Origin of the sequence: Streptomyces parvulus (assembly GCF_014648855.1) — a bacterium.
GTDB classification, from domain to species: domain Bacteria; phylum Actinomycetota; class Actinomycetes; order Streptomycetales; family Streptomycetaceae; genus Streptomyces; species Streptomyces parvulus.
The window spans coordinates 1-57671 of sequence record NZ_BMRX01000007.1 but is presented as its reverse complement, the minus strand read 5'-3'; the positions used below and the strand labels follow the sequence as shown (position 1 = coordinate 57671).

Below are 57671 nucleotides of genomic sequence, written 5' to 3'. Positions count from 1 at the left end.
CGTGGCGTAACAATTTGGCGCGCTGAATGTGTGACCCGGACAAAGCGTCCAGCGCCTTCAGTTCGATACGCAGGAACGGGGCGTTCCTGCGGGTCACGTTCGGCGGGGCCGGCTTGTACGACGCCTCGTCGGGCGGCGGGAGCAGGGACGCCGTGGCGGGTTCGGACGCCAGTACGTCGCGTACGTCGTGCAGGGTGCGGATGGTCGCGCTGCGCCGTCCCTGGGCGAGCAGTTGCTCGCGGACGTCGGGCAGGAACTCGTAGACCACCGCCCCGGCGGAGTCGTCGTGCACGCCGGTGGGCCGCACCAGGCCGCTCATGAAGAACTCCGCCGCGTGCACCGGTTCCGCCCCGTGCGTCGAACGGATCACCCGGCGGACGACCGGCAGGGTGAGCGGCGCGGCGGCCAGGCGGGTGCCCAGGCGGAAGGCGACGGGGGATGCCGCTGCACGGAAATCGAACACCCGGTCGGCGGCGGACGGTGGGCCCTTCACCGAGGGGAATTCGGCCTCCCAGGGGAAGACCCGCGCCGCGTCCGGCCGCCCCTTCCAGGTGTGCGCCCACGTCACGGGCAGGTCCAGCGGCTGCGACGGGGCCCCGGCGAGGACGTCGGACAGGGCACGGGCCCCGTGGTGGGTCAGCGACAGGACGGGAACGGCGAGACGGACATCATCCTCGTCGTCGCCGCCGTCACCGTCGGCTTCGTCCGCGGGCGCCGTGTCCCGGGGAGCCGCGGGCAGCTCCCGTTCGTGCCATTCCCAGTCGGCGTTGGCCGCCCAGGGGCGGGGCGTGGCGACCTGGGCGTGCAGCACGTCGAGGCCGGTGCGGAACCAGAGGTGCGGCGGCAGCGGATCCACCAGGGCCACGGGCCAGGCCGCCGCCCAGCCCAGCAGCAGGGGCTGGACGGCACCGAGGTGCCAGCCCGCCCCCAGGGCGTCCGTGACCACCAGCACGACCCGTCGCGTGCCCCCGCCGGGCGCGCCCAGCGGATGCTCCGTGCGGACCCGGGCGGGCAGCGCCTCGTCCGTGCCGAGCAGGGGTACGACGCGCACCGAGGTGAAGCTCTCGGCCAGCGCCGCGGACAGGGCGCCGACCACCTGGTCCCAGACCCGCATCGTCACGTGCGAGTCGACCACGAGCACGGCTTCTCTTGGTGCCGCGTCTTCCTCGGGAAGCCAGTCGCGCCACAGAAGGGCCACGTCGGCCTCCGGCCGCGACCGTTCACGCCGGTCACTGTCACTGGCCATGATCACGCCCACGGTCTCGCAGTCGAAGGGGTGTCGGAGGCGGGGCGCCTCCCGGTCTGTCCCGGCTCCGCGTCCCGCGGGCCGGTCCCCGTGCGGGCCGGGCTCCCGGCGGGTGACCGTACTTCTCGGCCGACACAGCTGACATGACGGGTGCCCTCCCTCCGGATCCGGTCCGCGGTCCATCTCTCATCCGGCACGCTCGGAACCGCCGCCCGGTGCCGACGGGCCGGGCAGTCGCTCCGGATCGTCCAGCAGCAGGGCCAGATGGCGGCCCACGTGCCCGTCCCACTCCTCCGGTCCCAGGGCCAGGGCGCGGTCGCGCCAGCGCCGGGTGCGCTCCAGGACGCCGGCCAGGCCGCGCTCCTGGAGGATGTCCGCGGCCGCCTCCCGGAAGGCCGTGCCCGAGCCGGCCCGGTCCCAGATGATGGCCGGGATGCCGGACCGCAGCGCCGCCACGAACTCCTGGCGGGCGACGGGCGACTCGGTGCCCGGCGGTTCGCTGAGGACCAGGCAGACGATCTGCTGGTCGTCCTTCAACTCCCGTTCGAGATGGAAGGCGGACTGGTCCGCCGGGCTCCAGTGCGACCGGCTCTCGGCGGGTCTGTCCTTGAGCTGGCGCCAGCGGTTGTTCCAGGGCCGGTGCCAGGCGGCCTTGCGCAGGCGTTCGAAACTGCGCACCACCACGGTGTAGTCCATCACCAGCGGTGTGGGCACGGGGGCGTCGGCCTCCTTGTGCCACCACTCCACGGGCTCGGCCAGCAGTTCCCAGGGCAGGATGAACTCGACGACGACGGGCTGGCGCAGGTCGGACCAGCGCTCCTCGGCCTCCTCGACCAGGCGGTCCGCGGCGCCGGGGAGATCGTCCCGGTGCAGCTTCACCGTCTCGCCGGGGATGGGGTGCCAGCCGTCGGAATCGGACTGACGCCAGTGCGACACCCAGTAGTTGTCGGGGTCCACGCCGTCGGGTTCGAACTGGATCAGCAGATACGCGGGGTGGAGCGAGGGTTCGCCGGGCGGGGCGAAGTCGCCCTGCTGCCAGTCGGCCATCTCCTCCGCCAGCCCCCGGAGCTGGGCCTGCCGTCGGTTCCAGCGGCGTAAGTGCTCCGCCTCCTCGGTGCGCCCCTCCTTCACCAGGTGCTCGGCGGCCAGCGACAGGAACGCCATGGACGGCGGCAGTTCGTCCACCGCCGTGTTGTCGCCCGCCAGGCGCAGGAAGACCTCCCAGCCGGTGTCGCACCACTCCTGGAGCTCCTGGGTGCGGGAGTGGCTGGCCCGGCGGGCGAGGGCGGTCAGGAGGGAGACGGAACGCAGCTCGCGGAGCAGGGGGCGCAGCGGGCGCAGGTCCGCGTCCTTGAAGAACGAGGTGGCCTCCCACTCGTCCACCAGCCGCCACAGCGACAGCAGCCCCACCGACCCCTGCTCGGCGTACCCCAGACACCGGGCGAGGGTCTGCAGGCCTTCGTCGATCTCCGCGCACTTCTTGACCAGCTGCCGCGACCACAGGGCGAGCGGCTGCTCCTGGTGCGGTTCCACGGACAGCCGCAGCTCCGAGGAGAGGTCCTGGACCAGCATCTCGGTGCCGGCCCGCCGGCGCACGGTGTCCGTCGCGACGAGCACACCCGCCATCTCGGCCAGAAGTTCGTTTCGAACGCGTGCGGCGCTGCGCCCCTCCACCTGACCTCCCCCGGCCGTCATCGAGTTCGTCCGCGTCCGGTCCGGACAGCGTACGACTAGCCTTCCCACTGCGTCAGCGGCGCGAACAAGGCGGAATCCTCAACGCTCCCCGCGCGCCTCGTCGTCGGAGACCAGCACGTGGCGGCGGGTTCCGTCCGGCGCCACCAGCGTGGGCTGCAGCGTGAGCGTGACGCGATGCGTGCGGGAGGAGGACACCGACGCGTCGGCGTTCGCCTCGACCACCCAGAAGTTCACCTTGCCCCCGGCGCCGCCCGTCCGGTCGATGGCGACGGTCGCCTCGATCTCCACGGGGCCCAGTTCGAAGCGGACCGGGCCGGGGCCCGCCGAGGTCAGTGCGGTGTTGAGCTGATCCCTCAACTCCCGCACCATGTCGGCCAGTTCAATCATGGACCCTCCCGCGACGACCGTGCGGGGCGATCTTACCGACCGGTGCGGGTGCTCTGCGCCACTCTCACGGAGAAAGCTCCGTTGGGATGAACGGGTACACGGAAAATCCAGTGCGTCACCGTCCCGCCTCTTCCTAGACTCACCCCGACATCGAGACCGAGCGAGGGGAGCAGGGCCGTGCGCATCCGCACCGCTGCCGTCGTTCCCCCGTCCCGGTACGAGGTGATCCTGGTGTCCTCGGCCGTCCGGTGCCCGCCGCGCGGCCGGTACCGGATGCCCGTGACGGGCCGCTGACGTCACGCCGCGTACGCCCTCCGGGGCCGCGGCCCCCCTCCGCCCGTCCCGGGAATCGCGCCGCCCTGCTCGCAGACCAGCGAAAGGCCACCGGCCGTGCGCACCCGTACCAGCAACCTCGACCTCATCCGCAACCTCGGCATCCTCGCCCACGTCGACGCCGGCAAGACGACCGTCACCGAGCGGATCCTCTACGCCACCGGTACCACCCACAAGCGCGGTGAGGTGCACGACGGAACGACCGTGACCGACTTCGATCCGCAGGAGCGCGACCGCGGGATCACCATCTTCGCCGCGGCCGTCAGCTGCGGCTGGGACGGGCACCGGATCAACCTGATCGACACCCCGGGGCACGTCGACTTCGCCGACGAGGTCGAGCGGGCGCTGCGGGTGCTGGACGGCGCGGTGGCCGTGTTCGACGCGGTCGCCGGAGTGGAGCCGCAGAGCGAGTCGGTGTGGCGGCAGGCCGACCGGCACGGCGTGCCCAGGATCGCGTTCGTCAACAAGATGGACCGGGCCGGCGCCGATCTCGACGCGGCCGTCGACTCGATCCGCGGGCGCCTGCACCCCGTACCCCTGGTGGTGCAGTTGCCCATCGGCTCCGAGGACGGCTTCACCGGCGTCGTCGACCTGGTCCGCATGCGCGCCCTCGTGTGGTCCGAGGGCGCGGAGGCGGCCGAGGAGGGCCCGGTGCCCGACGCCCTGCGCGAGGAGGCGGCCCGCAGGCGGCGGCTCCTGGAGGAGGCGGTGGCCGAACGGCACCCCGCCGCGCTGGAGGAGTTCTGCGACCGGGAGACGCTCACCGCGGACACCCTGGTCAGCGCCCTGCGCGACCTGACGCGCGGCGGCGACGGCGTGGTGGTGCTGTGCGGCTCGGCCTACCGCAACCGCGGTGTCGAACCGCTGCTCGACGCCGTCGTGGCCTACCTGCCGTCACCGCTGGACGTGCCGCCGGTGCGCGGCACCCGCGACGGCGCGCGGGACGAACGGCCCGCGGACCCGCGGGCGCCGATGACGGCACTGGCGTTCAAGGTGAACGCCACCCCGACGGGACGGCTGACGTACCTGAGGGTGTACTCGGGCACCCTGGAGAAGGGAGACACCGTGTGGGACGCGGGCACCCGCCGCACCGAGCGCGTCGCCCGCATCCTGCGGGTCCGGGCGGACCGGCACGACCCGCTGGAGCGGGCCGTCGCGGGGGACATCGTCGCCGTGGTCGGGCTGAAGGCCGCCCGCGCCGGGTCGACGCTGTGCGCACCGGGCGACCCGCTGGTCCTCGAACCCCCCGGCGTGGCCGAACCCGTCGTCCACGTCGCCGTGGAGGCCCGGCGCGCCGCGGACACCGGCCGGCTGGCCGCCGCGCTCGCCCGGCTGACCGAGGAGGACCCCTCGCTGGCCGTGCGGACCGACGCGGAGACCGGGCAGACCGTCCTCTCGGGCATGGGCGAACTCCACCTGGAGGTCGCCGTCGAGCGGGTCAGGACCGAGCACGGCCTCGCGGTCGCGGTCGGCCGCCCCGGCGTCGCCTACCGCGAGACGGTGGGCGCGGGAGTGGCCGGGTTCGTCCACCGGCATGTCAAACAGGACGGCGGCGCGGGGCAGTTCGCGCACGTCGTGCTCGACGTCGAGCCCTGGGAGGAGGGCGGATTCGTGTTCCGTTCGACGGTGACCGGCGGCGCGCTGCCGCAGGACTATGTGCGGGCGGTCGAGGCCGGCTGCCGCGACGCCCTGGCCGAGGGGCCGCTCGGCGGACACCCGGTGACCGGGCTGCGGGTCACGCTCACCGACGGCCGGACCCATGTGAAGGACTCGTCCGACACGGCCTTCCGCACCGCCGGCCGCGCCGGTCTCCGCGACGCCCTGCGCGCCTCGCGCATGGTCCTGCTCGAACCGGTCGTGGAGGTCGCGGTCACCGTGCCCGACGACGCGGTGGGCGCCGTGCTCGGCGACCTCGCCGCGCGCCGGGGCCGGGTCACCGGGTCCGACCCGAGGGGCGGCACGACGGTGGTCACGGCCACCGTGCCGCTGGCCGAACTGTTCGGCTACGCGACCCGGTTGCGCGGCCGCACCCGGGGCCGCGGCACCTTCACCGCCCGGCCCACCGGATACGCGCCCGCGCCCGCGCCGGCCCCCGCTCGGTAACGGCGCCGGGCCGCCCCGCCCAACCCGGGCGGGGCGGCCTCCGGCAGCGGTGCTCAGGGGTACTGCGTCACCGTCGACGGCACGGTCGACGTCCCGGACGTCGGCGAACCCGTGTCGTTGATGACGCACTCGTACTGCCCGTTGCCGCCCAGCGACACCACGAGCAGCCCGTGGAAGCGCACCCCGGACCGGTTCGGCGCGGCGAAGCCGTGGTGCTGCACGATGGACGGGTTCACGTTGTAGTAGCAGTAGCTGCCCAGGCCCCAGCCCTCGTGCTCGGTGACCTGGTCGCCGACCTTGTAGGCGGCGTAGCCCTTGACCGAGCCGTTCTGGACGGCGGCCTGGTCGGGGGCGTCGTACGCCTTCTCGTTCTGGAAGAAGATCGTGCGGCCCCGCTGGCCGTTCCACTGCACGTCGTACTTGTTGAAGTGCTCCACGAACAGCCCGGTGGCCAGCACGTCGTCACCGTTGACGACCACGCCGTAGTCCGCCCGGTTGGTCTCCCAGCCGACGCCCTCGCCGTGGTCGGCCCGCCACACCCAGGTGTGGTCGACGATCGTGTGCCGGCTGTTGATCACCATGCTGGTGGTGGCCTTGCCGGGGCCCGCGCCGCCGATCCGGATGAACACGTCCTGCACGGTGGTCGGGTTGGCGGAGTGGTCCGCGGACGCGCCGGCCGGCCCGACCTCCAGCAGCGTCGAGGAGTTGACCGGCCCCGCGTCGATGAGGAACCCGGCGAGCCGGACCCCGTCCACGTCGGCCACCTTCATCGCGGTGACGCCGTTGTCGGGGATGAGCGTGGCGTAGCCGAGGCCCAGCACGACCGTGCCCGCGCGCTTCACCTCGACCGTGCCGTCCAGGTGGTAGATCCCCGGCGTCAGCAGCAGGTGCAGGCCCTCCTCCAGCGCCTGGTTCAGGGTGGCCGCCGAGACGCCGGGCTTGGCGACGTAGAACTGCGCCAGCGGCAGCGAGGTGCCGCGCGGGGTGCCGTTGCCCCAGGACACGCCGCGGGCGTTGGTGCGCTTCTCCGGCAGGAAGACGCGGTACGCGTCGCCGTCGAGGTACAGGAACGGCTTCTCCCGGGAGACGGGCGTCGTCTCCAGCGTCGTGTACGGCGGGTCGGGGAAGCTCTGCGCGGGCGCGCCCTCCACGCCGGAGAACACCATGTTCCACACCGCGTTGAGCCAGCCGCCGACCGAGCTGTCCCGGGTGTACCACTGCTGCTGGGAGTACGGTCCGACGCTGCCGTCGATCCGGCTGTCGGCGATGTAGCCGCCGCTCGCCCAGCCGTAGCCGTCGGGGGCGAGGTTGAGCCCGCCGCGCACGTGCATGCGCCGGAAGGGCGCCGCCTGCGACACCGCCCAGCGGTTGGTGCCGTTGACCGGGACGAGGGCGAGGTTCTCCGCCGAACGCCAGAAGTTCTGCGTGGCGTTGCCGTTGAACCAGCCGGCGTCGACCGTGACGTCGCCGTTGATCGTGGTGTCGTCGGGGGAGAGGCCGAGGCCCGCGATGGAGGTGTAGAAGCCGATCTGGGCGTTGAGCCCGTTGTACGTGCCCGGCTTGAACAACAGCGCGTAGCGGCCGGTGCCGAACTGCGCGGACTCCTGCTGCCGGAAGATCTCGTCCAGCCTGCCCTGGATGTTCGCCGTGGACGGGTCGAAGACGATGACGTTCGGCCCGAGGTCGCCGCCGCCGGGCAGGGCGCGGGGGCTGTCGCCGGGGGCGGCCCCGCCCGTGCCGGTGGCGGCGGCCGCGGGCACGGCACCGGCCAGCCCGGCGATCACCGGGGCCGCGGCAGCCGCCGTCAGGACGCTGCGCCGTCGTACTCCGGACGGCTCGGACGTGGAGGAAGGCGTGGGGGAGGGCGTGGGGGAAGAGGGCATGGGGGCGGCTCTCCTTGTTCGGAAAATGAACGAAGTGGGGGTGGGGGAGCGCTCTCTGGGTGTGCATGTTTCATCCGCCCGCACGGCGCGTCAAGAGTTGTGACCGTTTCTTGTGTGCTGTGTTCAACAAGTAGGAGCAGCAGGCTTGTTGGCCGCACCTGGCCTTCCTGTCGAATCCCTTGACACCTCCCGTCGCGCCCCTCAACACTCCGCCGTGGGAGAGCGCTCTCCGAGATTTTCCCCGACACTCCCAGGAGGTCTCCATGCCACGGAGATCAAGAGTCCTGTCCGGCACCCTCGTCGCAAGCGCGCTGCTGCTGACGTCGATCGGCGTCGGCACCCTCGCTGTGAACGCCGGTGCCGCGACCCCGCCCGCACAGTCCGCGCACTCCGGGCACACCATGGCCGCCTCGACCGCCTTCTCGCCCGAGGACCCGGACGGCGACGGCTACATCCCCGCCAACCCGCCGGTCACCGGCGTCACCCCGTCCACGAAGGAGCCGCCGCACCGCTACTTCCACGAGTTCCAGGCCAACTGCGCGGTCAGCCACACGGCGCCCGACGACCCGATCGTCTATCCGCAGCAGCCCGGCAAGTCCCACGACCACACGTTCATGGGCAACACCACGACCAACGCGAACAGTACGACCGCCTCGCTGGACGCCGGCTCCACCACGTGCCTCGCGCCCGGTGACCGGTCGGGCTACTGGATGCCCACCATGTACGACGGCGACCGGCCGGTGCTGCCCGTCGGCCCGCAGGTCATCTACTACAAGGCCGGCGTCACCGACTACACCAGCGTCCGGCCCTTCCCGAAGGGCCTGCGCTACGTCGTCGGCAGTCCCATGCAGAGCGCGCAGGAGTTCCGCAACCACCGGGGCTTCGTCGAGGGCTGGGAGTGCGGCGACAGCTTCTTCAACGTCGACTTCCCGGCCAACTGCCCCGACCGCGAGGACGTGCAGGTCAACATCCGCTTCCAGGCGCCCAGTTGCTGGGACGGCAGGAATCTGGACACGCCCGACCACAAGAGCCACATGGCGTATCCGGTGGTCAACCCCGGCACCAACAACAACATCTGTCCGGCCACACACCCGGTCGCCCTGCCGATGATCGAGTTCAAGATGGCCTTCCCGGTCAACGGTGACCTGTCCCGGGTCCGCCTCGCCAGTGGCGCGAGCTACTCGTTCCACTACGACTTCTTCAACGCCTGGGACGACGCCACCCTCAAGGCCCTCGTCGACCACTGCGTCGTCGGCGGCCTCCAGTGCAACGCGCGCGGCTACGACGAGACGCACCCCGAGGCGGGCGCGGCACTCGACGCCAACTACGAACTCCCCTGACCCCGGCCCCCCACCGAGACCGGCGGCCCGGCCGTCCACTGCCCCGCGGGCGGCCGGGCCGCCCCACCCGCAGACCGGAGACACACCACCATGAGCCGACCCCGCACCCCCACCCCGGGCCCCGCCCCGGCCCGCAGACTCACCGTCCCGCTGACCGCCGCGCTGCTCACCGCCTGCGCCCTGACCGCCGTGCCGGCCCAGCAGGCGCACGCCGCCGGCAGCGTCGTGAAGGTCACCGGCGGCCAGGGCAACTGGCAGCTGACCGTGGACGGCAGCCCCTACCAGGTCAAGGGCCTCACCTGGGGCCCCTCACCCAACGACGCCGACCGGTACATGCCCGACCTCAAGTCCATGGGCGTCAACACCATCCGCACCTGGGGCACCGACGCGAGCAGCAAGCCCCTCCTCGACTCCGCCGCCGCGCACGGCGTCAAGGTCATCGCCGGCTTCTGGCTCCAGCCCGGCGGCGGACCCGGCAGCGGCGGCTGCGTGAACTACCTGACGGACACCGCGTACAAGGACCAGATGCTGGCCGAGTTCCCGCGCTGGGTCCAGGAGTACAAGGACCACCCGGGCGTCCTGATGTGGAACGTCGGCAACGAGTCGGTGCTCGGACTCCAGAACTGCTACAGCGGCGACGAGCTGGAGCGCCAGCGCGACGCCTACACCACCTTCGTCAACGACGTGACGAAGAAGATCCACGCCGTCGACCCGAACCACCCGGTGACCTCCACCGACGCCTGGGTCGGCGCCTGGCCGTACTACAAGAAGAACGCCCCCGACCTCGACCTGTACGCCGTCAACTCCTACGACGCGGTCTGCGGTGTCCGGGCCGCCTGGGAGCAGGGCGGCTACACCAAGCCCTACATCGTCACCGAGGGCGGTCCGGCCGGCGAGTGGGAGGTGCCGGACGACGCCAACGGCGTACCGAGGGAACCCACCGACCAGGCCAAGGCGCAGGGCTACACCGACGCCTGGAACTGCGTCACCGGGCACCGGGGCGTCGCCCTCGGCGCGACCCTGTTCCACTACGGCACCGAGTACGACTTCGGCGGCATCTGGTTCAACCTGCTGCCCGCCGGCCAGAAGCGGCTGTCGTACTACGCGGTCAAGCGGGCCTACGGCGGCGACACCGCCGGCGACAACACACCGCCCGTCGTCTCCGCCTTCGGCGTCGAGGGCGACGCGGGCAAGGTGCAGGCGGGCAAGGACCTCGTCCTGACCACCCGCGCCACCGACCCCGACGGCGACCCGATCGCGTACGAGGTGCTGGCCAACAGCAACTACATCGACCAGGGCAAGCAGCTCACCACGCTCCCCGCGACCGACCTCGGCGGCGGGCGCCTGAAGGTCACCGCCCCCGACCGGCCCGGCGTCTGGAAGCTGTACGTCAAGGCCACCGACGGCCGGGGCAACGTCGGCGTGGAGACGCTCTCGGCGCGCGTCGTGCCGCCCGCCGTGGACGGCACCAACGTCGCCCTCGGCAAGCCGGCCACCGCGTCCTCCTTCCAGCCGAGCTACGGCGACTGCCCCTGCACCGCCGCCAACGCCGTGGACGGGAACCCGAACACCCGCTGGGCCAGCGACTGGAGTGACCCCCAGTGGGTCCAGGTGGACCTCGGGACGCGCACCACGTTCCGGCACGTCCAGCTGTACTGGGAGGCCTCCTACGCCAGGGCCTACACCGTCCAGACCTCCGACGACGGACAGAACTGGCAGACCGTGCGCACCGTGACCGACGGCAACGGCGGCGTCGACACCCTCGACGTGTCCGGCACCGGCCGCTACGTGCGCGTCAACGGCACGGCCCGCGGCACCGGTTACGGCTACTCGCTCTACGAGTTCGGCGTCTACAGCTGACGCCGGACGGACACGCACGGCACGACTGGGAGGGGAGACCCGGGTGGGGACGAGCGACGAAGAGATCGACCGGCTGCTCGGCAAGCTGACACCGCGCGCCCGCGCGCTGCTGCTCGACGGCGCCACGACCTGGCGCACCCGGGCGGAACCGGCGCTCGGACTGCGGGAGCTGGTGATGTCCGACGGCCCGGCGGGCGTACGGGGCGAGGCCTGGGACGAGCGGATCACCTCCGTCCTGCTGCCCTCGGCCTCGGCGCTCGCCGCCACCTGGGACGAGGACCTGGTCGAGAGCCTCGGCGGCCTGCTCGCCGCCGAGGCCCGGCGCAAGGGCGTGGACGTCCTCCTCGCCCCGACCCTCAACCTGCACCGCAGCCCCCTCGGCGGCCGGCACTTCGAGTGCTTCTCGGAGGACCCGGAGCTGACCGGCCGCGTCGGCGCCGCACTGGTGCGCGGCGTCCAGGCGCACGGCGTGGCCGCCACCGCCAAGCACTACGTGGCCAACGACTCCGAGACCGACCGGCTCACCGTCGACGTACGGGTGGACGAACGGGCGCTGCGGGAGGTCTACCTCGCGCCCTTCGAGGCGGCGGTGGACGCCGGGGTGCGCCTCGTCATGGCCGGGTACAACGCGGTCGACGGCACGACCATGACCGCGAACGCCCTGCTCTCCGACCCGCTGAAGGGCGAGTGGGGGTTCGACGGCGTGGTCGTCTCCGACTGGGGCGCGGTCCGCTCCACCGAGGACACCGCCCGCTCCGGACTCGACCTCGCCATGCCCGGCCCCGACAGCCCCTGGGGTGAGGCGCTGGCCCGCGCGGTGGCCGACGGCGCCGTGCCCGAGGACACCGTGGACGACAAGGTACGGCGGCTGCTGCGGCTCGCGGCCTGGCTGGGCGCGCTGGGGGAGGGGGAGCCGACGGCGTCCGGCGCCGCCCGCGCCGGCACCGAGGCCCCGCCCGCTCCCCGTCCGGCCGTCGCGCCGCGGGAGCGGGCCCTGGCCCGCCGGGCCGTCGCCGCCGGGAGCGTGCTGCTCGCCAACCGGGGTGTCCTGCCGCTGGACCCCGGCCACCTGCGCACCGTCGCCGTGATCGGCGCGCACGCCGCCCGGACCCGTACGCAGGGCGGGGGCAGCGCCGGGGTCTTCCCGCCGCACGAGGTCTCCGTACTCGACGGCGTCCGCGCCGCGCTGCGGGGCCGCGCCCGGGTCGTCCACGTCCCCGGTCCGCGCCCCGACGGGCCCGCGCCCCCGCTGGGCCACGACGCGTGCACCGACCCCCGCTCCGGGCTGCCCGGCGTGCTGCTGCGGATGCTGGACGCCGACGGCCGCGAACTGTACGCCGAACGACGGCGCGGGGGACGCCTGCTGGAGCCCCGGCTGGTACCGGGGGCGCACACCGTCGAGATCAGCGCGCGCCTGCGCCCCCGGACGGCGGGCCGCTGGACGCTGGGCGTCGCCGGTTTCGGCCGGATGAGCCTCGCCCTGGACGGGCGGCCGCTGCTGGCCGGGGACTTCCCGCCGCCGACCGACGACCCGGCGGTGGTGCACGTCAACCCGCCCGCCCAGTACGCCGGCGCCGACCTGGCCGTCGGCCAGGACGCCCTGCTCGTGGCCCGCCGCGAGCTGGCCCCCGGCACCGGCCGGGCCACGGTCGTCAGCGCGGCGCCGCCCGCCCCCGACGCAGCCGCCTCGCCGGCCGAGGCCGCGCGCGCCGCCGCCGGGGCGGACGCGGCGATCGTCGTCGTGGGCACCACCGAGCACGGCGAGTGCGAGGGCTACGACCGCACGACCCTCTCGCTCGGGGCCACGCAGAACGCCCTGGTGCGCGCGGTCGCCGCCGCCAACCCGCGCACGGTGGCGGTCGTCAACAGCGGCGGCCCGGTGGAACTGCCCTGGCGCGACGCTGTGGGCGCGGTGCTGCTCGCCTGGTTCCCCGGTCAGGAGGGCGGCGACGGACTGGCCGACGTCCTCTTCGGGCGCGCGGAGCCCGGCGGCCGGCTGCCCACCACGTGGCCGGCCGCCCTCGCCGACGCCCCGGTCACCCGCACCCTCCCGGCGGACGGCCGGCTCCCCTACGACGAGGGCCTCCACGTCGGTCACCGCGGCTGGCTGCGCCACACGCGCGTGCCCGCCTACTGGTTCGGGCACGGACTGGGCTACACCACCTGGGCCCACGAGGAGCTGACCGTGCCGCCGCGGGCGGGCGCGGGGGAGGACGTGACGGTCCGGGTCCGGGTGCGCAACACGGGCGCGCGGCCCGGCCGGGAGGTCGTGCAGGTCTACCTCGCCCGGCCCGGGTCGGCGGTCGAACGCCCGGTGCGCTGGTTCGCCGGGTACGCGGCCGTCCGCGCGCGGCCGGGGGAGAGCGTGACGGCGACGGTGCGCGTCCCGGCGCGGGCGCTGCGCCACTGGTGCGTGCGGGAGCGCGCCTGGCGTACGGAGACGGGCCGCTGGCGGGTGCTCGCGGGCCCCTCGGCGGGCGAGGTGCCCCTGGTCGCGGACCTGGAGGTGGTGGGCCCCCGCACCGGCTGAGGCGGCGGAGAGCGCTCTACCACCCGCCCGACCCCGCCGGTTAGGGTGCGGGCATGAGCAGACAGGCCCCGACCCTGGAGGACGTCGCCCGGGAGGCCGGCGTGTCCCGGGCGACCGTCTCCCGGGTGGTCAACGGCGTCCGCAACGTGGACCCCGCCATCCAGGACCTGGTCCGCCGGGCCATCGAACGCACCGGGTACGCGCCCAACCAGGCCGCCCGGCAACTGGTCACCCGGCGCACCACCACCGTCGCCCTGGTCGTCTCCGGCGCGGGCGACGCCTCCGACACCGAGCAGAACGCCTTCGCCACCCGGGTGTTCGCCGACCCGTTCTTCGGCCGTGTCGTCGGCGGCGTCGTCGGCCACCTGCGGCCGCGGTCGATGCACCCGGTGCTGATGTTCGCCGAGACGCCCGAGGCGCGGCAGGAGGTCGTGGCGTACCTCAGGCAGGGCGGCGCGGACGGCGCGCTGATCGTGTCCACCCACCCCGACGACCCGCTGCCCGCGCTGCTCGCCGGTGCCGGGCTGCCCGCGGTGCTCTTCGCCCGGCCCGGGCGTCCGGTGCCGCTCAGCTACGTCGACCTCGCCCACCGCGACGGCGGGCGGCTGGCCGCCGAGCACCTGCTGGAGCGGGGCTGCCGCCGGATAGCCACCGTCACGGGGCCGCTGGCCGTCGCGGCGAGCCAGGAGCGGCTGGCCGGCTTCCGGGACACCCTCGCCCGGCACGGGCACCCGTACGTCCCCGTCGCCGAGGGCGGCTTCACGGTCGACAGCGGCATGGCGGCGGCGGCCTCGCTGCTCTCCGAACACCCCGACCTCGACGGCCTGTTCACCGCCAACGACCTGATGGCGCAGGGTGCCGTGCAGGTGCTGCGCGACCACGGACGCCGGGTGCCGGGCGACGTCGCGGTCATCGGCTTCGACGACTCCAGCGTGGCCGTCACCTGCCGGCCCCGGCTGACCACGGTGCGGCAGCCGGTCGAGGAGATGGCGGCCACCATGGCCCGTCTCCTCGACGAACACATCAAGGGTGAGCGCAAGGACCCCACGTCGGTCGTCTTCGACCCGGAACTGGTGGTACGGGACTCGGCGTAGGCCCCGCGGACACAACGCGGGCCTCCGCCGCGCCGACGGCTCCCGTACGCCGCGCCGCCCGCGCCGCCCGCGCCGCCCCGCCCGCGCCGCCCCGCCCGTGTCCGTGCCCCTGCGCCCCGCCCGGTCACGTCACCCGCCACCCCGCTGTCCCGCCAGCCGCCCGCCGAGCGCCGTCCGCCAGGCGGGTGCCGGGCCGGGGGAGGCCACCGGCGGGCGGCGGCCGCCGCGGGCGAAGAAGGCCGCGAGGGGCAGGGTCGCCGCGCCCACCGTGACCGCGTCGGGGCCCAGGCGGCCGAGGGCGATGCCCACCCGTCCCGCGGGGTGCCGCAGCGCGTGGGCCAGGGCGTGCGCCCGGACGGACTCCAGGAACGGCGCGCCCAGTTGCAGGCCGGCCCAGCCGCCCACCACCACCCGCTCCGGCTGGAAGAGGTTGATCAGGTCGGAGAGGCCGGCGCCCAGGTACTCGGCGGTCTCGGCCAGCACCCCGGCGGCCACCGGGTCGGGCGTGCCCCCGTCGCCGGGCCGGGCCGCGGACAGCAGGGCGGTGAGCGCGGCCTCCTCGTCGGCGCCGGGCGGCGGCTGCCCGCCCGACTCACGCCACCGCGCGACCAGCGCCTCCGCGCCCGCGTACGCCTCCAGGCACCCCCGCGCCCCGCACCGGCACCGGCGCCCCCGCACCCGTACCGTCAGGTGCCCCCACTCCACCGCGCGCCCGTGCTCCACGTCGTCCGTGACGACACAGGCGCCGACCCCCGAACCGAACAGCACGACCACGGCGTTGTGCGCCCCGCGACCGCCGCCGAACCACATCTCGGCCTGCCCCAGCGTCTTGGCGCCGTTGTCGATGAACAGCGGCACGTGCGCGGGCAGCCGACCCGCGTCCCGCAACAGCGCCTCCAGCGGCACCGCGTCCCATCCGATGGTCTGGCCGTGCACGAGGGTGCCGTCGGCGGTGTGCTCCACGATGCCGGGGACCCCGACGCCGACGCCGAGCAGCTCACCGGAGCCCGCGCCGGGGGCCTCCAGGACCTCCGCGACGCCGTCCAGGATGTGCCCGGCGACGACCCGCACGTCGTAGGAGCGCGAGCCGTGTCCGGGCAACGCCCGCTCCGCCCGCGCGAGTTCCGACATCGCGAGGTCGAACAGCTCGACGCGCACCCGGGTCTCGCCGACGTCGACCCCGATCAGGCGTCCCCGGTCCGCCGCGACGCGCACGAGGGTGCGGGGCCGGCCGCCGTCCGCCCCGAGGCTGCCCGCCTCCTCCACGAGCCCGTCCGCGATGAGTTCGGCGACGACGGTGCTCACGGAACCCGAACTCAGCCCGGCCGCCGAGCCCAGCGCGAGCCGGCTCATCGGCCCGTCGAAATACAACCGTTGCAGAACGGCGGTGCGGCTCTCGCGCCGCAGGTCACGGACCGTTCGCCCGCCGTGTCCGGCCATCCGGCACCTCCTTTCCAGGACTCCGCCCGCCGTCCGACCGCGCGCGACACCTTGACGAGTCTTTCTCTCGGGGTTTAACTCACGTCCTAAATTAAGCCATGAGGGGCTTCGGGAGGGATACCGGGGCCGCCCTCGGACTTCCCGACCGACTCCCCGGAAGGACCCAGGAGCCATGCGCAGCATCCGAGCCGCGGCCGTAGGCGCCGTCACCATGTCTCTCGCTCTCGCCGCCTCGGCCTGCGGAGGCGGTTCCTCCTCGGGCGGCGGATCCAACGACTCGCCCAAGGAACTCACCTACTGGGCCTCCAACCAGGGCGCCAGCGTCGAGGTCGACAAGAAGGTCCTCCAGCCCGAACTCGACAAGTTCGAGAAGGAGACCGGCATCAAGGTGAAGCTGGAGGTCGTGCCCTGGTCCGACCTGCTCAACCGGATCCTCACCGCCACCACCTCCGGGCAGGGCCCGGACATCCTGAACATCGGCAACACCTGGAGCGCCTCCCTCCAGGCCACCGGCGCGCTGCTGCCCTGGGACGCGAAGAACTTCGACACGATCGGCGGCAGAGACCGCTTCGTGGAGTCGGCGCTCGGCTCGACCGGCGTCGAGGGCCAGGACCCGGCCGCGGTCCCGCTGTACTCGATGGCCTACGCGCTCTACTACAACAAGCAGATGTTCGCCGACGCGGGCGTCACCAAGCCCCCGGCCACCTGGGACGAGCTGGTCGAGACCGGCAAGAAGATCTCCGGGGACGGCAAGTGGGCCCTGGGCGCAGAGGGCTCCAACCTGTCGAACAACATCCACCAGGTCTTCGTCCTCGGCAAGCAGCACGGCGCCGACTTCTTCACCGCGGACGGCAAGCCCGACTTCACCTCCGAGGGCGCCGTCGCGGCCGTCAAGCAGTACGTCGACCTGATGGCCAAGGACAAGGTCATCGCGCCCGGCAACGCCGAGTACGCGCAGAACCAGTCCCTCAGCGACTTCGCCAAGGGCAAGACCGCGATGGTGCTGTGGCAGACCGCCTCCGCCACCTTCAAGACCATGGGCATGAAGGAGGACGAGTGGGGCGTCGCGCCCGCACCCGTCGCCTCCGGCACCCCGGGCGCCGGCCAGGCCACCAACTCCATGGTCGCCGGCATCAACATGGCCGTCTTCAAGAACACCGACAACGTCGACGGCGCCACCAAGTTCGTGAAGTTCATGACCAGCGACGCCGAGCAGAAGATCCTCAACGAGGCGTACGGCTCCATCCCGCCGGTCAAGGCCGCCCAGTCCGACCCGGCGTTCAACACCCAGGCGACCGCCGTCCTGCGCGAGACCCTCGCCACCAGCGCCGCCGCGCTGCCCCAGGTGCCGGACGAGTCGCAGTTCGAGACGGCGGTCGGCACGGCCGTCAAGGAGCTGTTCGCGGACGCCGCGGCCGGCCGTGCGGTGACCGCCGAGTCGGTCAAGGAGAAGCTCGCCAAGGCCCAGCAGCAGATGCCGACGAAGTGAGCCCCCGGAACCCCATCGTCTCCGACACGACACGGATCTCGCCATGACCACCACGACCGCCTCGGCGCAGTCCCGTGAGCGGACGGTCGGCAAGAGCTCCCCCGGGACGGCGCGCGGACCCCGCCGCCGTCCCGGGCGGATCCGCCGCATCGGCCTGCCCTACCTGCTGCTCCTGCCGGCCCTGCTCCTCGAACTCCTCGTCCACCTGGTGCCGATGGTCATCGGCATCGTGATGAGCTTCAAGGAACTCACCCAGTTCTACATCCGCGACTGGACCGTCGCCCCGTGGACCGGCCTCGACAACTACAGCCTGTCGGTCGACTTCGACGCGCCCGTCGGCGAGGCCCTGCTCCACTCCTTCCTCGTCACCTGCGTCTTCACCGTGCTGTCCGTCGGACTGTGCTGGCTGATCGGCACCGCCGCGGCGATCTGCATGCAGGACGCCTTCCGCGGCCGGGGCCTGCTCCGGGCGATCTTCCTGGTGCCGTACGCCCTGCCGGTCTACGCGGCCGTCATCACCTGGGCGTTCATGTTCCAGCACGACAACGGCCTGGTGAACCACGTCCTGCACGACCAGCTGGGCCTCACCGACAAGCCCTCCTTCTGGCTGATCGGCGACAACAGCTTCGTCGCGCTGCTCGTGGTGTCCGTCTGGAAGGGCTGGCCGTTCGCGTTCCTCATCGTCATGGCGGGCCTCCAGAACATCCCCAAGGAGCTGTACGAGGCCGCCGCCCTGGACGGGGCCGGCGTCTGGCAGCAGATCCGCCGCATCACCCTGCCGTCGCTGCGTCCGGTCAACCAGGTCCTGGTCCTCGTGCTGTTCCTGTGGACCTTCAACGACTTCAACACGCCGTTCGTCCTGTTCGGCAAGGCCGCGCCGGAGGCCGCCGACCTGATCTCCATCCACATCTACCAGTCGTCCTTCGTCACCTGGAACTTCGGCGCCGGCTCCGCGATGTCGGTCCTGCTGCTGCTCTTCCTGCTGCTGGTGACGGGCGTGTACCTGTTCCTGACCTCCCGGTCCTCCCGGACGCCCCGGGCCGCCCGAGAAGGGAAGACGGCCGATGTCTAGGTCCCCGATGGCGGCGCCGCGCTCCTTCCTCTGGAGCCGCCGCGTCTTCCTCACCCTGCTCACCGGGTTCGTCCTGCTCCCGGTGTACGTCATGGTCTCCAGCTCGCTGAAGCCGCTCGAGGACGTCTCCAGCAAGTTCCGCTGGCTGCCCAGCGAGCTGACCGTGCGCCCGTACATCGACATCTGGTCGACCGTCCCGCTGGCGAAGTACTTCGTGAACTCGCTGATCGTGGCGGGCGCGGCGACGGTCTGCTCGGTGGTGATCGCGGTCTTCGCCGCCTACGCGGTCAGCCGTTACGAGTTCCGCGGCAAGCGCGTCTTCTCCGTGACGGTGCTGTCCACGCAGATGTTTCCCGGCATCCTGTTCCTGCTGCCCCTGTTCCTCATCTACGTGAACATCGGCAACGCCACCGGCATCGCCCTCTTCGGCTCCCGCGGCGGCCTCATCCTCACCTATCTGACCTTCTCCCTGCCCTTCTCCATCTGGATGCTGATCGGCTACTTCGACTCGGTGCCGCGCGACCTGGACGAGGCCGCCCTGGTGGACGGCTGCGGGCCGCTGCGCGCGCTGTTCAAGGTGGTCGTTCCGGCCGCGATCCCGGGCATCGTCGCGGTCGCCGTCTACGCCTTCATGACCGCCTGGGGCGAGGTGCTGTTCGCCTCGGTGATGACCAACGACGCCACCCGCACCCTCGCCGTCGGTCTCCAGGGCTACTCCACGCAGAACGACGTGTACTGGAACCAGATCATGGCCGCCTCCCTGGTGGTCAGCGTCCCCGTGGTGGCGGGCTTCCTGCTCCTCCAGCGCTACCTCGTCGCGGGGCTGACGGCGGGTGCCGTCAAGTGACCGCGACCAACCTTCCCGAACCCGAGAGGACCCACGTGACCATCGACTTCGCCGCACTCCCGCACGACTTCCTGTGGGGCACGGCCACATCGGCGTACCAGATCGAGGGAGCCGTGGCGGAGGACGGACGTTCGCCGTCGATCTGGGACACCTTCTCGCACACCCCCGGGAAGATCGACAACGACGACCACGGCGACGTCGCCTGCGACCACTACCACCGCACGCACGAGGACATCGAGCTGATGCGGAGCCTGGGCACCAACGCCTACCGCCTCTCCATCGCCTGGCCGCGCGTCGTGCCGGGCGGCGACGGACCGGTCAACGCGAAGGGCCTCGCCTTCTACGACCGGCTGATCGACGACCTGCTGGCGGCCGGCATCACACCGTCCGTGACCCTCTACCACTGGGACCTGCCGCAGGCGCTCCAGGACCGGGGCGGCTGGCCCGAGCGCGCGACCGCCGAGCACTTCGCCTCGTACGCCTCCGTCGTCGCCGAACGCCTCGGCGACCGCGTCCAGCACTGGGCCACGCTCAACGAGCCGCTGTGCTCCGCCTGGATCGGCCACCTGGAGGGCAAGATGGCCCCCGGCTGGACCGACCTCACGGCCGCCGTGCGCGCCTCCTACCACCTGCTCCTCGGCCACGGCCTGGCGATGCGTGCCATCCGCGAGGCGGCCCCGGGCGCCCAGGTGGGCATCGTCAACAACCTCTCCACCATCCACGCCGCCACCGACCGGGACGAGGACCTGGCCGCCGCCCGCCGGATGGACGGCCACACCAACCGCTGGTGGCTGGACCCGGTCCACGGCCGGGGCTTCCCGGAGGACATGCGCGAGGTCTACGGCGTCGAACTCCCCGAGCAGCCCGGCGACATGGACCTCATCGGCGCCCCGCTGGACTGGCTGGGCCTGAACTACTACTTCCCCCAGACCGTCGCCGACGACCCCGCCGGACCGGCCCCGCACGTGCGCACCGTGCGCCGGGCGGGCGTACCGCGCACCGGCATGGACTGGGAGATCGACGCCGGCGGCATCGAGGAGCTGCTGCTGCGCCTGACGAACGAGTACGGTCCGCGCAGGCTGTACGTCACCGAGAACGGCTCGTCCTTCCCCGACGTCGTCCGCCCCGACGGCACCATCGACGACCCGGAGCGCCAGGAGTACCTGAGCGCGCACCTCGCGGCCTGCGCGTCCGCGGCCCGCCGCGGGGCCCCGCTCGCGGGCTACTTCGCCTGGTCGCTGCTGGACAACTTCGAGTGGGCGTACGGCTACGACAAGCGCTTCGGCCTGGTCCACGTCGACTACGCGACGCAGGTCCGCACGGTCAAGGGCAGCGGCCGGCACTACGCGGACATCATCCGCCGGGCGGGGGAGAGCGAGCGCAAGGCGGCCTGACCCCGTGGTGGGCGCGGACGCGGGAGTCCGCGCCCACCACGGCACCACCGGCACGGCCGAGCACATGCATGACAGGTACATGGCATTCGTCTGTGGCATTCACCCATGGCAGAACTCGTCCGGAGGAGACCCCCCATGCCATCCCGCACCCCCCGCACCCTCCTGACCGCCCTCGCCGCACTCACCCTGCTGGCGGCGGGCCCGGTCCTCACCACCCCCGCGGCCGCCGAGGCCTCCGCCGCCACGGCCGCCTGGGACACCGACCGCGCGGCCTCCGCCTACGCCGCGAACCCCGCCGCGGTGACCGCCTCGGCCAGCGAGAACGCGGGCACCGCACCCGGCCTGGCCTTCGACGGCAGCGGCGCCACCCGCTGGTCCAGCGACTTCACCGACGACGCCTGGATCCGGGTCGACCTCGGCGCCGTGCTCCGCGTCGACCGCGTGACCCTGGACTGGGAGGCCGCCTACGGCAAGAGATACGTGCTGGAGGCGTCCAGGAACGGCACCGACTGGACGCCCTTCTACACCGAGACGGCCGGCACCGGCGGATCGGTCACCGCCCACACCTACCCGCAGGAGGTCACGGCCCGCTACGTCCGCATGCGCGGCGTCGAACGGGCCACCCCCTACGGCTACTCCCTCTACTCCTTCAAGGTCTACGGCGGTGAACCGGCCCCCGCCTCCACCACCCGCACCAACCTCGCGCTGAACCATCCGGCGTACGCGAACTTCTACCAGCACGCGGGCAACTCACCTGCGTTCGTCACCGACGGCGGCCGCCCGGCCGACCTGAAGGCCGACGTGAGCCGGTGGTCCAGCGACTGGAACGCCGACCGCTGGGTCTCCGTCGACCTCGGCGCCACCTCGGTCGTCGACACGGTGGACCTGTACTGGGAGGCCGCCTACGCCGTCGACTACGAACTCCAGGTCTCCGACGACAACCGCACCTGGCGCACCGTGTACCGCCCCTCGGCGAGCGAGGTGGCCGCCCGCCGCGCCGACGTGAAGTCCCCCGGCGAGGCCGCCGGCCGGCACGACAGCGTCCGGCTCCCGCAGCCCGCCACCGGCCGCTACGTCCGCATGCTCGGCAAGGAGCGCCGCTCCTTCTACAACCCGGCCCCCTCGACCGCCCAGTTCGGCTACTCGCTCTACGAGTTCGAGGTCTGGGGCACGGGCGGCAGCGCCGCCGCGGCGTACCCGGCACTGCCCGGCGAGCAGTCCGGCGCCTACCGCACCACGTTCTTCGACGACTTCACCGCCGGCTCCCTGGACCGCTCCAAGTGGCGGGTGGTGCGCACCGGCACGGAGATGGGCCCGGTCAACGGCGAGTCCCAGGCGTACGTCGACTCCGCCGACAACATCCGCCTGGAGAACGGCGCCCTGGTCCTGCGCGCCAAGTACTGCAAGGGCTGCACCCCGGCGGGCGGCGGCACCTACGACTTCACCTCCGGGCGCATCGACACCAACACCAGGTTCGACTTCACCTACGGCAAGGTCAGCGCCCGCATGAAGCTGCCGGTGGGCGACGGCTTCTGGCCCGCCTTCTGGATGCTGGGCAGCGACGTGGACGACCCCTCGGTGTCCTGGCCCGCCTCCGGCGAGACCGACATCATGGAGAACATCGGCTACGGCGATTGGACCAGCAGCGCCCTGCACGGTCCCGGCTACTCGGCCGACGGCAACATCGGGGCACGCCAGGTGTACCCGGGCGGCGGCCGGGCCGACCAGTGGCACACCTACGCGGTGGAGTGGACGCCGACCGGCATGAAGTTCTCCGTCGACGACCGCGTGGTCCAGGAGACGACCCGCAACAAGCTGGAGTCGACCCGCGGGGACTGGGTCTTCGACCACGACCAGTACGTGATCCTCAACCTCGCGCTCGGCGGCGCCTACCCGGCGGGCTGGAACAAGGTCACCAGCCCGTACTGGGGACTGCCCCAGTCCAGCGTGGACCGCATCGCCGCCGGCGGGGTCCAGGCCGAGGTGGACTGGGTGCGGGTGGAGCAGAAGGGGTAGCGGCCGGGACACGCCGAAGGGCCGCCGGGGCGCGCCGGCCGCCCGGCGGGGCGGGCGCCCTATGTGCTCTCAGGCGCCCTTCCTCGCCACTCCGCCGTAGATGCCGATCGGCGCGGCGTCCGGTCGCGGGGGCTCCTCGGGACGCCAGTCGGTGACCCGGACGAGCCCCGGCTCGACCAGGGTGAAGTCGCCGAACAGGTCCAGGACCTCGGCGTGACGGCGCAGGTTCATGGAGGCGGTGGCGTTCCTGTAGACGGCCGCCGCGTCCGCGCGCCGGTCCTCGTGGACGTCGCCCGTCGCGTGCGACAGCACCAGGTAGGACCCGTCAGGCAGCGCGTCGCGCAGGGTGGCGACGATGCCCGCCGGGTCCTCGGCGTCGGAGACGAAGTGCAGGACCGCCACCAGCAGCAGCGCCACCGGCCGGTCCAGGTCGACGACCCCGCGGACCTCGGGGTGGTCGAGGATCGCGCGGGGATCGCGCAGGTCGGCCAGCACGACGGAGGTGTCCGGATCGTCGGACAGGGCCCTGGAGTGCGTACTGACGATGGGGTCGTTGTCGACGTAGGCGACCCGGGTCTCAGGCGCCAGGGCCCGGGCGATCTGGTGGACGTTGGGCTCGGTGGGCAGTCCCGTGCCCACGTCGAGTATCTGCCGGACGCCGCCCTCGGCCACCACGTGCCGGACCGCGCGGTGCAGGAACCGGCGGTTGGCGAGGACGCCCTCGCGCACCTCCGGCGCCGCCTTCATGAACTCCTCGGCGGCCCGCTGGTCGACCTCGTAGTGGTCCTTCCCGCCGAGGAAGTAGTCGTACATCCGGGCGGGATGGGGCTTGCTCGTGTCGACGCGATACGGGTGGGCGGCGTTCTCGCCACCGCTCAGGGAGGTCATGCGGGCCTCACTCCGTCCTCAACTCGCGGTCCGCCCGCGGGAGCTGCCCGGCGGCCGGCTGTCGGAACATCATCCTGGCATGCCCCGCGCCCGATGGACCGGCCCCGGCTCCCGTCCGCCGCCGGGATCCGGTCCAGGCGGCGTCAGCTCCGCGCGAGCACCGCCTCCCACGCCTCCCCGGCCCGCGGATGACGGGCCGTCAGCAGCGCGCCGGGTACATCGGCACCCCTCCCCGTGTCCCAGGCACCCCCGCACCCCAGCAGGGCGGCCACCGCGTCGCAGGCCGCCGGGTGGGCGGCGAGCAGCGCCACGCCGGACGGGCCCCCGGCCCCTTCCGGCGACGCCTCGGGGCCGGACCATTCCCCCGCGCACCCCAGCAGGTCCGCCACCACGTCGCAGGCCGCCGGATGCCTCGGCAGGAGCGCGGCGCCCCGGGGCCGCGGGCCGCCGGAGCCCGGCCGGGCGGCGTCCGCCGGCACCGGGGACGCGTGCCACGGCGGCACCCAGGCGTCCAGCGCGGCGAGCCGCCCCGGGAAGATCCGCCCCGCCTCCCGCACCAGCAGCGCCGCCGGCTCCGCGGCACCCGAGCGCAAGGTCGTGATCAGCAGCGGCAGCCACGGCAGCAGCACCGGGTCGGGCAGCCGCGCGAACGCGTTCGACACCGCCTCCACCACCACGTCCGCCAGCCCCGGCACCGGCTCCAGCGCGTGCACGAAACCACTGAGATAGCGCGGATACGAGGGCACCACCAGCGGGTTGTCCAGCAGCGCGTCGCACCGGGCCCGCAGCTCGGCCCGCGACAGGGTGCCGAGCCGCACCCGCGCCGCCCACAGCAGGGCCGTCTTCGACGGGTCCCCGGGATGCGACTGCCCGACCGCCAGCTCCAGCTGGGCCCGGTCGCAGCCCAGCGACAGGGCCAGCCCCTCCATGCCGAACAGGAAGCCCAGCATGGCCGCGACCTGCCCGACCGTCGCGTCCTCGTCCTGGAACGCCGTGGGCAGCAGCGTGCAGTAGTGGGCGTAGCCGGTCTTCACGAACGACTCGATCCACGGCGGCAGCACCGGCTCGCTCGTCCGGTAGTACGCCAGCAGCGCCCGCACCCGGCGCAGCACCTCCGGGGCGCCGTCGACCGTGCGCTCGGTGGCGAGCACCTTCAGCGCGTGGCCGCCCAGCTCGTCCGCGAGGCGCCGGCCGCGCAGGTACAGCGTGGCGTCCTCGACCGCCGCGAGCACGTCCGCGGTCGTCGCCCGCGGACCGTACGCGTCGCGCCGCAGCCGCTGTTCGAGGACCTGCTCGATGCTCACGCCCTCGTAGCCCAGCTCGATGAGCGCCCGCTGGTGGGTGCCCAGCGAGAGGTCCCAGGACTCCTGAACGGACCTCTCACCCAGCCGCCGCTCACCCATGATCGGGCGGACCGCCCCCTGTGGCAGCAGGCGGCGCAGCATCCACAGCGCGTCGGAGCAGGCCGCCAGTTCCGGCCGGGCGGCCAGGTCGAGCAGGGCCCGCCGCACTCCGCGCTGCTCGGGCTTCAGCTCCAGCGGCGCGAGGCGGTCGTACACGTCACGGGCCAGCGGCGGCAGCGACTCGTACCCGACCCGGCCGACGCGGTCGCCGCCCATCATGATCTCGACCAGCCGCCGCACGTCCCGCCGCCCCGGCACGCTGTCCTTCTCGATGCAGGTGACCGCCGCGTCCTGGAAGTCGTACGGCGTCGGCTTGGCCCGGTCCCGCATCCCGGCCAGCAGGATCGACGTCTCGAAGACGGCGATGGCGTCCGCCGTGGAGGCGAGGTACCCGTTGCGGCGAGCCGCCCGCACGATCTCCACCGACCAGCCGAGCAGTTCCGCCTCGTCCAGCCGGTCGATCGCGGGCGGTTGGCGCAGGAAGCCGGACAGCCTGTCCGCGGCAGGGCCGGCGGCGACGGCCGGGGCGTCGGCCGCCTTCCTCGCCGCGGACTTCCGCCGGCCGGCCTGCCCTTCGAGGACGTACGGCTTCACCCGGCTCCGCCTGAGCCCCTTGGCCCACTCCGTCGCCGCGATCGACACCGAACCGGGAGCCAGGCCGAACTGCGCCTCGATCGCCGCGTGGCTGGACGGGATCAGCCCGTACTGCCAGGTGGTGGCCGTACGCGGCGGGATCGTGAACGTGTCGGACCCGCCCGCCACACCGAACTCCTCGACGCGGCTGGCCGCGTGGAACGCTCCGCACACGTACAGGCAGTCCCGCGGGTCCGTGCCGCTCGCCGCCAGGTGCTCGCGCATCCGCGTCCACATGTACCGCTCGCGGTCCTCGTCCACCCGCAGCCGGGACCCCTCGCCGGGGGCGAGCCGGCGGAACAGGCTGCCGATGAGGAACATGACCTGCCGGTAGGTGGCGTGGTCGCTGTCCCCGAGGGGGACCTCCACGTACTGGTGCCACCACTCCGACCAGTGCCGCACCTTTCCGTGGCGCAGCAGGTGCTCCTCCAGCTCGGCGAAGCGCGGCCGCAGGTCGCCCAGCTCGACACCGACGGCCTCACCGTGCAGCGCGGCCTCCTCCTCCTTGGGGGCGTCGTCGCCGCCGGCCGTCCCGGCCTCCGGCCCGGCGCCGCCGTCCCACTGGAAGACGTGGTCCGCGGACCGGTCCACGAGCACCAGCTCGACGCCCGGGGTGTCCAGGGCGTACGCGATCGCCTGGTACTCGGCCGACGCCTCCGTGACCGGTGCCACCACCGACAGGGGGGCCCACTGGGCGGGGAAGCCCTCGACGTCGCCCGCGAACGCCTGCACCGCCACCGGCAGCCGGCAGTTGCGCAGCTCGGCCAGGAGCGGCGCCATGTCCTCGCACAGCTCCAGGTAGACCACCTTGGGCTGCTTCTCGCGCAGCCGGCGGGCCATGGCGGTCGCGGAGGCGGGGGAGTGGTGGCAGACCGGGAAGATCTCCAGCGGTTCGCGCACCGCGCGGTCCACGTCGTCGACCAGTCCGAGCAGGATCCCCTCCAGGGCGTCGGGCCCGTCCGCGAAGGCCGCCGCGGCCTCCTGGAGCTGTCCGCGCAGCGCGGCGAACGACGTGTCCTCCTGGGCCCCGCTCATGACAGGGTGGCGATCGCGTCGCGGCCGCCCTCCAGGAACTCCGTCCAGGGGCCGCCCTCCTCCTTGCCGCGCGGCTCGACGACACCGTGCAGGTACTTGTTGAGGATGGCCAGGTCCTCGGGCTCGCGCCGGGTCAGGGAGCCGACCAGCGAGGCGGCGAGGGTGCGGGCGGTCAGGGCGCTCTCGCCGAAGAAGTTGCTGTGCAGGACGGCGTCCTCCAGCACGCCGATCTGCTCCGCCGTCGACAGCGCGGACTCCAGCTTCTCGTCGTCGCTGCCGGCCGCCGCGGCGGAGGCGCGCAGGTCGGCGAAGCTCCGCAGCAGCACGTCGAGCAGGGTGGGCGGCACGTCGAGGTCGATGGAGTGCCGGCGCAGCAGCTCCTCGGTGCGGAAGCGGACGATCTCCGCCTCGCTCTTCTTGTTCGTCACGACGGGGATGCGGACGAAGTTGAAGCGGCGCTTGAGCGCGGACGACAGGTCGTTGACGCCCCGGTCGCGGCTGTTGGCGGTGGCGATGACGGAGAAACCCGGCTTGGCGAACACGATGTTGTCGTCGCCGGCGCCGCTCTCCAGCTCGGGGACGGAGATGTACTTCTCGGAGAGGATCGAGATCAGCGCGTCCTGCACGTCGCTCGTGGACCGCGTCAGCTCCTCGAAGCGGCCGATCGAGCCGGTCTCCATGGCGGTCATGATCGGTGAGGGGATCATCGACTCCCGGGACTGACCCTTGGCGATGACCATGGAGACGTTCCACGAGTACTTGATGTGGTCCTCGGTGGTGCCCGCGGTGCCCTGCACCACCAGCGTGCTGTTGCGGCTGATCGCGGCGGACAGCAGCTCGGCCAGCCAGCTCTTGCCGGTCCCCGGGTCGCCGATGAGCAGCAGCCCGCGGTCGGAGGCGAGGGTGACGATGGAGCGCTCGACGAAGCTCCGGTCGCCGAACCACTTCTGGGACACCTCCCGGTCCAGGCCGTCGGACCGCTCGGAGCCGAGGACGAACAGGCGGACCATCTTGGGCGACAGCCGCCAGGAGAACGGCCGGGGGCCGTCGTCGACCGACTCCAGCCAGTCGAGTTCCTCGGCGTACTTGATCTCGGCGGGGGCGCGCAGCAGTTCGGACATGGGTGAGGGGCCTTTCCTTGCGGTGGGCACGAGGGTCGCGTGGGCGTCCGTCGGTCAGGTGAGGAACGTCTTGAGTTCGTGCACGAGCTTCTTGATGTGGCCGGAGATCACCGGCGCGCCGAGGTCCTTGAACCGCTCCCTGAACCACGGGTTGACGCTGCCGCGCCCGGAGCTGGTCACCGATCCGACCGGGATGAACTTCGCCCCCGAGCGGTGGACGGCGGCCATGGCGTCGAACAGCTCCTGCTGCCGCCATTCGTAGAAGTCGGAGATCCACACCACGACCGTGTTGCGCGGCTCGGCGATCTTCGGCTGGGCCAGCGCCATCGCCACCGTCCCGTCGGTGCCGCCGCCGAGCTTGGTCCGCAGCAGCGTCTCGAACGGGTCGTGGGCCCAGGGAGTGAGGTCGAGCGCCTGCGTGTCGTACGCGATGAGGTGGACGTCGACCTTCGGCAGCCCGGCGAAGATCGACGCCAGGATGGTGCAGTTGACCATGGAGTCGACCATGGAGCCCGACTGGTCCACGACCACGACGAGGCGCTGCGGTGTCGTCCTGCGGCTGGTGTGCCGGTAGTAGAGGCGGTCGACGTAGAGCCGCTCCTCCTCCGGGCTCCAGTTGGTGAGGTTCTTCCAGATGGTGCGGTCGATGTCGAGGTTGCGGAAGACCCGCTTGGGCGGCACGGACCGGTCCAGTTCGCCCGCCGTGGACTTCTCGACCTGGGTGCGCAGCACCTCGGTGACCTCGTCGACGTAGCGCCGGATGAGCGACTTGGCGTTGGCCAGGGCGACGCCCGAGAGGTTGTCCTTGTCGCGCAGCAACTGCTCGATCAGGGACATGCTCGGTGTCAGCCGGGAGGCCAGTGCCGGGTCGGCGAGCACCTCGCGCAGCCGCATGCGCCGGACGAGTCCGGCCTCGACGGCGGCGAGTTCGGGCCCGATCGCCGGGACCAGCCGGTCCAGGCCGGGTGCCGGGCCGCCGACGCCGGTGCCGGACGGGCTCACCCCGGCGCCGGACGGTCCCGCGCCGCCCGCCGCGCCCCGTCCGCCCCGCAGCTCGCCGGGGCGGCAGCCGAGGGCGCGCTCCAGCCAGTCGGCGTCGGACTGCCAGCGCGCCAGCTGTCCGGCGCTCACGTTGCCGGAGCCGGTGGTGAAGACGTTCAGCAGCAGCTTGGAGGCGAGCGCCGCGCGGCGCACCTCCTCGGCCCGGTCCCGGTCGCCGTCCTCCCGCGGCTCGGGTGCCATCAGCCCGTCGAACTCGGCGGCCAGCTCCGGGTGCCGCTGGACGACGGAGTCGACGGAGGCGCCGGGGTCGAGCAGCGCCGGGGGCAGGCCCACGTCCTCGACGACGGCCAGGCTCGCCGACTCCAGGGCGGCCTGCTCGTCGGGGTCGAAGAGGCGGGCCAGCAGACGCCAGTAGAGGACCTGGCGGCGGTTGTCGTCGGCGTGCGGGGCGTGGCTCTGCCGGTCGGGGGCGGGCTGGGCGGGGGCGTCCGCGGGCTGTGCGGCGGGGTGGCAGGGGCCCGGGGCAACGCCGGTGGGGCGGTCGGGGCGGGGAGTCTGCCCGGCGGCGGGGCGGGTCATTTCCGCAGCAGCTTTCCGGCGCGCTCGCGCAGCACCGTCACGGCGTCGGTGGCGGCCTTCTCGGCCCGCACCCCCGCCTTGTCGGTGGTCCCCCCGGCCCAGGCGCCGGCGTGCACGGCCACGGACTTCCCGCGCGCCGTCCGCTCGACGGCGAGCGGCTGGAGCAGGAACTCCCCAGCGTCCCAACGCAGCAGCCCCAGACAGGCACCCGAGGCGGTGACCGCCTTCGGGGTGAGCGGTCCGGCGGCCGGCACGCGGTCCGCGTCGACCCGCAGACGGCACCCGGCGAGGTCGAGGACGACGCCGCCGTCCTCCTCCGGCCCGCCGGCCTCCTCCCGCACGCGATACCCCTCGACCAGGACGGGCACCGCGATCCGGGCGGGGTGCCGGTCCAGCGGAGCCACGGCGTACGCGGCCGCCGCGGGCAGCGCCACCCGGGCCGTGGCGAACACGTCGGCCTCCGCGCCGGTGCGCGCACACGCGTCGTCCCACAGCAGATCGCCCTCGGCCGTCACCGGCATCCCCTCCAGCTCCACGGCACGGCCCTCGCCCACCGCCGCCAGCAGCGACATGTGCGGCCGCAGCAGCTGCCACAGCCCGGCACCGACCACCGTGTCCGGCTTCGGGGCGGACACCGAGGCCCGCACCAGCCGGGGCGCACCGCCGCCGGCCGGCTCGAACACCGCGTGCACCTGGGCCTGTACGGCGGTGGCGTGCTCGTGGACGTCGACGCCGAGCGGCAGCAGACGTCCCGTGGCCGACCCCGTGGCGGGCGCGGCCGCGGCCCCCGGCAGCGTCAGCAGCAGGGCCCGCGACCAGAGGTCGGCCCAGCGGCGCACCGGCACCCGCTCCAGGGCGGCGCCGGGACAGCAGGCGGCCAGCTCGGCGGCGAAACCGTCGAGCAGCGTGGCCACGCGGCGCAGGGCCGGGTCGGCCAGCATCGCGGAGACCACGGGCGCCGCCCCGCCCACGAGGTCGTGGTCGACGCCCCGCCAGCCGGCCCGCGCCAGGTCGCACAACCAACTGCGCGCCGCGGCCATGAGGTTCGGAGCAGGCGCCGATGCGTCGGCCGCTCCGGCCTCCGCCGAAGGGTCGGCCGTCCCGTCGGCCGCGGGGCGCCCCACGGCCTCGTCCACGCGCAGGACGAGCGCGTCGTGCACGGCTCCGAGCAGCGCGGTGCGGGCGGCGGCGAGCGCGACGAAGTGCTCCTCGTCGCCCGCGCCGGCGACCGTCTTCTCCGCGGCCTCGGCCACCCGCGCGGCCAGCGGCGTCCCCGCCACTGCCGCGGCGAGTCCGGCGGGCCCGTCGGCCTGCCCCGGCTGCGGGCGGAGCAGACCGCCGACGAGCGAGGCGTCGAACCCGTCCACGGCCGCGAGCGCCTCGTCGAGGCCGTCGATGTCGTCCAGAAGCAGGTCGGCGCGCATCAGGCCGCCACCGCCCCGCCGGCCGGGAACCAGTGCATCTCCGGCAACGGGGCCGTGGTCGCGACGAGTTCGAGGTAACCGAGGTGGCGCAGGAAGCGGCTGAACACCTGGGCCGCCGCTCCGCCGTCGCCCGCCCCGGGCCGCGTGACCGTCATCGCGGAGAGCAGCGCGGCCGCGTCGGCGCCGCTCTCGGCCTCGGCCTTCAGATAGCGGGCGACGCGCTCGGCGCCGTACTGGAGCACGGCCTCGGTGACGAGTGGGCGTATGTGGTTGCAGAACGAACCGCGAGCCCCGCCGCAGGGGCGGTTGTTGTTGGTGCTGCACGAGAACGCGTAGGTCGCCGCCGCGACCGACGACACGTACACCCGCCCCGCGTCCGACCCGCTGGACACCACGCCCTGCAAGCGTCCGTCGGCCAGTTCGACGAACGGCACCTTGGCGAGCTTGCGGGGCCGCGCGGGCGGCACCACACGCACCGTGCTCGACTTCTCCCAGACGGACAACGCACCATCTCCCATGCACGCGAAAGAAAGGGGGGTGTTCGCGCCACGTCGGCGGAACAAGAACGAACCTATCCCCGACCACTGACAACGCCCCCGGAACGACCACCGCTCCCGGACCGCCGGGCGGCCGCCGCTTCTTGACGCGTGCCGTCAGGGGTCGATACTTGTGCGCAGCATGGGTCGGTTGGTGTCCGTGGTCGGCAAGGGGCGGATCGGATGAAGAGCCGGACGAGCAAGAGGCTGTGCGCCGCGGTCGCCGCGCTCGGCATCGCCGCCACACCGGGCGCACTCCCCGCGCACGCCTCCGCCTCCCCGCCGCCCCGGCCACCGAGCGGCCCCACCCTGCCCCTCGGCCCCCGCGACCTCCCCGAGACCCGCACCACGACGACCCTCCAGCCCGGCGTCACCCTCACCCGTATCGTGCGCGGCGACGCCGAGGACCCCGCCCTCCACTGGACGGTGGAGGTCTCCATCCCCGGCGGCGACACCTCACCCGACCCGGACGCACCGCCGACGGCGCTGAGGGACCGGGCGAGCGCGGACGAACTCGCCGCCGATCTGCGGCAGAAGGGCTTCGAGGTCCGCGTCGAGCAGGTGCGGACACCGCGCACGGCCGACTACGCCGGCGGCACCCTGGGCTGGCGGGTACGGGTCGGCGCGTACGACGAGCAGTCCGAAGCACTCGCGGAGCGCGCCCGGCTGACGGCGGCGGGCCACACCGGCTCCGCCGTGTACACGGGCTGGGACGGCGAGGCCACCGACCGGGGCCCGTGGCGCGTGGACGTGCTCACCGTCGACCCGCGCGGATTCCGCGGCAGCCTCGGCGCGTCGTACGGCCCCGACCTGGAGGCCCGCGAGACGACCAGCCGCCTTTCCGCCTCGGCCGGCGCGACCGCGGCGGTCAACGCGGGCTTCTTCGTCCTCGACCCCAAGGCGGGCGCACCGGGCGACCCGGCCGGCGTCGGCGTGTACGACGGACGCCTGCTGTCCGAACCGGTGGCCGGACGCCCCGCCCTGGTCCTCGACGACGACGCCCGCGCCACGCGGGTCACCCGCTTCACCTGGCGGGGCCTGGTCACCGGCCGCGGTGCGTCCCTGCGGCTGGGCGGCGTGAACCGCGTACCCGGCCTGATCAGGAACTGCGGCGGCGCTACGGGAGACACCCCCACCTCCCTTCCGCTGCACGACGTCACCTGCACCAACCCGGACGACCTGGTCGCCTTCACACCCGAGTTCGCGGGCGGCCGGACACCCGGCGGCGAGGGAGCGGAGGCCGTGCTGGACGCGCACGACCGGGTGGTGGAGGTCCGCTCGCCCCGGGGCGGAGCCCTTCCGCCGGGCGGCAGCTCGGTCCAGGCGACGGGACGGCGCACGGCGGACCTGATCGCGCTGGCCCGGGTGGGCGAAACGCTGCGCGTGCACACGACCCTGCTGGACGCCCGGGGCCGCCCCTACCGGCCCTCGCCCCGCACCGACATCGTGAACGCCGGCCCCGAGCTGGTCCGCGACGGCCGCGTCCACGTCACACCCGCCGCCGACGGCATGGTGCACCCCGGCGATCCGAGCTGGTACTACGGCTGGGTCCACAAGCGCAATCCGCGCACCCTGGCCGGTGTGGACGCCGCGGGCCGCACCGTACTCGTCACCGCCGACGGACGCGGCACGCGATCCCTCGGACTCGGCGTCACCGAGAGCGCGGCGGTCGCCAGGTCACTCGGACTGCGCGACGCGGTGAACCTGGACGGTGGCGGCTCGACGACGATGGTGACGGACGACGCCGTCATCAACATCCCGTCGGACGCGACCGGCGAACGCCCGGTCGGTGAAGCCTTGTTGATCCAGCCCCGCCCGCAGGGCGGCTGACGTACGTGTGACATCCGAGGACCCGCACCACAGCGCGACGAAGAGCCACCCACCCCAGGGAGCCGCCGTGTTCGCCAACGTGTCCACTGCCCCGACCCACCCGCGCACCAGGGCGTTCCTCGCCCCGGCACTGCTTCTGATCGTGCTGCTCGCGACACTGGCCCCGACGGCCCCCGCGCGGGCCTCGGGAAGCCCGGCTCCTTTCCCCTCCGGCGCGGAGGTGGTGGCCGTCACCCGGGTCGCGGACCGGCAGGTCGACCTGTCCGTCCGCTCCACGGCCCTGGGCGGCCGCACCGTCAAGGTCCGCCTCCTCACCCCCGACGGCTGGGACCCCTCCGACCGGCACCACCGCCGCCACTGGCCCACCCTCTGGCTCCTGCACGGCTGCTGCGGCGACTACACGTCGTGGACCGCGATGACCGACGTGGCGCGCACCGACAGCCTGCGCGACGTGCTGGTCGTCATGCCCGAGGCGGGCTGGAACGGCTGGTACAGCGACTGGTGGAACCACGGCGAGGGCGGCGACCCGGCGTGGGAGACCTTCCACACGGTGGAACTCCGCCGCCTCCTGGAACGCGACTGGGGCGCCGGCGACAACCGCGTGGTGGCGGGCCTGTCGATGGGCGGCCAGGGAGCCCTGTCGTACGCGGCCCGGCACCCCGGCATGTTCCGGGCGGCGGCGGCCTACTCGGGCTCGGCACACCCGCTCCTGAACGACGAGTCGACCAACCGCATCCTGGGCTTCTTCGCGGGCCAGGGCGACGATCCACTCCGCGTCTGGGGCGACCCCGTGGCACAACGCCGCATCTGGCAGTCGCACGACCCCTTCCACTTGGCCCGCCGCCTCAAGTCGATCCCGGTCTACCTGTCCTGCGGCGACGGCACCACGGGCCCCCTCGACGCGCCCGGCAGCACCAGCGCCCTGGAGGCCGACTTCAACCGCCAGAACCAGGCGCTGGCGGCGGAGCTGAAGCGGGTGGGCGCGAGGCACGTGACGACGAACTTCTACGGCCCGGGGACGCACGGATGGGCCTACTGGGAGAGGGAGTTGCACGCGTCGCTGCCGATGCTGCTGAAGGCACTGCGGGTATCCGGCTGACACCTCGCGGCATCCCCAACACCCCTTGCGGCAAAGGGAACAGCCCTCTAACTTAACTCCAACGCGTAAGCACATTTACATTTCTGCTTACGTCAACCGCTTACGTCACCGTCGTCGTCGTGGGGACCTGTCACCGTGCACATACGCGCTCGTGGAACCGCGGCGGCGACCGTCCTCGCCCTGGCCGCCCTCCTGCCCACCACCGGCGCGGTCGCGGCCGATGCCCCGACGGCAGGGCAGGAGGGCGGCCGGGTCGGCGTCGAGTACTTCCCCGACCCCGGGGGCGAGGGAGCCCGCACGGACGTCCCGGCGACGAGCCCGCACGCCCAGTCGGCCCCGGCCTCCCGGCAGCGGACGGGGGCGGGGGACGGCGAGGTGGTCCCGATCGCCGAGACGGGTCCGACCGCCGACCGCCTGGACGTGACGATCATCGGCGACGGCTACACCGCCGCACAGCAGGAGGACTTCCTCGCGGACGCCCGCGCGAAGTGGAACGCGGTGACGGACATCGAGCCGTACAAGAGCTACGAGGGCCTCTTCAACGTCTGGGCCGTGCAAGCCGTGTCCCAGGACTCCGGCGTCACGGGCGACCCGACACAGGACGTCACGCGGAACACCGCACTCGGCTCGTACTTCTTCTGCGACGAGATCGAACGCCTGATCTGCGTGGACCTCGACAAGACCAAGTCGTACGCCGACCGGGCCCCGGCGACCGACCTGGTGATCGTGGTCTCCAACTCCACCAAGTACGGCGGCGCCGGCTACTCCGGACTCGCGGGCGACTACGGCTACGACGGCGTCTCGACCCTCTCGTCCGACAACGCGCAGTCGACCCTGATAGCGGCCCACGAGATGGCCCACTCCATAGGCCTCCTCGCCGACGAGTACCAGTACGACGGCTACGGCGCCCACCCGGGCGACGAACCGGCGGCGGCCAACGTCTCGAAGCTCACCGCCGACCGGATGGCCGCGCAGAGCACCAAGTGGGCCGACTGGCTGGGAGAAACCGACCCGAGCGGCGGCGTGGTCGACACCTTCGAGGGCGGCGACTACTACGAGTACGGCATCTACCGCCCCACCGCCAACTCCATCATGCGCTCCCTGAACACCGACCAGTTCAACCTCCCCGGCCGCGAGGCGATGATCGCCGGCTTCTACCGCTCGGCGAACGCCCTCACCCCGCTGGCCGACCCCGCCACCCGCACCTCCCGCTTCGCCCGCCTCTCCGTCTCCCTCGCCACCCTGCCCACCGGCACCCTCGCCCGCCCCCAGCTCCGCTGGTACGTCGACGGCCGCGAGGCGAGGCAGGCCCGCGGCAGGACGTCGATCGTCCCGGCGGCCCTCGGAGTCCCGTCGGGCCGCCGCGCCCACACGGTGACGGCAAAGGTGGTGGACATGACGGTGGCGGTGCGGAGCGCGGAGGTGCGGGGGATTGCGTCGAACTCGGTTACGTGGACGGTCAAGGGGTGAGTCGCGGCGGCTCACCGCCGGTGCGCGGCGTCAGACTCGGTGGCGGCACCGGTCCCGAAGCTCGGCTATGACAGCTTTCTCGCGTGGGCTGACGTCGCCGTCCACCTCGGCCACTCGGTCGGCCGCGTCGAGGATGTCACTCAGATCCCCCGATGCGGCCTGCACGCGCCGCCACACCTCGACGGGGTCGATGTCGACGACTCACCAAGTGACGCATCAGAATCGACTCGTCGTCGCTGATCCCCGATCTTTACGACGTTCCGCTGAATCGTGCGCAGAGAGTCACCGCTGCCGCGAGGGCCGCCAGGGGTCTCCCTCAGCGGGTTTCCACTAATGCGTACGATGTGCAAGTGCGCACCACCGACTACACCATCAGGACCGCCACCCCCGCCGATCTCCCCCACGCCCGAGCCGTCATGCTCGACACCGTCTACCGGGACTTCGGCACGGGGTACGTCCCCCGCTGGCACGGTGACATCATCGATCTCGTCGGGGCCTACGTGGAGCCCGCCCGGCACACCCTGCTGGTCGCGGTGGACGGGGAGGGTGGGGTCGTCGGTACCGGGGCGCTCGACTCGCGGGGGCCCGCGCACCCCCCGAACCCCGTGCGCGTCGCCGAGCGCTACCCCTCCGGGGTGACCGCGCAGCTGCGGCGCGTGTATGTGCGGCCCGAGCATCGGCGGCGTGGGCTCGCGCGTCGACTTGTCGACGAGTTGATGGCGTTCGCGGTCGCCGACGGGGGATACCGGGCCGTCTACCTGCACACCGACCCCGCCGTCACCGGTGCCGAGCCCTTCTGGCGGTCGCTCGCCAAGGTCGTGCACGACGAGCGGGAGGACGTGGGCGGCGGGCAGGGGATCGTGCACTTCGACGTTCCCCTGGGGTGAGCCACGCGTGAAAATCGTTTCCATGTAGGCTCCCCTTCGCGTGCCGTTCCCCCTTTTCTCCCAGATCGATCCGAGGACCATGCCCTCCCACCGCCGCCCCCGGCTGCTCGCCCCGCTCCTGCTCATACCGCTCCTGTCGAGCTGCTTCGCCTCCGGAGGCGGCGGCGACTCCGGGGACGATGGCGGCAAGGGCGGCGACGGGTCCCGGCTGCGCGTCGCGCTCGCCTTCCCGCCCGCCGAGAACCTCTCGCCCTACGGCGCCGACGCCACCCTCCTCAGCCGGCTCGGGGTGACCGAGGGGCTCACCTCCCTCGACGCCAACGGCTCCGCCGCCCCCGCGCTCGCCGAGTCCTGGCGCCGGGACGGGGACAAGGCGTGGGAGTTCACGCTGAGGGACGCCGTCTTCCAGGACGGCACCGCCGTCACCCCGGCCGCCGTCGCCGCGTCCCTCGGCAAGGCCACCGGCGCCGACCCCGCCCCCGCCGCCCTGGAGGGCGTCACCCTCACCGCCCGGGGCAGCGGCGACCGGGTCGTCCGCATCACCACCGACGAGCCCGATCCCGTACTGCCGCTGCGGCTCTCCAGCCCCAGCCTCGCCGTCCTGTCCAAGGACGCGTACGCGAAGGGCGGCCGCGTCGACCCCCTCGGCCACGCCACCGGGCCCTTCGAGCTGACCGAGGCCAACGGCGCCACCTCCGCCTCCCTCGACCGGTTCGACGACTACTGGGGCGGACGCGCCCAGGCCTCCGGCATCGACGCCCGCTTCATCGCCGACGGCACCGCCCGCGCCAACGCCCTGCGGACGGGGGAGCTGGACATCGCCGAGGCCGTCCCGGTCGCGCAGGCCGCCTCCCTCGACAAGGAGACGCGGCGCGACACCGCCACCACCCGGACCACCAGCCTGCTGCTCAACGCCTCGTCCGGCACGTTCCAGGACGCGGGCCTGCGGGCCGCCGCCAGGGCCGGCCTCGACACCTCCGTGTTCGCCAAGGACGTCTACGAGGGGTACGGCGATCCCGGAGCCGGCGTCTACGGGCCCGCCGTGACCTGGGCCGAGGGCAAGCGGACGAAGCCGGTGGGCAGGGCCGACGCCGGGAAGCCCGACGGCGAGACCGTCCACCTCGCCACCTACGACAACCGGCCCGAGCTGCCCGAGGTCGCCCAGGTCGTCAAGCAGCAGCTGGAGAAGGCCGGGTTCAAGGTGAAGCTCACCGTGCGGGAGTACTCCCGGCTCGAAGGCGACGCCCTCGACGGGAAGTTCGACGCCTTCGTGCTCGCCCGCAACACCCTGCTCGACACCGGCGACCCCGTCGCCGTCCTGGCGAGCGACTACACCTGCGACGGCGGCTACAACATCGCCCAGCTCTGCGACGAGGGCGTCGACCGCGCCGTCGCCGACGCCGAGAAGACCGCCGACACCGCGAAGCGGCAGGACGCCGCCCTGGCCGCCGAGGCACGCATCCTCGGCAGCGACGCCGTCCTGCCGCTCGTCCACCAGCGCATCATCACCGGCGTCGCCGACTCCGTGCAGGGCGTGATCCTCGACCCGTACGAGCGCACCCTCGTCGGCACCGGCACCCGGCGCTGAGCCGTGCGGCAGCGCTTGGCCGCCCTCGTGTGGCGGGTCGTGCTCGCGGGCGGGCTCGTCTGCGGGATCGGGCTGCTGCCGTGGCTGACGCACACCGACCCGGCGTACACCGTCCTCAAGGCGCGCTCCGCCGAACGGGCACCGACACCCGAGGTGCTCGCCGGCATCCGGCGGCAGCTCGGGCTCGACGGCGGGCCGCTGCACGTTCTCGGCGACTGGCTCGGCGGGCTGGTGCGCGGTGACGCGGGGGAGTCGTGGATCTCCGGCGGGGACGTCCTGCCCGGTGTGCTCCAGGCGCTTGGTGCCTCGCTCCTGCTCATGGGCGTCGCGCTGCTCGTCGCCGCCGTCACCGCCGGGCTCGTCTGCGCCCGCACCCTCCGGCTGGGGGCCCGGCGGCGCCTCGGCGGGCGGCGGGCCGGCGGGACCGCGTCCGCCGTCCTCGCCTCGCTGCCCGAGTTCCTCGTCGCCTCCGTCCTCGCCACCGTCGTAGGGGTGCAGCTGGGCTGGCTGCCCGCGCTCGGCTGGTACGGGTTCCAGTGGACCGTACTGCCCGCGCTCGCCCTCGGGCTGCCCGCCGGTGCCGTGCTCGGGCGGCTGCTCGACGACCTGCTGCCCGGCGCGTTCGGCGAGCCGTGGGCGCTCGCCGCGGCGGCCCGCGGTCTCACCGGACGGTCGATCGCCCGCCAGGCCGTACGCCGCTGCGTGCCCGCGCTGCTGCCCAACCTCGGGCTGTTCGTCGTCGGACTGACCGGCGGCGCCGTCGCCGTGGAGCAGGTCTTCGACATACCGGGCCTCGGACGCACCACGCTCCAGGCCGCTCTCGCCCAGGACCTGCCCGTCCTCCAGGCCGGCACTCTCGCGCTCGTGCTCCTCGCCGTGCTCGCCACCGCCGCCACGCGGCTCGCGGCCCGCCTCCTCACCGGGCCCGCCCTGCGCGACGGCGCCCTGTCCTCCCTGCACCGGCCCGCCCCGCCGGCCCGTGCGCTGCCGCCCCTGCTCTACGCCGCCGTCCTGGGCGCCGTCGTCGCGCTCGGCCTGACCCGGGACCCGCTGGCCCTCGACACCGGGCAGAAACTGCGCGCCCCCACCCTCGCCCATCCCTTCGGCACCGACGCCCTCGGCCGCGACCTGCTCGCCCGCGTCGGCCACGGGGCGCTCGACACCCTGCTCATGGCCGCCGCCATCAGCGCCGCCGCCCTGCTCGCGGGCGTCCTCCTCGGGCTCGTACCGCGGGTGTCCGGGCCGCTCGTCGACACCGTCAACGCCGTACCACCCGTACTCGTCGCCCTCCTCGTCACCGCCGTCGTGGGCGGCGGGGCGGCCACGCCCGCGCTCGCGGTCGGCGCCGTGGCCTGGGCGCCGCTCGCCACCCACACCGCCGCGCTGCTGCGGCAGGAGCGCGCCACCCTGCACATCACCGCCACCAGAGGGCTCGGCGCGGGACGCCGGTACCTGCTGCGGCGCGAACTGCTGCCCGCCGTGCTGCCACCGGCCCTGCGGCACGCCCTGCTCCGGCTGCCCGGCGTCGCCCTCGCGCTCGCCTCGCTCGGATTCCTCGGGCTCGGCGCCCAGCCGCCGTCGCCCGAGTGGGGACTCCTCCTCGCCGAGAACCAGCCCTACGCCGAGCGCGCCCCCTGGGCCGTCCTCGCCCCGGCCGCCGTCCTCGCCCTGCTGGGCGCGCTCGCCGTCACCGCGGCCGGGGCCCTGCGTCCGCCCCGGCCAACGCGTACCCGGGTGGGCGTCGGCCGGCCGGCCGACGGACAGGCCGAACCGGCCGGCGCGCACAAGGAACCGGCCGCGGTCCGATGATCTCCCTCTCCGGCCGCCGCCCGGCCGTGCGCGCTCCGGGCCGCGGCACCCCGCTCTCCCCGCTGCTGCGGCTGCTCGTCCTCACCCAACTCGCCTTCAACGTCGGCTTCTTCGCCGTCCTGCCGTTCCTCGCCGAGCACCTGGGGACCGCCGTCGGCATGGCGGGGTGGCTGGTCGGGTTCGTGCTCGGGCTGCGGACCTTCAGCCAGCAGGGGCTGTTCGTGGTCGGCGGGGCGCTCGCCGACCGGTACGGCATCCGGCCCGTGGTGCTCACCGGGTGCGTGCTGCGGATCGCCGGCTTCGTGTGGCTCGGGTTCGCCGCGCGGACCTGGGCCGTGATCGGCGCGGTGCTGCTCATCGGGTTCGCCGCCGCGCTGTTCTCGCCCGCCGTGGAGTCCGAGGTCGCCCGCCAGGCCGTCATGTGGGAGGCGGCGGGGGGCGGGGACCGGACGCGGGTGCTCGCGCTGTTCACCGTCGCCGGGCAGGCGGGAGCCTTCGTCGGACCGCTGCTGGGCGCTCTGCTGCTGGCCGTGGACTTCCGCACGGCCTGCCTCGCCGGGGCCGCCGTGTTCGTGCTCGTGCTCGCCGGGCACGCGCGGCTGCTGCCGCAGCACATCCCCGGCCGGAAGCGCGTCCGGTTCGGCGGCGGGGCCCGGCTGCTGCTGCGCAACCGGCGCTTCCTCGCGCTGTGCTGCGCGTACGGCGCCTATCTGCTCGCCTACAACCAGCTCTACCTCGCGCTGCCCGCCGAGGTCGAGCGGGCCGCCGGTTCGCAGGCGCCGCTGGCCTGGCTGTTCGCGCTCTCCTCACTGCTGGTGGTGGGCTCGCAGTTGCCGGTGACGCGGTGGGCGGGCCGGCGGCTGGCGCCGCGCCGGTCGATGGTGGCGGGGCTCGGACTGATCGCCGCCGGGTTCGCCGCCGTCGCGCTCGCCCGGCCGGCCGGCTGGACGGGGGCGGGGGGACTGGTGCCCGCCGCCGGGTTCGTCGTCCTGCTCACCCTCGGGCAGATGCTGGTCGCGCCGGTCGCCCGCGCCTGGGTGCCGGACCTCGCCGAGGACGGACGGCTCGGGCTGTACACGGGGGCACTGTCGTCGGTGTCCGGCCTGATCGTGCTCGCCGGCAGCTCCGCGACCGGCCTCCTGCTGGACTCCGGACTGCCGGCCGCGGTGCCGTGGCTGGTCCTGGCCGCCGTACCGCTGGCCGCGGCGGGGTTGCTGCCGCGGCGGGACTGAACCTGGGCGCCGGGGGCGCGGAGCGGGAGGCTTTGCACACCGAGCCGCGAGGCCCCTCACCGGGCGAGGCCCTTCACCGGGCGAGCCCCCTCACCGGGCGAGGCCCTTCACCGGGCGAGCCCCCTCACCGGGCGGAGCCGCTCAGCGCGTCGCCAGCTCCGGCACCGCCCGCCGCACCGGCGCCCGCAGCGTCCGTGAGCCGCGCCACAGCCACAGCACGTCCCGGCCGAACGACCACACCAGCAGCCCCAGCGACAGCGCCACCAGGGCGGCGTTCACCGGCCGCGGGAGCAGGGCCGCCCCCGCCGCGAGCAGCAGTACGCCCTGGAGCGCGGCCACCGTCTTGCGGGCCTTGCTCGGGGGAAGCGGCGCGGTCAGCCACGGCCACAGGCGGGCCGCGGCGACGAACACGTACCGCATGGAGCCGATCAGGAGCACCCACGGGCCCAGGTCCATCGCGACGTACACACTGAGGACCAGGATGAGGAACGCGTCGACCTCCATGTCGAAGCGCGCGCCGAGCGGCGAGCACGTGCCCGTGCGGCGGGCGACCTTCCCGTCCACGCCGTCCAGGACCAGGGCCACGGCCGTCAGCCCGACGAGGAGCGAGACCGGCGGGGCACCGCGGACGGAGTCCGCGACCAGCGCGGTCACCCCGCCGACCAGTGTGGCCCGGCCCAGGGTGACCCGGTTGGCCGGGCCGAACGACGCCGGCCGGGACCGGTGCAGGGCCCGCGCCAGCACCGCCCAGGTCGCGAACGCGAAGGCGAGGCCGGTCAGCCAGCCCGCCGTGCCCATCCCGATCGCCGTGCCGAGCAGCGCCAGCAGCAGGATCTGCGCGCCCGCCCCCACCGCGGTCTCCTGCTGAACGGGCCTCGCGTCGTACCCGTCGTACGTGTTGTTCAGGGCCACCGAACACCCTCCGGCCGTGTGACAGAGTCGATCAACGCCGCTACCTTGTGCGCGGCTGTGCATCCCTCGGTACGTGGGCGGCTTCCCGATCGTTCAGGAGGACATCCGATGACACGCAGGGCACGCGCGTTCTGGGTCGAGGCGCCCGGCCGCGGTGCGATCCGCGAGGTGGAGGTGGCCGAACCCGGCCCGGACGAGGTGCTGGTGCGCACCCTCCACAGCGGCGTCAGCCGGGGCACCGAGACCCTCGTCCTCGCCGGACGCGTGCCGGAGAACCAGTACGCGGCGATGCGCGCGCCGTTCCAGGAGGGCGACTTCCCCGGACCGGTGAAGTACGGCTACCTCAACGTCGGCGTGGTCGAGGAGGGCCCGGACGCGCTCGTCGGGCGGACCGTCTTCTGCCTCTACCCGCACCAGACGCGCTACGTCGTCCCCGCCGCCGCCGTCACCCCGGTGCCGCCCGCCGTGCCCGCCGCGCGGGCCGTGCTCGCGGGCACCGTGGAGACCGCCGTCAACGCCCTGTGGGACGCCGCGCCCCTGGTGGGCGACCGCGTCACCGTGGTCGGCGGCGGCATGGTCGGCTGCTCGGTGGCCGCCCTGCTGGCCCGCTTCCCCGGCGTCCGGGTCCAGTTGGTCGACGCCGACCCGGCCCGCGCCGAGACCGCCGAAGCGCTCGGCGTGGACTTCGCCGCACCCGGCGGCGCGCGCGGCGACCGCGACCTCGTCGTGCACGCCAGCGCCACCGAGGCCGGGCTCGCCCGTTCCCTGGAGCTGCTGCGGCCCGAGGGCACCGTCCTCGAACTGAGCTGGTACGGGGACCGGACCGTCACGCTCCCGCTCGGCGAGGCCTTCCACTCCCGGCGCCTGACCCTGCGCAGCAGCCAGGTCGGCACCGTCTCCCCGGCCCGCGCCACCACCCGCACCTACGCCGACCGGCTCGCCCTCGCCCTGGACCTGCTCGCGGATCCGGCGCTGGACGCCCTCGTCACCGGGGAGTCGGCGTTCGACGAACTGCCGGACGTGCTGCCGCGGTTGGCCTCCGGCGAGATCCCCGCCCTGTGCCACCGCATCCGCTACGACGGTGCGCACGCCGGCGCCTGACCTCGCCCGGCGCCGCCCGACCTCGCCTGACCTTGAGAAAAGACGTACGGACCGCTGAACAGGGGAAGACCTCCAGCCGTACTAGACGGCACCCCGCGCGGCGATCGGCGGGGGATCAGACGCGCCACACCTGGAGGGTCGTCCGTTGTTCAGCATCACCGTCCGCGATCACATCATGATCGCCCACAGCTTCCGCGGCGACGTCTTCGGGCCCGCACAGCGCCTGCACGGAGCGACGTTCCTGGTGGACGCCACCTTCCGGCGCGAGCAGCTGGACGAGGACAACATCGTCGTCGACATCGGACTGGCCACGCGCGAACTGGGCGCCGTCGTCGGCGAGCTGAACTACCGCAACCTCGACAACGAGCCGGACTTCGCCGGCGTCAACACCTCGACCGAGTTCCTGGCCAAGGTCGTCGCCGACCGGCTCGCCGAACGCGTCCACAAGGGCGCCCTCGGCGAGGGGGCCAGGGGCCTGGCCGGACTCACCGTGACCCTGCACGAGTCGCACGTCGCCTGGGCGAGTTACGAGCGTGCGCTGTGACCGACACGTCCGTCGAGGCGGCCGGGACCAACCGGCTGACCTACGTGCCCACGCAGATCCCGGCCCGGATCGCCACCCGGCGCGCCGCGCCGGCCGACGACGGGATCATCCCCATGTCGCTGCGGTCCGTGCACTTCGTCGTGCCGGGCGGCATCGACGACCCGGCCGCCCCGAGCGGCGGCAACGCCTACGACCGGCGGGTCCGGCTCGACCTGCCCGGCTTCGGCTGGCGGGTGCGGGGGCTGACCGTCGACGGCGACTGGCCCCGGCCGGACGACGCCGCCCGCGCGGAACTGGCGCGCGTCCTGCGCCGGTTGCCGGACGGCGCGGTCGTCCTGCTCGACGGCCTGGTCGCCTGCGGGGTGCCGGAGATCGTCGTCCCGGAGGCCGAGCGGCTGCGCATGGTCATCCTCGTCCACCTCCCGCTCGGCGACGAGACCGGCCTCGAACCCGCCGTCGCCGCCGAACTGGACGCCCGTGAGCGGGCGGTGCTGCGGGCCGTGCCGGCCGTCGTCGCCACCAGCGACTGGGCGGTGCGGCGCCTCGTCTCGCACCACGGCCTCGACCCGGCCCGCGTGCACGTCGCCGCGCCCGGCGCCGACATCGCGCCCCTCGCGCCCGGCACCGACGGCGTCTCCCGGCTGGTGTGCGTCGCCGCCGTCACCCCGCGCAAGGGCCAGCACCGGCTGGTGGAGGCCCTCGCGGCCGCCGCCGACCTGCCCTGGAGCTGCGTGTGCGTCGGCGGGCTCGGCCACGACCCGGAGTACGTCGAGGGGCTGCGGCGCCTGATCGCGCGGCACGGGCTGGAGGACCGGCTGGTCCTCGCCGGGCCCCGGTCCGGCGCCCAACTGGACGCCACCTACGCGACCGCCGACCTGATGGTCCTCACCTCCTACGCCGAGACCTACGGCATGGCGGTCACCGAGGCCCTGGCGCGCGGCATCCCGGTGCTGGCCACGGACGTCGGCGGCCTCCCGGAGGCGGTCGGACGCGCGCCCGACGGAGGGGTGCCCGGCATCCTCGTCCCGCCCGAGGACCCGGCCGCGCTCGCCGCCGAACTGCGCGGCTGGTTCGGCGAGGCGGACGTGCGACGCCGGCTGAAGAGCGCCGCCCGGGGGCGCCGCGCCGCGCTGAACGGCTGGGCGAGCACCGCCCAGAGCCTGGCCGGCGTACTGCATCGGCTGCCCGGCGAACCCGGGGGGACGGCATGAGCGACTCCACGACCGGCGTCGTCCCCGGCGCGGGCCCGACCGGCGGGTCCACGGCCCGGCCCACCGCGTCCACCGCCCCCGCCGCCGCCCCCGCCGAACGCGCCACCCTGCGCCTGCGCGAGGCTCCCGCCCCCGGCGCCCCGCACCCCGACGACCCCCCGCGCTACGCCCCCGAGTGGCTGCGCCTGCGCGAGCCCGCCGATGGAGCCGCGCGCGCCCACGACCTGCTCGGTCCGCTGCGGGCCCATCTCGCGGAACGCACCCCGCCGACGGGGGGACTGGTCGTGCACGACCTCGGCTGCGGCACCGGTTCGATGGGACGCTGGCTCGCCCCGCGGCTCGACGGCGCCCAGCACTGGGTGCTGCACGACCGCGACCCCTACCTCCTGCACTTCGCGGCCGCGGGCGCCCCTCGCTCGGCCGCCGACGGCGGCCACGTCACCGTGGAGACGCTGCGCGGGGACCTCGCCCGCCTCACCCCGGACGCGCTGTCCGGCGCCGATCTGGTGACGGCGTCCGCGCTCCTCGACGTCCTGACCGCCGAGGAGATCGGCACCCTCGCCGCCGCCTGTGCCGCGGCCGGCTGCGCGGCCCTGCTGACCCTCTCGGTGGCCGGACGCGTCGAACTCGACCCCGCCCACCCGCTGGACGCCGAGATCGCCGAGGCGTTCAACGACCACCAGCGGCGCACCGGGCTGCTCGGCCCGGACGCGGTCACCGCCGCGGGGGAGGCCTTCGCCGCGCACGGCGTCAGCGTGCGGGCGCACCCCAGTCCCTGGCGGCTGGGCCCCGACGAGGCCCCCCTCACCGCGCAGTGGCTGCGGGGCTGGGTGGGCGCGGCCGTGGAACAGCGCCCCGAACTGCGGTCAAGGGCCGAGGCGTACCTGGACGAGCGCCTCGCCGCCTGTGCGGACGGCACCCTGCGCGTGGTGGTCCACCACACCGACCTGCTGGCGCTGCCCCGGCCGACGGGCGGGACGCCGTGAGCGCCCCCGCCCTCCCGGCGGACCTCCGCCGCACCCCGCCCCGCCCGGACACCCCCGCCGACGCCGCACCCCCGGCCCGCCGCGCCCTGCGCACCCACCTCGGGACCCTCGCGGGCACCGCCGTCCTCGCCGTGCTCCTGTGGCGGATGGGCACCGGCGCCTTCCTGGACGGGCTGCGCCGCATCGACGCGCCGACCGTGCTCGCGGCGCTCGGCATCGGGCTCGTCACCACGGTGTTCAGCGCCTGGCGCTGGGCCCTGGTGGCCCGGGGCCTGCGCATCCGGCTGCCCCTCGGCCCGGCCGTCGCCGACTACTACCGCGCCCTGTTCCTGAACGCGGCCCTGCCCGGCGGCATCCTCGGCGACGTGCACCGGGCGGTGCGGCACGGACGCGGCGCCGGCGACCTGGGACGCGGGGTGCGGGCCGTCGTCCTCGAACGGGTCGCCGGACAACTGGCGCTGATCGGCACCGGCGCCGTCGTCCTGCTCACGCTGCCGTCCCCGGTGCGGGACGAGGCCCGGCGCGCCGCTCCCCTCGTGGCCCTCGCGCTGCTCGGCGCGGTCGCCGTCGTCCTCGCCCTGCGGCCGCACCGGGCGCCCGCCCGTCGCGGACGGGCCCTGCGGGCGCTCGGCGAGACGCGGCGAGCGCTGCTGTCCCGGCGGAACCTGCCGGGCGTCGCCGTGTCGTCCGCCGTCGTCCTCGCCGGGCACCTGGTGATGTTCGCGCTCGCCGCCCGGGTGGCCGGCAGCGGTGCCACGCCCGCCGAACTGACCCCGCTGGCCGTGCTGGCCCTGCTCGCCATGGGCCTGCCGCTCAACGTCGGCGGCTGGGGGCCCCGGGAGGGCGTCACCGCCTGGGCGTTCGGCGCGGCCGGCCTCGGCGCGGGCACCGGTCTTGGCGTCGCGGTGGTGTACGGGGTGCTCAGCCTGGTGGCGAGCCTGCCCGGTGCCGTCGTCCTCGTCGTCCGCCGGTTCGAGCGCCCCGACGGCTCCTACGGCCGCCCCGTCCGCTTCTCGGGAGCCGGATCGCCGGTCAGGAGGGAGAAATACGCCCCGAAGGACTCCGCGAGGCTCGCCAGCAGTTCCTTCCCCTTTTCCGCCGAACCCAGCGAAGGGCGCCCGATGACACCGGAATCGGTATAGGCGGACATTCCGAGGGAGAGCAGATGACGCCGGTCGTCCGCGACGAAGTCGGCCGTCTCGTAACCGGGCCGGACCGATTCGGGGTGCGCGTGCAGAAGAATGGAGGTCTCTATTTCCCCCGCGTGCATGTCGGAGAGCAGCGAGGTGGCCACCCCCGCCCGCTTCCGCGCCGCCTCCCAGTCCTCCGCGGCCGGGAACAGCGCCATCCGCTCGCCGCGTGCCGAGGACTCCTGCACCACGTTGCCCAGGACGTAGTTCCCGCCGTGCCCGTTCACCACGACCAGGGCCTCGACACCCGAGCGGCGCAGCGAGGAGGCTATGTCCCCGACCACCGCGTGGAGGGTCACCGAGGAGATGCTGACGGTTCCGGGCCAGTCCGCGTGCTCGTGCGAGCAGCCGATGGTCACCGGCGGGAGCAGGTGCACCGGGTACGCCGCGGCGATCTCCCGGGCCACGGCGCAGGCGACCAGGGTGTCGGTGGCCAGCGGCAGGTACGGGCCGTGCTGCTCGAAGCTGCCCACCGGCAGCACCGCCACCTGCCGCGCGAGTCCCGCGCCCCGGACGCGCACGTCCTCCGAAGTGTCCGCCGGCACAAGTGAGGCATCCATTTCCGCACGGCCTTTCGTCCTTGTCGGGCGACCTGCCCGGAGATCCGCTGAGAGATCCGCTGAGAGATCTGTTGAGGAACGCGAGAATCATGACAGAAAAAATTGGTGTACTCGGCAAGAAGACGTCGCAGCGCACGGACGTGGAACGGGTGGTGGTGACACCGCTGCCCACCGTGTACGGGGAATTCCGGGCGTACGGCTATTTCGACCACGAGCGCGGCGACGAACAAGTGGCGCTGGTGTACGGCGAACTCGGCGCCGAGGGGGTCCTCGCCCGGCTGCACTCGGAGTGCCTGACGGGCGACGCCTTCGGTTCCCGGCACTGCGAGTGCGGCGACCAACTGGCCTCCGCGCTGCGGTCGGTGGCCGCCGCGGGCAGCGGTGTCGTCGTCTACCTGCGCGGCCACGAGGGGCGCGGCATCGGGCTGCTGGCCAAGCTCCGCGCGATGGCGCTGCAGGCGGAGGGCCTGGACACGGTGGAGGCGAACCTCGCCCTCGGCCTGCCGGTGGATGACCGCGACTACGGTGCCGCCGCCCGCATCCTGGGCGACCTCGGGGTGCGGTCGGTGCGCCTGATGTCCAACAACCCGCGCAAACGCGAGGCGTTGGTGCGGCACGGCATCGAGGTCGCCGAGCAGGTGCCGCTGCTCATCCCGCCGTGCGAGAGCAACATCACCTATCTGCGGACCAAGCGGGAGCGCCTCGACCACCACCTGCCGCACCTGGACGCGCTGGCCCATCTGACGTCCTGACCCCGGTGGCCGGGTCAGTCCGCGAGGGCCTCGTGCACCAGCCGCTTCAGGTCGGGATAGACGGTGTGCGACGACCGTGGCCGCACCTGCGTCATGAACTGCACCGTCAGGTCGCGGCCCGGGTCGACCCAGAAGGTGGTGGTGGCCACCCCGCTCCAGCCGTACGTGCCGAGCCCGGAGGGCGACTGCGTGCGGTCCGGGTCGGTCACCACCGAGACGCCGAGCCCGAAACCGACGCCGTCGTTGCCGGGCCGGTCGTGCGCGGGGCGGCTGCCGACGGCGCGCAGGTCGGCGCCGCCGGGCAGGTGGTTGCGGGTCATGAGGTCCACCGTCGAGGGCCGGAGCAGCCGTACGCCGTCCAGTTCCCCGCGCCGCCGCAGCAGTTCCGCGAAGCGGTGCACGTCGTACGCGGTGGAGACCAGGCCGCCGCTGCCCGACAGCAGCCGCGGCCGGCCCCGCAGCGGCAGTCCGGGCACCGGTTCGAGGCCGCCGTCGTCCGTCTCGCCGTACAGCTCGGCCAGACGCTCCGCCTGCTCGTCGGTGACCTGGAATCCGGTGTCCGGCATGCCGAGCGGGCCGAAGACGCGGGTGGCGAGGAACGTGTCGAGGGGCTGTCCGGACACCACCTCGACGAGCCGGCCCAGGACGTTGCTGGCGACCGAGTAGTTCCACTCGGTGCCCGGCTCGAACTGGAGCGGCAGGCTCGCGTACAGGTCGACGGTCCCGGCCAGGTCGTCGCCCGGCCGCACCGAGGAGTCCAGGCCGGCCGCCCGGTACAGCCCGTCCACCGGGTGGGAGTGGTAGAAGCCGAAGGTCAGCCCCGCCGTGTGGGTCATCAGGTGCCGGACGAGGACGGGGCCCGCGGCGGGCCGGGTGACGGTGCCGGCCCCGGAGCCCCGGACGTACACCCGCGGCGCCGCGAAGGCCGGCAGGTACCGGGCCACCGGGTCGTCCAGGGAGAGCAGCCCCTCCTCCACCAGCATCAGCACGGCGACGGACGTGACCGGCTTGGTCATGGAGTAGATCCGCCACACCGTGTCGGCGCTCACCGGCAGGCCGGCCGCGAGGTCCCGCCGGCCGTGCACGGTCAGGTGCCCGACGCGCCCACCGCGGGCGACGGCGACCAGGAAGCCGGGCAGCCGCCCCTCGTCGACCTGCCGGGCGAAGTGCAGGTCGAGCCGGTCCAGCGCCTCGGCGTCCAGCCCGGCCGCACCCGCGTCGGTCTCCTGCCGCAGGGGTGGCATCGCCATCGTTCTCCTCGGTCGTTCGTCGAAGACCCGTCCGGCATACCCCGCGTACCCCCCTTCGGAACTCGTGATCCGGCGCGGCCGGACCCGGGACCGGACGTCAGGCGGTGGCCGTCTCCGGTTCGGCGGCCCGGCCCCCGGCCCGGATGCCGAGTTCGTCTGTCGGCACCTTGTGGGTCTCCCGGGCGGTGAGCGCCGCGATCACCGGCGGGACGCACAGCGCGGCCGTGAACAGCGCCACCGCGAACCAGTCGTCGCCGTCCGGACCGGCGATCCGCGCGGCGAAGGTCACGGCGAACCCGGCCACCGCGAAGCCGATCTGCGTACCGATCGCGACGCCCGACAGCCGGACCCGGGTGGAGAACATCTCGCCGTAGAAGGCCGGCCAGACGCCGTTCGCGGCGCTGTAGACGACGCCGAAGGCGACGATGCCCAGCAGGAACGTCAGCGGATAGGAGCCGGTCGAGACGGCCCACAGGTACAGGAACATCGCCACCGCGCTGCCGGCCGCGCCGATCAGGAACACCGGGCGCCGCCCGATCCGGTCGGACAGCGACGCCCACAGCGGGATCGCGCCGAGCGCGACGACGTTGGCGAGGGCGCCCACCCACAGCATCGCCGTGCGGGACATGCCGACCGAGTCGCTCGTGGCGTAGGCCAGCGCCCACACCGTGAAGATGGTGCTGACCGAGGCGACGAGCGCGCCCGCGACCACCCGCAGCACGTCCGCCCAGTGATCCCGGGCCAGCACCGCGAGCGGCATCTTCACGACGCCCCCGGTGGCCGCCGCCCGCTCGAAGGCCGGCGTCTCGTCGAGCCTGCGGCGAATCACGTAGCCGACCACCGCCACCACCACGCTCAGCCAGAACGGCACCCGCCAGCCCCAGGACAGCAGATGCTCCTCGGGCAGCGCGGCGACCGGCAGGAAGACCAGGGTGGCGAGGAGCTGCCCGCCCTGGGTGCCGCTGAGGGTGAAGCTGGTGAAGAAACCGCGTCGGTGCCCCGGCGCGTGCTCCAGCGTCATCGAGTTGGCGCTGGCCTGCTCACCGGCCGCGGATATGCCCTGCAGGATCCGGCACAGCACCAGCAGGACGGGGGCGAGGGTGCCGACCTGGTCGCGCGTGGGCAGACAGCCGATGAGGAACGTCGAGACGCCCATCAGGATCAGCGTGAACACCATGATCTTCTTGCGGCCCATGCGGTCGCCGACATGGCCCAGGAAGAACGCCCCGACCGGACGGGCCGCGTACGCCACACCGAACGTGGCCAGCGACAGCAGGGTCGCCGTGGCCGGGTCGGACTCGTCGAAGAAGACGTCGGGGAAGATCAGCGCGGCGGCGCTGCCGTAGATGAAGAAGTCGTAGTACTCCAGCGCACTGCCGATCCAGGCGGCGGTCGCGGCCTTCCTGGGCTGGCCGGGCGGGGCGGCGCCTGGGGAGGCGGGGGCGGGGACGGACACGGCTTGCTCCTTCGGGGGACTCCGCGGCGGTGCGGAGTGGGCGGAGGGGGCAGAGGGGAGGACGGCTCACGGGACGCGGCGCTAATTAACCCACTGGGTAGTTAGTCGCGGTTGGGAAGGGATGTTGCGCGCAGGTGTCCCCGGTGTCAAGAGGTCCGGCCGTCCCCGGTCCCGGCGGCTTCAGTCCGCCGCGCGCTCCGCCGTCAGATAGGCGATCACCATGTCGCCCAGCATCGCCCGGTAGTGCGCCCGCTGGTCCGGCGCCACCAGGTCGCGCCCGAACAGGGCGCCGAACGTATGCCGGTTGGCGACCCGGAAGAAGCAGAAGGAGCTGATCATCGCGTGCAGGTCCACGGCGTCCACGTCGGCGGTGAAGAGCCCGGAGCGCCGCCCCTCCGCCAGGATCCGGCGGATCACGTCGAGCGCCGGGGAGCCGATGCTGGCCAGCGACTCGGAGGACGCGATGTGTTGGGCGTCGTGGATGTTCTCGATGCTGACCAGGCGGATGAAGTCGGGATGCCGCTCATGGTGGTCGAAGGTCACCTCCGCCAGCCGCCGGATGGCCGCCACCGGGTCCAGGTGCTCGACGTCGAGCGCCTGCTCGGCCTCCCGGATCACGCCGTACGCCCGCTCCAGTACGGCCGTGAACAGCTGCTCCTTGCCGCCGAAGTAGTAGTAGATCATCCGCTTCGTGGTCCGGGTGCGGGCGGCGATCTCGTCGACCCGGGCCCCGTCGTAGCCGGCCCGGGCGAACTCGCGCGTCGCCACGTCGAGGATCTCGGCCCGGGTGCGGGCGGCGTCGCGGGTGCGCGTGCCGGATCGTGCCGGTTCGTCGACGCTGGTCATCGGGTTCCTTCGGCTGCGGGGCGGAACTGCGGGCGCGGGGCGTGCCGGTGATTCTAGAAGCCTCCGCCTTCCCTCCCGCCGCACCCTCCTGCTATGACTAACGTACTGGTTCGTACATTGCCCGCTCGGTCCCCGGCCCGAGCCGCTCAGGAGGTCGTCACCGGTGGCCAAGGACGCGTTTCTCGTCGGACTGATCGGTTCCGGCATCGGCCCGTCGCTCAGTCCGGCCCTGCACGAGAGGGAGGCCGGCCGGCAGGGTCTGCGCTGCGTGTACCGGCTGATCGACATCGACCGGCTCGGCGTCCCGCCCGAAGCGGTCGGCGACCTGGTGCGCGCCGCCCGCGACCTGGGCTTCGACGGGCTGAACATCACCCACCCCTGCAAGCAGCTCGTCCTCGCCCACCTGGACGAACTCGCCCCGCAGGCCGAGGCGCTGGGCGCCGTCAACACCGTGGTCTTCGACGACTCCGGCCGCGCGCGAGGCCACAACACCGACGTCACCGGGTTCGCCGCCTCCTTCGCCCGGGGCCTGCCCGACGCGCCGCTGGACCGGATCGTGCAGCTCGGCGCCGGCGGGGCGGGAGCGGCCGCCGCCCACGCCGTCCTCACTCTGGGCGCCGGGCGCGTCACCGTCGTCGACGCGCTGGCCGAGCGGGCCGCAGCCCTCGCCGGGCGGCTGAACGCGCACTTCGGGCCCGGACGCGCCGACCACGTCCCGGCGGACGCGCTGCCCGGCCCGCTGTCCGGCGCCGACGGCATCGTGCACGCCACCCCCACCGGCATGGCCGCCCACCCCGGCCTGCCCCTGCCCGCCGGGCTGCTGCACCCCGGGCTGTGGGTCGCCGAGGTCGTCTACCGCCCGCTGGAGACCGAGCTGCTGCGCACCGCCCGCGCCCTGGGCTGCGCCACCCTCGACGGCGGCGGGATGGCCGCCTTCCAGGCCGCGGACGCGTTCCGGCTGTTCACCGGGCGGGAACCCGACGCCGTGCGGATGCTCGCCGACATCACGGGCCTGGCCGGCGCCGTGACCGCCCCCGAGTAGGAAGAGGTACCGACGTGCGGACCTCCATCGCCACCGTCTCCCTCAGCGGATCCCTCACCGAGAAGCTCACCGCCGCCTCCCGGGCCGGCTTCGACGGCGTGGAGATCTTCGAGAACGACCTGCTGGCCAGCCCGCTCACCCCCGAGGAGATCCGCGCCCGCTGCGCCGACCTCGGCCTCACCATCGACCTCTACCAGCCGATGCGCGACGTCGAGGGGCTCCCGGCGGAGGAGTTCGCCCGCGCGGTGCGCCGCGCCCGGCACAAGTTCGAGCTGACCCGCAGGCTCGGCGCGGACACCGTCCTGGTCTGCTCCAGCGTCTCCCCACTGGCCGTGGACGACGACGACCTCGTCGCCGGACAGCTCGCCCGCCTCGCCGGGGCGGCCCGCGAGCACGGCGTCCGCCTCGCCTACGAGGCGCTCGCCTGGGGACGCCACGTCAGCACCTGGGACCACGCCTGGCGCGTCGTCCGGAACGCGGACCACCCCGCCCTCGGCACCTGCCTGGACAGCTTCCACATCCTCTCGCGCGCGCGAGGGCCCGAGGACCTCGAAGGGATCGAGGACATTCCCGGCGACAAGATCTTCTTCCTCCAGCTCGCCGACGCCCCGCTGCTCGCGATGGACGTGCTCCAGTGGAGCCGCCACTACCGCTGCTTCCCCGGCCAGGGCGGCTTCGACCTGGCCGGACTGCTGCGGCGCGTGCTGCGCGCCGGCTACACCGGCCCGCTGTCGCTCGAGGTCTTCAACGACGTCTTCCGGCAGTCCGAGGCCGGCCCCACCGCCGTCGACGCCCGGCGCTCCCTGCTCACGCTCCAGGAGAGCGTCGGCCTCGCGGCACCGCCCGCGCCCGCCCCGCCCACCGGAGTCGCCTTCACCGAACTGGTCACGCCCGACGCGGCCCCCGTCGCCGCGGTACTCGGCGCGCTGGGCTTCACCCGCACCGCGCGCCACCGCGGCAAACCGGTCGACCTCTGGGAGTGCGGCGAGGCGCGGATCCTGGTCAACACCGGTCCCGCCGGACGCCGCGAGGGCACCCGGCTGGCCGCCGTGGGCCTGGAGTCGCCGGACCCGTCCGGCGCGGCCCGGCGCGCCGAGGCCCTGCTCGCCCCCGTACTGCCGCGCCGCCGGGCGCCGGGCGACGCCCCGCTGGAGGCGGTCGCCGCGCCCGACGGCACGGAGCTGTTCCTCTGCGCCACCGGACGCCCGGGACTGCCCGACTGGCGGGCGGACTTCGAGGCAGCGCAGCCGCCGACCGGCACGGAGCCCCGAGCGGGAACGGAGCCTGGGGCCGGAGCGGTCCGGCGCGTCGACCACCTCTCCCTCACCCAGCCCTGGCACCAGTTCGACGAGGCCGCGCTCTTCCACCGTGCCGTCCTCGGGCTGCGCCCGCAGGAGAGCGTGGACGTCGCCGACCCCTACGGACTGCTGCGCAGCCGCGCCGTCAGCACCGACGACGGCGCCGTGCGGATCGTCCTGACCGTCGGCGCGGCACCCGTCGACGACACCGCGCACGCCCAGCACATCGCCCTCGCCGTCGACGACGTGGTCGCCGCCGCCCGTGCCCTGCGCGCCGCGGGCGGGACGCTGCTGCCGATCCCCGCCAACTACCACGACGACCTGGCCGCCCGCTTCGAGTTCGCCGACGGGGAGCTGGAGGCGTACCGCGAACTGGGCATCCTCTACGACCGCGACGCGCACGGCGAGTTCCGGCACTGCTACACCCGCACCGTCGGCCGGGTCTTCTTCGAACTCGTCCAGCGCGACGGCGGCCACCGCGGCTACGGCGCGGCCAACGCACCCGTGCGGCTGGCCGCCCAGCACGCGGCGCGGGGCCTCACTGGCGGCTGACGGTGCGGGTCAGGCCGGTGATCACCGTCGTGGCCAGGATCCAGCCCGTGATGATGAGGACGTAGGACAGGGTCTGGTACCAGCCGCCGGGGGAGAAGGCGTTCTCCTGGCCGAAGGAGATCACCGGCAGCAGCAGGTCGAGGGTGTAGAACACCGGGTTGAAGTCGGGTGCCTCCTGCGGCTTGAGCGGCGCCGGATGGTGCAGCCCGTACGCGACCGAGCCGACCGCCAGCAGCGACAGGAGCCAGCCGCCCGCCCGCAGCGGCCGGAAGCCGTAGCCGACCGTGACGTCCTGGAGGTGGCCCCACAGGCGGCCGTACCAGGGCAGGGTACGCCGGCGCCGCCGCTGCTTGGCGAGCTGCACCAGCCGGGCCGCGTCGTCGTCGCCGATCCGCCGGTAGGCGGCGGTCAGCTGCTCGTAGGTGAAGGGGAGGTAGCTGTCGCCCATCTCCAGCATCGGCAGCCGCCGTTCGGCGGGTTCGTGCGGGATGAGCGAGGTGTAGGTGAGGTCGTTGAGCTGCACCCAGTCCGGGACCACGTCCGGATGGACGAAGAGCACCTCCACCTGGGCACGGCGCAGATTGAGCGTGCCCCGCACCACCGGCCCCTCGCGCAGCCAGAGTTCACCGATCACGCAGCTGCTGGCGCGCAGCGCCGTACCGCCGGGGTTGGCCAGCCGGGCGTGCGACAGGTCGAGCCGGCCCGGTATCCGCGCGCCGCGCAGCTCCAGCCGGCCCCGGACGTCGGCGTGGCGCATCAGCACGTCGGCCTCGGCGGAGAGCGTCTCGGCCTGGAGTGCGGTGCCGCCCGGCCGGTCGAGGACCGCGTCGGTGAGGTTGACCGTCCCGGTCACCCGGGCGCCGTTGAGCCGTACCTCGCCCCGCGCGTGCAGGCCCGGCGCCCACAGGTCGGCCGCGAGCACCGCCTGGTTCAGCTGGAGCACCGGGCCCTCGGCGTCCGGGGCGTGGATCCGGGTGCTCTCCAGGTACACGCTGCCGCTGATCTCCGCCCCGCCGAGCCGCACCATCCCCCCGAACCGGGCGCGGGTCAGCCGCAGTACGCCGTCCACCCGCGCGGCGTGCCCGATCAGTCCGGGCAGCACGGACTCGCTCAGGTTCAGCTCGCGCAGCCGCGCCGCGTAGAGCCGCGGTGCCTCGTCGAAGTGGCAGTGCCGCAACCGCACGGGGTGGTCGACCTCGGCGTACTGCAACTCCAGACGCCCGGTGACGCGGGCGCCGGCCAGGCTCAGCGCGGGCACCTCGCCGTCCTCGCGGGGGCCGTCGAGGAGCAGGGCCCGCAACACCGCCGCCCGCACGGTCCGTTCGGGCCCCCAGGAGGCACCGTCGGCGGGGTCGTCGTCGTCCGCGGCGCGGAAGTCCACCGCCGTGCCGGTGGCGAACGCCCGCCAGACGCGCGCCTCGGCCGGTGTCAGGTCGTTGATCTCCATCGCTGGGGACTCTGACCCGAACCGGCCGGTCGCGTCAACGTGTTGCCGAGGTGGCGCTACTTCTTCGACGCCTCCACGGCGTGGCCGCCGAACTGGTTGCGCAGCGCGGCGATCATCTTCATCTGCGGCGAGTCCTCCTGGCGGGACGCGAACCGGGCGAAGAGGGAGGCCGTGATCGCCGGCAGCGGCACCGCGTTGTCGATGGCCGCCTCGACGGTCCAGCGGCCCTCGCCGGAGTCGTCCGCGTACCCGCGCAGCTTCTCCAGGTGGTGGTCCTCGTCGAGGGCGTTGACGGCCAGGTCGAGGAGCCAGGAGCGGATCACCGTGCCGTCCTGCCAGGAGCGGAAGACCTCGCGGACGTTGTCCACCGAGTCGACCTTCTCCAGCAGCTCCCAGCCCTCGGCGTAGGCCTGCATCATGGCGTACTCGATGCCGTTGTGGACCATCTTGGAGAAGTGCCCGGCACCGACCTTGCCGGCGTGCACGAACCCGTAGGGGCCGTCCGGCTTGAGCGCGTCGAAGACCGGCTTGAGGTCGTCGACGTGCTCCTTCTCGCCGCCGACCATCAGGGCGTAGCCGTTCTTCAGGCCCCACACCCCGCCCGAGACGCCGGCGTCGACGAAGTTGATGCCGTGCTTGGCCAGCTCCTCGGCGTGCTTCTCGTCGTCCGTCCAGCGGGAGTTGCCGCCGTCGATGACGGTGTCGCCGTGCCGCAGCAGGGTGCAGAGCTGGTCGATGACGTGCTGGGTGGCGGCGCCCGCGGGCACCATCACCCAGACCGCGCGCGGCCGGTCCAGCTGCTCGACCATGTCGACCAGGCTGTTCACGTCGGCCCGCTCGGGATTGGTGTCGTATCCGACGACGGTGTGGCCGGCGTTGCGCAGACGCTCGCGCATGTTGCCGCCCATCTTGCCGAGACCCACAAGACCGATCTGCATGTCAGTGCACTTCCTTCAGTTCACGGTAGGCGGCCACCAGCGCGGCCGTGGACGGATCGAGGCCGGGCACGTCCGCGCCCTCGGTCAGGGCGGGCTCGACGCGCTTGGCGAGCACCTTCCCCAGCTCGACACCCCACTGGTCGAAGGAGTCGATGTTCCAGACGGCGCCCTGCACGAACACCTTGTGCTCGTACAGCGCGATCAGCTGCCCGAGGACGGACGGGGTCAGCTCGGTGGCGAGGATCGTGGTGGTGGGGTGGTTGCCGCGGAACGTCTTGTGCGGGACGAGTTCCTCCGGCACCCCCTCGGCGCGCACCTCGT

At 73.7% G+C, this 57671-nt stretch carries 43 protein-coding genes and 1 pseudogene (1 of these 44 running past the window's edge); 25 read left to right on the top strand and 19 right to left on the bottom strand.

All coding sequences use genetic code 11. From position 1 onward, the window contains the following. From fxsT to IE108_RS14505, 3 genes are all read right to left on the bottom strand, one after another. Nucleotides 1–1246 carry the 5' end (the start) of an FxSxx-COOH system tetratricopeptide repeat protein gene (fxsT, locus tag IE108_RS14515; RefSeq protein WP_159394640.1) on the bottom strand. Its footprint begins 2660 nt before the window's first position, so 1246 of the gene's 3906 nt are visible here — the first part of the coding sequence; its start codon is at nt 1244–1246; its stop codon lies off the left edge, out of view. A 186-nt stretch (nt 1247–1432) separates the two neighbouring features. Continuing rightward, a complete protein-coding gene (locus IE108_RS14510) occupies nt 1433–2863 on the bottom strand; it encodes a VMAP-C domain-containing protein (protein WP_189397661.1) in 1431 nt (476 codons plus the stop codon). A gap of 156 nt (nt 2864–3019) precedes the next feature. Continuing rightward, the gene (locus tag IE108_RS14505) at nt 3020–3328 is read right to left on the bottom strand and encodes a trypco2 family protein (RefSeq protein WP_064730713.1); all 309 of its coding nucleotides are present in this window, start codon (nt 3326–3328) and stop codon (nt 3020–3022) included. Nucleotides 3329–3718: 390 nt separating this feature from the next. Here IE108_RS14505 and fusA point away from each other — a divergent pair, with 390 nt between their 5' ends. Further along, entirely contained in the window at nt 3719–5764 is a 2046-nt protein-coding gene (fusA, locus tag IE108_RS14500) for an elongation factor G (protein WP_064730714.1), read from the top strand. 53 nt (nt 5765–5817) lie between these two features. Here the strand turns inward: fusA and IE108_RS14495 are convergent, their stop codons facing one another. Then, entirely contained in the window at nt 5818–7647 is a 1830-nt protein-coding gene (locus tag IE108_RS14495; RefSeq protein WP_064730715.1) for a pectate lyase-like domain-containing protein, read from the bottom strand. A gap of 263 nt (nt 7648–7910) precedes the next feature. Between IE108_RS14495 and IE108_RS14490 the strand changes: the two genes are divergently transcribed. The 4 genes from IE108_RS14490 (at nt 7911) to IE108_RS14475 (ending at nt 14471) form a co-directional block, all read left to right on the top strand. Further along, nucleotides 7911–8987 carry a DUF1996 domain-containing protein gene (locus IE108_RS14490; RefSeq protein ID WP_064730716.1) on the top strand — a complete coding sequence of 359 codons (1077 nt, stop codon included), beginning with the start codon at nt 7911–7913 and terminating at the stop codon, nt 8985–8987. A gap of 90 nt (nt 8988–9077) precedes the next feature. Continuing rightward, nucleotides 9078–10847 (top strand): discoidin domain-containing protein, encoded by a 1770-nt coding sequence (locus tag IE108_RS14485; RefSeq protein ID WP_064730717.1) that lies wholly within the window; start codon nt 9078–9080, stop codon nt 10845–10847. 43 nt (nt 10848–10890) lie between these two features. Beyond that, a complete protein-coding gene (locus tag IE108_RS14480; protein ID WP_064730718.1) occupies nt 10891–13377 on the top strand; it encodes a glycoside hydrolase family 3 C-terminal domain-containing protein in 2487 nt (828 codons plus the stop codon). Nucleotides 13378–13430: 53 nt separating this feature from the next. Further along, entirely contained in the window at nt 13431–14471 is a 1041-nt protein-coding gene (locus IE108_RS14475) for a LacI family DNA-binding transcriptional regulator (RefSeq protein WP_064730720.1), read from the top strand. Nucleotides 14472–14600: 129 nt separating this feature from the next. Here the strand turns inward: IE108_RS14475 and IE108_RS14470 are convergent, their stop codons facing one another. Continuing rightward, nucleotides 14601–15911 carry an ROK family protein gene (locus tag IE108_RS14470; protein ID WP_064730721.1) on the bottom strand — a complete coding sequence of 437 codons (1311 nt, stop codon included), beginning with the start codon at nt 15909–15911 and terminating at the stop codon, nt 14601–14603. 172 nt (nt 15912–16083) lie between these two features. Between IE108_RS14470 and IE108_RS14465 the strand changes: the two genes are divergently transcribed. The 5 genes from IE108_RS14465 to IE108_RS14445 all read left to right on the top strand — a co-directional run bounded on the left by IE108_RS14465 (nt 16084) and on the right by IE108_RS14445 (nt 22729). After that, complete coding sequence (locus IE108_RS14465) at nt 16084–17400, top strand: extracellular solute-binding protein (RefSeq protein WP_064730722.1); 1317 nt, start codon at nt 16084–16086, stop codon at nt 17398–17400. Between the two features lie 43 nt (nt 17401–17443). After that, nucleotides 17444–18472 carry a carbohydrate ABC transporter permease gene (locus tag IE108_RS14460; RefSeq protein WP_064730724.1) on the top strand — a complete coding sequence of 343 codons (1029 nt, stop codon included), beginning with the start codon at nt 17444–17446 and terminating at the stop codon, nt 18470–18472. Beyond that, complete coding sequence (locus tag IE108_RS14455) at nt 18465–19319, top strand: carbohydrate ABC transporter permease (RefSeq protein WP_079163729.1); 855 nt, start codon at nt 18465–18467, stop codon at nt 19317–19319. The genes IE108_RS14460 and IE108_RS14455 overlap by 8 nt, the downstream gene beginning before the upstream one ends. Before the next feature lie 35 nt (nt 19320–19354). After that, complete coding sequence (locus IE108_RS14450; protein ID WP_064732043.1) at nt 19355–20713, top strand: GH1 family beta-glucosidase; 1359 nt, start codon at nt 19355–19357, stop codon at nt 20711–20713. A gap of 135 nt (nt 20714–20848) precedes the next feature. After that, nucleotides 20849–22729, top strand: a complete 1881-nt coding sequence (locus IE108_RS14445; protein WP_064730727.1) for a discoidin domain-containing protein — start codon at nt 20849–20851, stop codon at nt 22727–22729. A 69-nt stretch (nt 22730–22798) separates the two neighbouring features. Here IE108_RS14445 and IE108_RS14440 read toward each other — a convergent pair whose 3' ends face one another. The 6 genes from IE108_RS14440 to IE108_RS14415 form a co-directional block, all read right to left on the bottom strand. Beyond that, complete coding sequence (locus IE108_RS14440; protein WP_064730728.1) at nt 22799–23617, bottom strand: SAM-dependent methyltransferase; 819 nt, start codon at nt 23615–23617, stop codon at nt 22799–22801. 143 nt (nt 23618–23760) lie between these two features. Next, complete coding sequence (locus IE108_RS14435) at nt 23761–26688, bottom strand: DUF5682 family protein (protein WP_064730729.1); 2928 nt, start codon at nt 26686–26688, stop codon at nt 23761–23763. Continuing rightward, the gene (locus IE108_RS14430) at nt 26685–27809 is read right to left on the bottom strand and encodes an ATP-binding protein (protein WP_064730730.1); all 1125 of its coding nucleotides are present in this window, start codon (nt 27807–27809) and stop codon (nt 26685–26687) included. Before IE108_RS14430 ends, IE108_RS14435 begins: the two co-directional genes overlap by 4 nt. A gap of 54 nt (nt 27810–27863) precedes the next feature. Continuing rightward, nucleotides 27864–29390, bottom strand: coding sequence for a vWA domain-containing protein (locus tag IE108_RS14425; protein ID WP_079163730.1), 1527 nt, complete (start codon nt 29388–29390; stop codon nt 27864–27866). Beyond that, nucleotides 29387–30814 (bottom strand): hypothetical protein, encoded by a 1428-nt coding sequence (locus IE108_RS14420; protein ID WP_064730731.1) that lies wholly within the window; start codon nt 30812–30814, stop codon nt 29387–29389. The genes IE108_RS14425 and IE108_RS14420 overlap by 4 nt, the downstream gene beginning before the upstream one ends. Further along, the gene (locus tag IE108_RS14415) at nt 30814–31332 is read right to left on the bottom strand and encodes a hypothetical protein (RefSeq protein ID WP_064730732.1); all 519 of its coding nucleotides are present in this window, start codon (nt 31330–31332) and stop codon (nt 30814–30816) included. The genes IE108_RS14420 and IE108_RS14415 overlap by 1 nt, the downstream gene beginning before the upstream one ends. A 201-nt stretch (nt 31333–31533) precedes the next feature. Here IE108_RS14415 and IE108_RS14410 point away from each other — a divergent pair, with 201 nt between their 5' ends. The 7 genes from IE108_RS14410 to IE108_RS14380 all read left to right on the top strand — a co-directional run bounded on the left by IE108_RS14410 (nt 31534) and on the right by IE108_RS14380 (nt 41265). After that, nucleotides 31534–33180: a phosphodiester glycosidase family protein gene (locus IE108_RS14410; RefSeq protein ID WP_064730733.1), complete on the top strand. Its 1647-nt coding sequence runs from the start codon at nt 31534–31536 to the stop codon at nt 33178–33180. A 67-nt stretch (nt 33181–33247) separates the two neighbouring features. Further along, nucleotides 33248–34279 (top strand): alpha/beta hydrolase, encoded by a 1032-nt coding sequence (locus IE108_RS14405; RefSeq protein ID WP_064730734.1) that lies wholly within the window; start codon nt 33248–33250, stop codon nt 34277–34279. Between the two features lie 135 nt (nt 34280–34414). Next, entirely contained in the window at nt 34415–35749 is a 1335-nt protein-coding gene (locus IE108_RS14400) for a M64 family metallopeptidase (RefSeq protein ID WP_064730735.1), read from the top strand. Between the two features lie 350 nt (nt 35750–36099). Then, nucleotides 36100–36636 (top strand): GNAT family N-acetyltransferase, encoded by a 537-nt coding sequence (locus tag IE108_RS14395; RefSeq protein WP_064730736.1) that lies wholly within the window; start codon nt 36100–36102, stop codon nt 36634–36636. Nucleotides 36637–36715: 79 nt separating this feature from the next. Beyond that, on the top strand, nt 36716–38224 hold the full coding sequence (locus tag IE108_RS14390; RefSeq protein WP_064730737.1) for an ABC transporter substrate-binding protein: 1509 nt from the start codon (nt 36716–36718) through the stop codon (nt 38222–38224). A 3-nt stretch (nt 38225–38227) separates the two neighbouring features. Further along, nucleotides 38228–40033, top strand: coding sequence for an ABC transporter permease subunit (locus IE108_RS14385; protein WP_064730738.1), 1806 nt, complete (start codon nt 38228–38230; stop codon nt 40031–40033). Next, nucleotides 40030–41265 (top strand): MFS transporter, encoded by a 1236-nt coding sequence (locus IE108_RS14380; protein ID WP_064730739.1) that lies wholly within the window; start codon nt 40030–40032, stop codon nt 41263–41265. The genes IE108_RS14385 and IE108_RS14380 overlap by 4 nt, the downstream gene beginning before the upstream one ends. A gap of 141 nt (nt 41266–41406) precedes the next feature. On the opposite strand, the gene IE108_RS14375 is transcribed toward IE108_RS14380, so the two are convergent. After that, on the bottom strand, nt 41407–42177 hold the full coding sequence (locus IE108_RS14375) for a CDP-alcohol phosphatidyltransferase family protein (RefSeq protein WP_064730740.1): 771 nt from the start codon (nt 42175–42177) through the stop codon (nt 41407–41409). A gap of 108 nt (nt 42178–42285) precedes the next feature. On the opposite strand from IE108_RS14375, the gene IE108_RS14370 reads away from it, so the two are divergent. From IE108_RS14370 to IE108_RS35330, 5 genes are all read left to right on the top strand, one after another. Beyond that, complete coding sequence (locus IE108_RS14370; RefSeq protein WP_064730741.1) at nt 42286–43278, top strand: zinc-dependent alcohol dehydrogenase; 993 nt, start codon at nt 42286–42288, stop codon at nt 43276–43278. A gap of 145 nt (nt 43279–43423) precedes the next feature. Further along, entirely contained in the window at nt 43424–43822 is a 399-nt protein-coding gene (locus IE108_RS14365) for a 6-pyruvoyl trahydropterin synthase family protein (protein WP_064730742.1), read from the top strand. Further along, complete coding sequence (locus tag IE108_RS14360; protein WP_064730743.1) at nt 43819–45033, top strand: glycosyltransferase family 4 protein; 1215 nt, start codon at nt 43819–43821, stop codon at nt 45031–45033. The genes IE108_RS14365 and IE108_RS14360 overlap by 4 nt, the downstream gene beginning before the upstream one ends. Beyond that, a complete protein-coding gene (locus IE108_RS14355) occupies nt 45030–46019 on the top strand; it encodes a methyltransferase domain-containing protein (protein WP_107420319.1) in 990 nt (329 codons plus the stop codon). The genes IE108_RS14360 and IE108_RS14355 overlap by 4 nt, the downstream gene beginning before the upstream one ends. Next, entirely contained in the window at nt 46016–47161 is a 1146-nt protein-coding gene (locus IE108_RS35330) for a lysylphosphatidylglycerol synthase transmembrane domain-containing protein (protein WP_064730744.1), read from the top strand. The genes IE108_RS14355 and IE108_RS35330 overlap by 4 nt, the downstream gene beginning before the upstream one ends. On the opposite strand, the pseudogene IE108_RS14350 reads toward IE108_RS35330, so the two are convergent. Continuing rightward, nucleotides 47044–47769 (bottom strand): annotated as a pseudogene (locus IE108_RS14350) (creatininase family protein); the annotation flags it as partial. The gene IE108_RS35330 and the pseudogene IE108_RS14350 overlap by 118 nt on opposite strands. An 89-nt stretch (nt 47770–47858) precedes the next feature. Here IE108_RS14350 and ribA point away from each other — a divergent pair. After that, complete coding sequence (gene ribA / locus IE108_RS14345; protein ID WP_064730745.1) at nt 47859–48521, top strand: GTP cyclohydrolase II; 663 nt, start codon at nt 47859–47861, stop codon at nt 48519–48521. A 14-nt stretch (nt 48522–48535) separates the two neighbouring features. On the opposite strand, the gene IE108_RS14340 is transcribed toward ribA, so the two are convergent. From IE108_RS14340 to IE108_RS14330, 3 genes are all read right to left on the bottom strand, one after another. Continuing rightward, complete coding sequence (locus tag IE108_RS14340) at nt 48536–49765, bottom strand: serine hydrolase domain-containing protein (protein ID WP_064732045.1); 1230 nt, start codon at nt 49763–49765, stop codon at nt 48536–48538. Between the two features lie 103 nt (nt 49766–49868). After that, entirely contained in the window at nt 49869–51227 is a 1359-nt protein-coding gene (locus IE108_RS14335) for an MFS transporter (RefSeq protein WP_064730746.1), read from the bottom strand. 180 nt (nt 51228–51407) lie between these two features. After that, nucleotides 51408–52073: a TetR/AcrR family transcriptional regulator gene (locus tag IE108_RS14330; protein WP_064730747.1), complete on the bottom strand. Its 666-nt coding sequence runs from the start codon at nt 52071–52073 to the stop codon at nt 51408–51410. A gap of 163 nt (nt 52074–52236) precedes the next feature. Here IE108_RS14330 and IE108_RS14325 point away from each other — a divergent pair, with 163 nt between their 5' ends. Next, nucleotides 52237–53115, top strand: a complete 879-nt coding sequence (locus IE108_RS14325; protein WP_064730748.1) for a shikimate dehydrogenase — start codon at nt 52237–52239, stop codon at nt 53113–53115. Nucleotides 53116–53129: 14 nt separating this feature from the next. Next, nucleotides 53130–54965, top strand: coding sequence for a bifunctional sugar phosphate isomerase/epimerase/4-hydroxyphenylpyruvate dioxygenase family protein (locus IE108_RS14320; protein ID WP_064730749.1), 1836 nt, complete (start codon nt 53130–53132; stop codon nt 54963–54965). Here IE108_RS14320 and IE108_RS14315 read toward each other — a convergent pair. From IE108_RS14315 to IE108_RS14305, 3 genes are all read right to left on the bottom strand, one after another. After that, the gene (locus IE108_RS14315; protein ID WP_064730750.1) at nt 54952–56412 is read right to left on the bottom strand and encodes a hypothetical protein; all 1461 of its coding nucleotides are present in this window, start codon (nt 56410–56412) and stop codon (nt 54952–54954) included. The two genes, IE108_RS14320 and IE108_RS14315, sit on opposite strands and share 14 nt — an antisense overlap. 56 nt (nt 56413–56468) lie before the next feature. Further along, the gene (gene gnd, locus IE108_RS14310; protein ID WP_064730751.1) at nt 56469–57350 is read right to left on the bottom strand and encodes a phosphogluconate dehydrogenase (NAD(+)-dependent, decarboxylating); all 882 of its coding nucleotides are present in this window, start codon (nt 57348–57350) and stop codon (nt 56469–56471) included. A gap of 1 nt (nt 57351) precedes the next feature. Continuing rightward, a partial coding sequence (locus tag IE108_RS14305; protein ID WP_506410175.1) for a phosphoglucose isomerase-related protein occupies nt 57352–57671 on the bottom strand: 320 nt, incomplete at its 5' end.

Coding starts and splice junctions, on each gene's coding strand:
- IE108_RS14455 (WP_079163729.1), top strand. CDS start 18,465: ATGTCTAGGTCCCCGATGGCGGCGCCGCGCTCCTTCCTCTGGAGCCGC.
- IE108_RS14460 (WP_064730724.1), top strand. CDS start 17,444: ATGACCACCACGACCGCCTCGGCGCAGTCCCGTGAGCGGACGGTCGGC.
- IE108_RS14425 (WP_079163730.1), bottom strand. CDS start 29,390: ATGACCCGCCCCGCCGCCGGGCAGACTCCCCGCCCCGACCGCCCCACC.
- IE108_RS14440 (WP_064730728.1), bottom strand. CDS start 23,617: ATGACCTCCCTGAGCGGTGGCGAGAACGCCGCCCACCCGTATCGCGTC.
- IE108_RS14430 (WP_064730730.1), bottom strand. CDS start 27,809: ATGTCCGAACTGCTGCGCGCCCCCGCCGAGATCAAGTACGCCGAGGAA.
- IE108_RS14445 (WP_064730727.1), top strand. CDS start 20,849: ATGCCATCCCGCACCCCCCGCACCCTCCTGACCGCCCTCGCCGCACTC.
- IE108_RS14420 (WP_064730731.1), bottom strand. CDS start 30,814: ATGCGCGCCGACCTGCTTCTGGACGACATCGACGGCCTCGACGAGGCG.
- ribA (WP_064730745.1), top strand. CDS start 47,859: ATGACAGAAAAAATTGGTGTACTCGGCAAGAAGACGTCGCAGCGCACG.
- IE108_RS14470 (WP_064730721.1), bottom strand. CDS start 15,911: ATGGCCGGACACGGCGGGCGAACGGTCCGTGACCTGCGGCGCGAGAGC.
- IE108_RS14495 (WP_064730715.1), bottom strand. CDS start 7,647: ATGCCCTCTTCCCCCACGCCCTCCCCCACGCCTTCCTCCACGTCCGAG.
- IE108_RS14435 (WP_064730729.1), bottom strand. CDS start 26,688: ATGAGCGGGGCCCAGGAGGACACGTCGTTCGCCGCGCTGCGCGGACAG.
- IE108_RS14340 (WP_064732045.1), bottom strand. CDS start 49,765: ATGCCACCCCTGCGGCAGGAGACCGACGCGGGTGCGGCCGGGCTGGAC.
- IE108_RS14505 (WP_064730713.1), bottom strand. CDS start 3,328: ATGATTGAACTGGCCGACATGGTGCGGGAGTTGAGGGATCAGCTCAAC.
- IE108_RS14410 (WP_064730733.1), top strand. CDS start 31,534: ATGAAGAGCCGGACGAGCAAGAGGCTGTGCGCCGCGGTCGCCGCGCTC.
- gnd (WP_064730751.1), bottom strand. CDS start 57,350: ATGCAGATCGGTCTTGTGGGTCTCGGCAAGATGGGCGGCAACATGCGC.
- IE108_RS14315 (WP_064730750.1), bottom strand. CDS start 56,412: ATGGAGATCAACGACCTGACACCGGCCGAGGCGCGCGTCTGGCGGGCG.
- IE108_RS14490 (WP_064730716.1), top strand. CDS start 7,911: ATGCCACGGAGATCAAGAGTCCTGTCCGGCACCCTCGTCGCAAGCGCG.
- IE108_RS14415 (WP_064730732.1), bottom strand. CDS start 31,332: ATGGGAGATGGTGCGTTGTCCGTCTGGGAGAAGTCGAGCACGGTGCGT.
- IE108_RS14330 (WP_064730747.1), bottom strand. CDS start 52,073: ATGACCAGCGTCGACGAACCGGCACGATCCGGCACGCGCACCCGCGAC.
- IE108_RS14390 (WP_064730737.1), top strand. CDS start 36,716: ATGCCCTCCCACCGCCGCCCCCGGCTGCTCGCCCCGCTCCTGCTCATA.
- IE108_RS14355 (WP_107420319.1), top strand. CDS start 45,030: ATGAGCGACTCCACGACCGGCGTCGTCCCCGGCGCGGGCCCGACCGGC.
- IE108_RS14380 (WP_064730739.1), top strand. CDS start 40,030: ATGATCTCCCTCTCCGGCCGCCGCCCGGCCGTGCGCGCTCCGGGCCGC.
- IE108_RS14465 (WP_064730722.1), top strand. CDS start 16,084: ATGCGCAGCATCCGAGCCGCGGCCGTAGGCGCCGTCACCATGTCTCTC.
- IE108_RS14370 (WP_064730741.1), top strand. CDS start 42,286: ATGACACGCAGGGCACGCGCGTTCTGGGTCGAGGCGCCCGGCCGCGGT.
- IE108_RS14475 (WP_064730720.1), top strand. CDS start 13,431: ATGAGCAGACAGGCCCCGACCCTGGAGGACGTCGCCCGGGAGGCCGGC.
- IE108_RS14485 (WP_064730717.1), top strand. CDS start 9,078: ATGAGCCGACCCCGCACCCCCACCCCGGGCCCCGCCCCGGCCCGCAGA.